Origin of the sequence: Flavobacterium tructae, assembly GCF_001853485.1 — a bacterium.
GTDB classification, from domain to species: Bacteria; Bacteroidota; Bacteroidia; order Flavobacteriales; family Flavobacteriaceae; genus Flavobacterium; species Flavobacterium tructae.
The window spans coordinates 115,343-173,013 of the sequence record NZ_MIKE01000028.1; the positions used below are offsets into that span (position 1 = coordinate 115,343).

Here is a 57,671-nt window from a genome sequence, read left to right on the forward strand (position 1 = left end):
AAAGAATTTTCTAAGCCGAGAACCTTTGCTAACAAAAACAAAGGAGCGCAGGAAGCGCACGAGGCCATCCGTCCTACCGATATGTCACGTCATACGGTGAATATCGACCGCGATCAGGCTCGTTTGTATGATTTGATCTGGAAAAGAACATTGGCTTCACAAATGAGTGATGCACAATTGGAAAGAACCAATGTAAAAATCGAAGCAAACAATCATGATGAGATTTTTACAGCTTCAGGTGAAGTTTTACTTTTTGAAGGATTCTTAAAAGTATACTTAGAAGGACATGATGATGATGAGGAAGAACAAGAGGGGATGTTGCCGGCTTTGAAAGTAAACGAAAAATTAGCAAACAATTATATTACAGCGACCGAAAGATATTCGAGGCCTCCGGCACGTTATACAGAGGCTTCTCTGGTGAAGAAATTAGAAGAATTAGGAATCGGGCGTCCGTCAACCTATGCGCCAACAATTTCTACTATTATCAACAGAAACTATGTTGAAAAGGGAACTTTGGAAGGACAGGAACGTAATTACACGCAACTGACTTTGCAAAATAGTAAAGTGGGAGAGAAGCTGTTAAAAGAAAATACAGGTTCCGACAAAGGGAAACTGGTTCCAACAGATATCGGAACAATCGTTACTGATTTCTTAGTGAAGAACTTTGGAAATATTCTGGACTATAACTTTACCGCAAAAGTAGAACAGGATTTTGATGAAATTGCCGAAGGAAATATTGACTGGGCAACCATGATGCAGGAATTCTACAATAAATTCCATCCAAATGTAAAAGAAGTTGAGGCAAATGCTGAGCGTGAAAGCGGAGAGAGAATTTTAGGAAAAGATGCTGACGGAAGACAAGTTTCAGTTCGTTTAGGGAAATTTGGTCCAATGGCTCAGATTGGAGAAGCGGACGATGAAGATAAAAAATTCGCCAGTTTAATGGCCGATCAGAATATCGGAAGTATTACACTGGAAGATGCTTTGAATTTGTTTTTACTTCCTAAAAGCTTAGGAGAATACAAAGGAGAAGAAGTGGAAGTGAATAACGGTCGTTACGGTCCATACGTACGTCATGGAAGTGTTTTTATTTCGTTGCCAAGAGGAGAAGATCCTTTAAGTGTTTCAAAAGAAAGAGCGCAGGAACTGATCGATGAAAAAGCACTTGCAGATGCACCAATTGCAACATATAAAGGCGAACCGGTTCAAAAAGGAGTGGGACGTTTTGGTCCGTTCATTAAATGGAATGGCCTTTTTGTGAACGTAAGCAAGAAGTATAATTTTGATAATTTATCGCAAGCAGATGTTGAGGAATTAATTGAAGATAAATTACAGAAGAACATTGATAAAGTGCTTCACAACTGGGAAGAAGAAGGGATTTTGGTTGAAAAGGCACGTTGGGGTCGCTCTGTAATCACAAAAGGAAAAATCAAAATTGAACTGAGTAAAGAGGTTGATGCTACGAAATTAACATTGGAAGAAGTTCAGGAAATGATTGCCAAGAAAACACCGGCTAAAAAAACACCGGCTAAAAAAGCTGCAACCACAAAGAAAGCTACAACTGCAAAAAAAGCACCTGCTAAAAAACCAGCTGCAAAAAAGAAATAAAAAATGGAGTTTGATTTTTTAGAGCCACTTAACGACGGGATTTTAAAATTTATTAGTTCGTTGTCTTCGCAGGAGTTGGGAAGTAAGATAGTTTTGCATACTGAGGATCAGTTTCCGGATATCAGTAAAATCAATATTGCGATTATTGGTGTTTTAGAAGATCGTCGTAATGAAGATTCAATTAACATTGTTAATCTGAATGCCGTTCGTAAAAAACTTTACGGTATGTTTCCGGGAAACTGGGATGCTTCGATTGCTGATTTGGGAGATATTCTCGCAGGAAATTCTGTAGAAGATACTTATTTTGCTTTAAAGCGAGTGGCATCTACTTTAATTAAGAACAAAGTAATTCCTATAGTTCTTGGGGGTTCACAGGATTTAACCTATGCTTTATATCGTGCCTATGACGATTTAGAGCAAATGGTGAATATGGTTGCTGTGGATAATAAGTTTGATTTTGGTAAAGAGAATGAAACGGTTTCGGCTAATTCTTATTTGACTAAAATTATTATCTACGAGCCTAATAATCTTTTTAATTACTGCAACATTGGTTATCAGACTTATTACAATTCACAAGAAGAAATTGATCTGATTGAAAAATTGTTTTTTGATGCCTATCGTTTAGGGGAAATTTCCAATAAGATTGCATTGGCAGAACCGGTTTTTAGAGATGCTGATTTGGTTAGTATCGATTTGAACTCGGTAAAATCTTCAGCTTCCGGAAATATGGTTTCGTTTGAGCCAAACGGTTTCAATGGAAAAGAAATATGTTCGCTGGCAAGGTATGCCGGAATAAGTGATAAAGTTTCCAGTTTTGGAATTTTTAATCACAATAGCACAGCACCCGAAGCTGGTATCATTGCGCAAATCGTATGGTATTTTATCGAAGGTTATCATTACAGATCGAAGGAATATCCATTTGGTAGTAGAGCAACGTACTTGAAATATATTGTTCCTCTTGAAGACGAAGAATTGATCTTTTATAAAAGTGATAAAACAGACCGTTGGTGGATTGAAATTCCGTTTGAATCAAACGGTCACAATAAATTAAAGAGAAATACGTTATTACCGTGTTCTTACGACGAGTATTTGAGTGCTTGTAATCAGGAATTGCCTGAAAGATGGTGGAAAGCGCAACGAAAAAATGCTTTGTAAAATGAAATTTTGGCAGAAATTTTATTTTTTCTGGATTTTTGAAATAGTGTTAAATAGTATTAGTAAGACAAGTCGCACAGTAACTGATAAATAACGTCTTACGTCGATTTTTTGTGTTAGTTTATCGATGAAATATTTTTTTTTTATTTTATTTAACATTATTTTTGACCGATAAAATAAATTTCGCAACTAGTATTGTTTTTTAGATAAATAATAAATACGTTTACGGACTTATAATAATGAATAGATAATCCCAAATTTATATGAAGAAGTTTATTGCATTTGCAACAATGTTAACACTGGTAATTGGCTGTGGTAAGTCAGGTGACAAAGGTGAGTTGGTAGGTGTTACAGGAGGTAAATGGCATCCTGAGAAGCCTTATGGAATGACATTAGTTCCTGGTGGATCTTTTATTATGGGTAAATCAGATGCTGATTTAGCTAATGTGGAGGATGCTCCTACTAGAACGGTGACAGTTCGTTCATTTTATATGGATGAAACAGAGATTACCAATAGTGAGTACCGTCAATTTGTAGAGTGGGTAAAAGACTCTACAATGAGAGTTCGTTTGGCTATTTTAGCTGATGAAACAGGTCAAAAACCTGCAGGTGATTCTAAAGGTAAAAAAGGCGGAAGTATCGCTGATTTTGCATTTAATGATTCAGATCCGGAAAAAATGACTGCATATGATAAATATATGTATGATAACTACTACAGTGTAGGAACAAAAGATGATCCTTATGCAGGTAGAAAATTAAACAAAAAAGTAAAGTTAATTAAAGATACAAAAGCTTACCCGGATGAGTATTATACTGAGGTAATGGATTCTATGTATTTACCAATTGAAGAGTCTTACAATGGTTTAAGAACAATTGATGTAAACAAATTGAAATTCCGTTATTCCTGGATGGATATTCAGGCTGCAGCGAAAGCTAAAGTTGGAAAAAGAAAAGACTTCGTTAAAACGGAACAAGTAAGTGTTTATCCTGATACAACAGTTTGGATTAAAGATTTTGCTTATTCTTACAATGAGCCAATGCATAACGATTATTTCTGGCATAAAGCTTATGGAGATTATCCTGTAGTGGGTGTAACCTGGAAACAGGCAAAAGCATTCTGTGCATGGAGAACTTTGAATAAAAACGGGTATATCAAATCTAAGAAAAAAGGACGTGACTTAGTAAATGCTTTCAGATTGCCAACAGAGGCAGAGTGGGAGTATGCTGCAAGAGGAGGTCTGGAATCAGCTACTTACCCTTGGGGAGGTCCTTATACGAAAAGCGACAGAGGTTGTTTCTTAGCAAACTTCAAACCAAGCAGAGGAGATTATGCTGCTGACGAAGCATTATACACTGTTGAAGCTAAATCTTATGAAGTTAACGGTTATGGTTTATACAACATGGCAGGAAACGTTTCTGAGTGGACCGATTCAGCTTATAATCCAAATGCATACGAGTATGTTTCTACAATGAACCCTAACGTAATTGATGGAAACAATCAAAGAAAAGTAGTTCGTGGAGGTTCTTGGAAAGACGTTGCTTATTTCCTACAGGTAAGTACACGTGATCACGAATATGCTGATTCTGCGAGAAGTTATATTGGTTTCAGAACTGTGCAAGATTACATGGGAACTCAATCAACTGGAGGCGGTAAGAAGAAAAAGTAATCATTTAATTAATTAAAATCAAATAAGTAAACCAAATCAACAAATCTATTTTAAATTAAAACCTAAAAAAAAGTATTATGGCATTATTAAGTAAAAAAGCAATGAATTTCGCTTATGGTATGGGAGCGGCAGTAGTAATTATTGGAGCATTATTCAAAATTACTCACTTTGAGATTGGACCATTAACAGGGACTGTTATGTTATCGATTGGATTGGTAACTGAGGCGTTAATCTTTGCTCTTTCTGCTTTCGAACCAGTTGAAGACGAATTAGACTGGACTCTTGTTTACCCTGAATTAGCGAATGGTCAGGCTAGAAAAAAAGCTGACAAAGTTGAGGCACCATCTGACGCCCAAGGATTATTGTCTCAAAAATTAGATGCAATGTTAAAAGATGCTAAAATTGACGGAGAGTTAATGGCTAGCTTAGGAAACAGCATCAAAAACTTCGAAGGAGCTGCTAAAGCTATTTCTCCAACAGTTGATTCAATTGCAGGACAAAAGAAATATGCTGAAGAAATGTCTATGGCTGCTGCACAAATGGAATCATTAAACAGTTTATACAAAGTTCAATTAGAAAGTGCTTCAAGAAATGCACAAGCAAACAGCGAAATTGCTGAAAATGCTTCTAAATTAAAAGAACAAATGCAATCTATGACTGCAAACATTGCTTCATTAAACAGTGTTTACGGTGGTATGCTTTCTGCAATGAGTAACAAAGGATAATTAGTTTTTGACTATTATATTAAATTTATTAATAAGAACTAATTAGAAAAAATGGCAGGAGGAAAATTAACCCCTAGACAGAAGATGATTAACCTGATGTATCTGGTTTTCATCGCAATGTTAGCAATGAACGTATCAAAAGAAGTTATATCTGCTTTTGGTTTGATGAATGAAAAATTTGAAGATGCAAATACTTCTTCAGTTACTACAAATGCTGGTTTATTGACAGCTTTAGATCAGAAAGCTGCTGAAGCAAAAGGAGAATTCGCTATCGCTGCGGGAACTGCTCATAAAGTTGAAGCAATTACAAAAGATTTTTATAGTTTTATTGGAGGTCTGAAAACTCAGGCTGTAAAAGGATTTGAAGTAGATAAAGAAACTGGAAAAATGCCTTACGAGTCTATGGACAGAGGTGATAACATTGACGACTGGTTTACAGGAGACGGTTACACTAAAAAAGGAAATGAAATTATCGCTAAAATCGAGAAATACAAATCAGATATTAAAGCTGCTTTAGGTACAGATAAAAAATATGCTGATATTATTGCAGAGGTAGAGAAAAAATTTAATGTTTCTGATGTAAAAAACAAAGAAGGTATAAAAGAAAAATACTTAGCATATCACTTCAAAGGATTTCCTGCAATTGCTTCAGCTGCAAAACTTTCAGCTTGGCAAAATGATGTTCAAAAACTTGAAGCTGACGTTTACAACCGTGCTTTAGGAAAAGCGGCTGTTGCTGCTGCTTCTTACAGCAATTATCAAGCGATTGTTGTTTTAGACAAAAACGCTTACTTCCAAGGAGAGAAAGTTACTGGTAAGGTAGTTTTAGGTCGTTATGACGAAAACACAAAACCAACTTCATTCCAAGGTCCTGGACAAATTGTTAACGGACAAGCGGTTATTTCCTTAACTGCAGGAGGTGTTGGAGAGCAAAATATTAATGGACAATTTACATTCTTAGAAGACGGTAAAAACATTCCACTTAAATTTGCCGGAAAATATGTTGTAGTACCAAGACCAAACTCTGCTACAATTTCTGCTGATAAAATGAACGTAGTATATAGAGGTGTTGTGAATCCAATCTCTGTATCGTTCGCTGGTGTTGATGCAAACAAAATTGTTGCAAGTGCTCCGGGATTAGTATCTGCTGGAAAACCTGGAAAATATAACATGAACCCTGGTTCAGGTACTGAAGCTACTATTTCTGTTACTGGTACATTGCCAAACGGAGATAAAGTTACAGATAAGAAAACGTTCAGAATTAAAGGTATTCCTGGACCAACTGGTACAATTAGAGGAGAAATGGGTGTTGTTAAAGGACCTAAATCTAACTTAGAAATTGCTACAATTGGTGCTAAATTACTTGATTTCGATTTCGAAGTTGGTTTAGATGTTGTTGGATTTAATTTAAAAATCGCAGGACAACCTACAGTGGTTGTTAATGGTAACAGATTAAATGCACAATGTAAATCAGTTCTTGCAAGAGCTGGTAAAGGAGACCAAGTTACTATTTCTGAAATTAAAACTAAACTTGTTGGAGCTGGTAGTTATTTATTGCCAAGAACTGCTCCGGTAATTTACGAAATACAATAATATAGTAGGTAAAACTACTTCAATATCTTATAATGATATCATGATGAAAGTAAGAAATTTTTTAATAGCTATTGTTTCTATCGCTGGAGGATTTTCTTCCTATGCGCAATCGAATTTGCTTAATGCAAAAACACCGGCTCAGATAGGTCTTAAGACTCCTGCGCAACTTATTTCTGATAACGATAAGCCTTTAGCTTATGGTTATGTAGATGATAGAGATATCTTAATGGGAAAAACTACTTGGGAGATCATTGATTTAAATGAAAAAATCAATTTTCCAATGTACTTTCCGGTTGATACGGCTAATATTGGTTCTGACAGACGTTCACTTTATGATGTTTTGACGAAAGCTGTTAAAAGCGGCAAAATAACTGAAGTATACAGCGACAGTTATTTCAATACTAAAAAATCTTTGAAAGATATTCAGGGTGCATTATCACGTATTGATACAACAGATGCAGGTAGAGAATTAATCAACCAATATCCGGACGACTACAAAACACGTGTTGTGAAGAAAAAAGTTGTGACTGGTACTGGTAAGAAAAAAGTAGTTTCTTATGTGGATGAAACTGTTGGTCCAACAAGAACGGTGCCAGCTGAGTATATCCTGAAACAAGATTTAACTGCTGCAGATGTTACGCAATATAAAATTAAAGGATACTGGTATTTTGACAAACGTCAAAGCGAATTGAAATATCGTTTGCTTGGAATTTGTCCAGTAACTCCGGATGTTTACACAATGAATAGTGACGAAAAAGATTATATTGAGTTGTTTTGGGTTTTCTTCCCTAACGCCAGAGAGGCGCTGCACGAAGCAAAAGCATTCAACGATAATAACTCTGCACTTCCAATTTCATTCGATCAGATTTTAAATTCAAGACGTTTTAATGCGGTTGTTTATAAAGAAGAAAACTTGTACGGAGATCGTGAGATTAAAGATTACATGAAAGACAACGCACAAAATCAATTGTTAGAATCTGAAAGAGTAAAAGAGAAGATTCGTAACTTCGAACAAGATATGTGGAACTACTAAGTATCTGAATAACAATATATCAAAAACTCTTACTACATTTGTAGTAAGAGTTTTTTTTTGCTCATTATCCTGAGAATCAGTTTGAATGGTGGATTTGTTAAGCTTTTTAGTGTTGATTCGGGTTAGAGTAGTTGTTATTGTGGTGTTTCTTTATGTTGTGTGAGAAAAAACACAATAAACGCCATGTGTTTACGTTCAATAGATTTTAATTGTCTCATTATGAAAGTAAGAAAGTTTTTAATCGTTATTGTTGGAGTTATTGGAAGTTTTAGTTCTATTATGGCACAATCAAATTTGCTGAATGCAAAAACGGCAAATCAGATCGGGATAAAGAATCCTGCTCAGTTACGTGCTGACAATGATAAGCCATTGGCTTACGGTTATGTTGACGACAGGGATATTTTAATGGGAAAAACGACTTGGGAGATTATCGATTTGAATGAAAAAATCAATTTTCCATTGTATTTTCCGGTGGATACTGCCAATATTGGTTCGGATAGACGCTCTCTTTATGATGTTTTGATCAGAGGAATAAAAGCAGGAAGAATCACGGAAGTGTATGCCGACAGCTACTTTAATACTAAAAAATCACTTAAAGATATTCAGGGCGGATTATCACGAATCGATACGACTGATGCCGGGAGGGAGTTAATCAATCAATACCCAGACGACTACAAAACACGGGTGGTGAAGAAAAAAGTAGTTACAGGTACGGGTAAGAAAAAAGTAGTTACTTATGTTGACGAAACAGTTGGCCCGACCAGAACGGTACCTGCTGAGTACATTTTAAAACAAGACTTAACGGCAGCAGATGTTACTCAGTATAAATTGAAAGGATACTGGTATTTTGACAAACGTCAGAGTGAATTGAAATACCGTTTACTCGGAATTTGCCCTGTAACACCCGATGTTTATACCATGAATAGTGATGAGAAAGATTATATTGAACTGTTTTGGGTATTCTTTCCTAATGCAAGAGAGGTACTGAACGAAGCAAAAGCATTTAACGATAGTAATTCAGCATACCCAATTTCATTCGATCAGATTTTAAATTCGAGACGTTTTAATTCGATTATCTATAAAGAAGAAAATGTATATGGCGATCGTGAAATTAAGGACTACATGAAAGATAATGCACAAAAACAGCTGTTGGAATCTGAAAGAGTAAAAGAGAAGATTCGCAACTTCGAACAGGATATGTGGAGCTACTAAGAAATTAGTAACATTATACCAAAAACTCTTACTACATTTGTGGTAAGAGTTTTTTATTTTACCTTTTTACACATGTTGGATTATATAATTGTCGGATCTGGATTGGCTGGAATTTCATTTGCTGAAATTGCACTTAAAAACAATAAATCTATAGTAGTTATAAATGATGAATCGCAAAATTCATCAAGAGTTGCGGGAGGATTGTACAATCCGGTGATTTTAAAACGCTTTAGTGAGGTTTGGAAAGCAGAAGAACAGTTGTCCTTAATGGATGAATTCTATGAGACCATCGAAGGTAAGCTGAAAACGAAGGTGAATTTTAAGCTTCCTATTTTAAGAAAATTTTTCTCTATAGAAGAACAAAACAATTGGTTTTCCGCTTCGGATAAACCACTTCTGGCACCATTTCTTTCTACCAAATTAATCTTTAAAAAATACAATGGTATCGATTCTCCGTTTGATTATGGTGAGGTTTTACATACCGGTTATGTTGATACGGCTTTATTGTTGGATAAATACCACGAGTATTTACTTCAAAACAAATTATTGCTTCAGGAGTCGTTTGATTATGCTAAACTGATTATTGATGAAGATTTTGTTCAGTATAAAGAATATCAGGCTAAGCATATTATTTTTGCAGAAGGTTTCGGATTACATGCCAATCCGTTTTTTCAGGATTTATCATTAGATGGGACTAAAGGGGAGCTTTTTGTTATCAAAGCACCTGATTTGGATCTGGATGTAATTGTGAATACCAGCGTCTTTATTTTGCCTTTAGGAAACGATTTGTTTAAAGTGGGAGCAACCTACAATTGGAAAGACAAAACAGATACGCCAACGGAAGAAGGAAGAACAGAGTTAATCGATCGTATAGAGGAAATAATCAATTGTCGTTTTGAAGTTGTTTCACATTTTGGCGGGGTGAGACCAACGGTACGTGATCGTAGGCCAATTATTGGTACACACAATCAATACAATTCACTACATCTTTTAAACGGATTAGGGACGCGCGGTGTAATGCTGGGTCCGGCTATGGCCAAAGATTTATATGAGTATATCGAAGACCAAAAAACTTTAGATCCAACAATTGATATTCATCGTTTCTATAAGAAAAGAAAATAGTTTTATTTCGATCCCGCTTCTGGATCATAAGAAACAAACATGTTAATGTACAGATTTCTCGAAAGTCTTAAGACAAATGGGAATAATAGAATCAACGTTGCAACAATGATCAGAAAAGATTCCTCGACTGAGGTTTTGAAAAATACAAACGAAACGATAAAAGCCGCAATTCCGACTGCAACATTTAGACCATAACTAACATACATAGCACCATAAAAAAACGATGGTTCTATCTGGTATTTTAATCCACAGTGACTACAATTTTCGTTCATTTTTAGCACCTTTGTCAAATGAAGCGGATTTCGGTCTGAATACATACTTTCTTTGTGACATCTTGGGCAGCTTCCTGTTAGTATACTGTTTATTTTAGATCCTTTCTTTAACATGGTTGCAATTCAATTAATTGTTGACATTGTAGAGAATCAATTTTCATTTTTAGAGTGAAATATTTTGATTCTGATAAAAATATTTAAAATTTATCTTACGGAGAAGAGTAGCACAAAGATACTATTTTACTTTGTATTCTGTGTTGAAAGAATATCAGGAGTTCTTATGTTTTCTCCTTGTTCTTTTAGTTGGTTAGTTGTAATATTGCGCGAAATGAAAATGGACTTCAGAGCAAGAATATATTTTCCGCAAAAGAAGCAGGAAGAGTTGTTATGCTGAAATGAGTCTGTAAAAAAAAACTAACATAGTAATATTCAAAAATGAATCAGCACCCTATTTTTTCAGAACATCCGGGATTAATAATCGTCTTTGCCATTGCAGTAGTGATCATGCTATTGTTGGATTTGGGAATTTTCAACAAAAAAAGCCATGTCGTAAGTAATAAAGAAGCAGTAACCTGGTCATTAGTATGGATTAGTTTAGCGATGATTTTTAGTGGTTTGGTTTATTACTTCGCCGGATCGGCAAAATTTTATGAATTTCAATCGGCGTATTGGATTGAAAAAGCACTTTCAGTTGACAATCTTTTTGTATTTATATTAGTATTCAAGTTTTTTGACGTAGCCAATCACAACAAACATAAAGTATTGTTTTGGGGAATTATCGGAGCATTGGTTTTGAGAGCTATTTTTATTTTCTCAGGAGCATTTCTTATCGAACTGACTTATTTAAACAAGCTTTTAAGCCTGGTTGGAGTAGAAGGTTTCAAATACGATATTAATTTAATCATGACAGCTTTCGGATTGTTTCTGGTTTACGCAGGAATCAAATCATGGTCTGCTGGTGATGAGGACGATGAAGAAGATTACAACAACACCAAAGGAGCAAGATTAATCAGAAAGTTTTTCAGCGTTAGCGATAAATACGACGGTGATAAATTCTTTACATTCGAAAACGGAAAAAAACTGGCAACCCCACTTTTAGTTGTAGTAGCTGTAATTGAGTTTACCGATTTATTGTTCGCAGTCGATTCTATACCGGCAATTTTTGCCATTTCTAGTGATCCTTTTATTCTTTATACCTCTAACATTTTTGCTATTTTGGGACTTAGAGCGTTATTCTTCTTATTGGATAACTTCATTCACTTGTTCAGTAAATTGCAATATGGTTTGGCTATAATTCTTTCGTTTATCGGAGTAAAAATGATTATTTCTCCGTTTTATCATATTGAATCTCTGTATTCATTGCTTGTAATTGGAGGGATTCTGGCAATTTCGGTAATTGCATCAGTAATGTTACCGGAGCCAAAAGAGGCATAAGGAACACAATAAATGTTTTATTAAACGGATAAAAGTCTTTTTAGACTTCTATCCGTTTTTTTATTGTTCAAACAAAAGGGGTTAAAGGCTAAAGAAGAGTTTTTAGCGTGAAAAAGCCCAGTACGATTTGTTTTTAAAACGACAGTCGAAACTTAAATTAATTGTCATACTTTTGCACTTTCAAAAAGTAAAGTAAATAAGGCACTTAAAGCCTTTACTCCTTGTTATAATAGTTACAAATTATGCTTAATATACACAATCTTTCGGTTTCTTTTGGAGGAACATATTTATTTGAAGAAGTTACTTTTCGTTTAGGTGCCGGCGACCGCGTAGGTCTTGTTGGTAAAAACGGAGCGGGTAAATCTACAATGCTTAAAATGTTAGCAAGAGATTTTGCTCCTGATTCAGGGGTTATTTCCCAGGAGAAAGATATCCGAATGGGGTTTTTGCGTCAGGATATTGATTTTGAACGTGGAAGAACGGTGTTGGAGGAAGCTTATGAAGCTTTTACTGAAATTAAAATTGTTGAGAAAAAACTAGAAGAAATTAATCATCAATTGGTGACCAGAACCGATTATGAAAGTGAGGAATACGGCCAGATCATTGAAGATTTGTCTGATTATACCCATCGTTTTGACCTTCTGGGAGGTTACAACTATGTAGGAGATACAGAGAAAATTCTTTTAGGGTTAGGTTTCAAAAGAGAAGTTTTCAATAACCAAACTGAAACATTTTCAGGAGGTTGGAGAATGCGTATCGAATTGGCAAAACTGTTATTGCAATCTAATGATGTATTACTTCTGGATGAGCCAACGAATCACCTGGATATTGAGAGTATCATTTGGTTAGAGAGTTTCCTTCGTAACTATCCCGGAGTTGTAGTAATCGTATCGCACGATAAAATGTTTTTGGATAATGTGACCAACCGTACCATCGAAATTTCTTTAGGAAAAGCATACGATTTTAATAAGCCGTATTCTCAGTATTTAGAATTGCGTCACGAGATTCGTGAAAAACAATTGGCAACTCAAAAGAATCAGGCAAAGAAAATAGAAGAGACAGAAAAATTAATCGAAAAGTTCCGTGCAAAAGCTTCTAAAGCTTCGATGGCGCAATCGTTAATTAAAAAGTTAGATAAAGTAGAAAGAATCGAAGTAGATGAAGACGATAATTCTGTTATGAATATTTCGTTTCCGGTTTCAAAAGAACCTGGAAAAGTAGTAATCGAAGCTGAAAATGTTACCAAAGCTTACGGAGACAAAACGATTCTGAAAGATATTAGTTTATTGGTAGAAAGAGGAAGTAAAATTGCCTTTGTGGGACAAAACGGACAAGGAAAATCGACTTTCATTAAAGCTCTTGTAAACGAATTTGAGTACCAGGGGAACATCAAATTAGGACACAATGTTCAGTTAGGATATTTTGCTCAAAATCAGGCTGAATATCTTGATGGAGAAATTACGTTGCTTCAAACTATGGAAGATGCTGCTACAGACACAAACCGTATGAAAGTTCGTGATATGCTGGGATCCTTTTTATTCCGCGGAGACGATGTGGAGAAAAAAGTAAAGGTACTTTCAGGAGGTGAACGCAACCGTTTGGCACTTTGTAAATTGTTGTTGCAGCCTATCAATGTTTTACTGATGGATGAGCCTACAAATCACCTGGATATTAAATCTAAGAACGTTTTAAAAGCAGCCCTTCAAAAATTTGGCGGCACTTTATTGTTGGTTTCTCACGATAGAGATTTCCTTCAGGGAATGTCGAACATTGTTTATGAATTCAAAGACCAAAAGATCAGAGAATATTTAGGAGATATTAACTACTTCTTAGAGCAGCGTAATCTTGAAAACATGCGTGAGGTAGAGAAAAAAGATGTCGTAAAAGAAGCCGCTCCAAAAGAATCTAAGAAAACGTCATACGAAGATCAGAAAAAAGGAAAAGCGCTTCAAAACCGATTGAGTAAGGTAGAGAGTCAAATCAAACAATTAGAAAAAGACATTCAGCACGATGATAAAATGCTGGCTTCTAATTATGACAAACATATTGAAGATGCTTCGTTTTTTACTGCATACAACAAAAAGAAAGAAGATTTAGATCAATTGTTGCTGGACTGGGAAATCGTTCAGGAAGAGATTGATAATTTTAATGCTTAATTAGTTTTCAGTTTTGAAATGAATATATAACTTTGTCGAAGGCTTGAACTTTGGCAAAGTTTTTTTATGTCTGAAGTTTACCATTCCTTGTAAAAAATCGAAGACACACTATATTTACTCCACATATTTCACATCTCACAAATCACATTTCACGAGATAAGACCAATAGATTTAGAGTGCATAATGGCTTCACTGCTGTCTTTATAATAACAAACAGAGACCTCTAAGTTTTCGAGGTTTTTCATAATCGTTTTAGTGGCTTCTTTTTTGTGTTTGCCAGTCTGTCTGATGTAAACTGCCTTTACAGTAACCGGAAAGATTTTACAGATTCGCTCGTACAAAATGGGGTCGTGTTGCGAATCATCTCCTAATAAAACATATTTAAGATTGGGGTAGAATTCTAAAACGTGTTTTATTTTGTCGAACTTATGATCATGGTTTCCGCGTCCGCTCATGAAAAAATCAGGGATTCCTCTTTTGATATCTTTCAATAGAATTACGGCTCTTGGCAGATGATGTATTTTGGTAAATTTGACGATGAATCGATACAAATTCCATTCGCTGCTCGACACATAAAAAAAGGCATTTTCTTCTTCCTTATTATTTCGTCCGGCTGAGCTTAAAGCTTGATAATGGGGGACAACACCTTTAAAAACTTTACGGTCGTTGACATTTTTAAATAAAAGGACATATATTTTCCGGAAGAAATTTCCGGTATGCGAAATCAAAAAAGTATCGTCAATATCGGAGATGATGCCCAGTTTGCCTTTGTGTGGTCTTATGAAACTGCCTTTTTCAGTTATTGTTTCAGTCTTGTGTTTGATGCTGACTTCGTATTCAATCCACCCAAAGGGCGTTTCTTTCTCCAGTGGAATACAAAACTTGAAATAGCCGTCGTCCAGGGTTTTAGTGTGAATTTCCTGATTGCCGCATTTTAGATAAACATCAAAATTTTTAATCGTTTTTATTCTGAACTGATTGATGATCGAAGTGGCATTTTTGAAGTTTTTTTTCTGATAATCATATTCATACGTTCTTCTGAAAACATGTCCCATTACAATTAATTCTTCTTCATTGGCATAACCGCGATATAATTGTAAAATTGGTTTCATTAATTGTGTATATTTATGGATGATGTAAATTAATTATTTTAATTGATTTTAAAAATAAAACTTTGAAAAAGAATATCTTATTTGTTGTAAATCCTATTTCTGGAGATCTGGATAAATCCGATTTAATAGCCGCTGTACAGGAGTTTTCTGTTGCGCATCATTTTGATCTGGAAGTTTATGAAACCACCGGGCAGCATGATCAAAAAGAAATACAGATCCTTTACAATCAGTATCATCCTGAGCGTATTGTGGTAGCCGGTGGAGACGGAACCATAAAAATGGTTGCTGAAGCGATGGAGCAGTTTGATATCATTATTGGTATTTTGCCTGCCGGTTCAGCCAATGGATTGTCGGTCGATCTAAATCTGCCGGATACACTCGAGGAGAACCTGAAAATTGCTTTTTTGAATCATTATATCGAAATGGATATGATTGCTATCAATGGCAAAAAAAGTATTCATTTGAGCGATATTGGCGTAAACGCAAATCTGGTAAAAAATTACGAAGAGAGTAATTTACGCGGTTTATGGGGTTACGCCTTACAGGCCTATTCGGCTTTAAAAGAATCGGAAGAACCGTTTGTGGCTACAATCTCGGCTAATAACGAAACCGTGGAGCATACCGCAAGAATGATTGTGATTGCTAATTCTCAGAAATACGGAACTGGTGTTGTAATAAATCCAAATGGCGCAATGAATGACGGGAAGTTCGAATTGGTTATTTTAAAAAGCCTTGATTTACTGCTGATCGGAAAAATTATCACCGGAAACATGCCTATTGATTCGGATGATATTGTAATTATTTCTACAGATAAAGCAATGATAAAAACAGATTATCCAGTGAATTTTCAGATTGATGGCGAGTATTGCGGCGCACAAACGGATTTGGAAATTCACATTCTGCACAAGCAGATGAAAATTGCAATTCCGTAGTTTTTATAGTCTGTGTGAAACCGATTGCGAAATATACCGCCCCGATGGGGCTAAAAAACGGTGGCTGAATTTATTTTTATAGATATTCCACTCCTAGCGGAGTTGCCTTCAAAATTCCGTAGGAATGTATATGTTGTAGCAACGGATTTTAATCCGTTGAAAATAGGGAGGTGTTTTTAATGAGTTCCATAGGAATGATCTGTATAATCGCTTTCGATTTTTGATTTCAAATGTATAAGACCTGTAAAAAATAGATGGTGTTTACTATCGACCAATAGCAAATCAGAAATCTACAATCTCTTGACTCAATCGCACTTTTCATGAAAGGCTTATTTAAACGGATTTCGCTCTTGCCAGTCGGTTTTGGGTTCCAGATAGCTAAATAATCGGCCAATATTGTGATTGATTAAAGTATTGCTGTGCGTTATTAATCCATACATTTTGACTGGTTTTGCTCCGACAGAGCTTTTGATTTCAAGAGCGGTTCTGGCAAATACCACTTCTTTAAAACCATGATTGATAGAGTAGGCAATCATGTCATAAAGCATATTTAAATACAGCATTTTTTCGCGTTGAATGGTCTCGTCGTACCCTAAAAAGTACGTGTCCATCGCGCTTCCGTTTTTAATTAAGGTATTGAACCCGATTAGTTTTTCTTCTAAAAAATAGCCATAAAAGAGGAAATCATCTTTCATAATTTCTTTGAAAAAACTAAAGTGATTTCGGGCTAAGAAAAAAGTATTAAAAGGGGCGTTTTTGGCCACATGAAAATACAAATCGTAAATAACATCTTCATATTTCTTAATGTCAGCCAAAGACATTTTTTGCTTTACAATTCCGTCTGCTTTTTTTCGTGCCCGTTTGTACTGATCTCGATATTTTTTTGATAAAGCGTTGATATAATCTTGTTCAGATGCCCAGTCTTTATGGATTTCAAAAACCATATTAGGCTGAGTTGAAAACGTATAATTGTTTTTGAATTCGTTTTGTAAAGGAATAATTTCGGTAGCTGTAAAATCTTTTATGCTGGTAATGTGAACCTTTCTTCCGCTTGCTTTCAGGTTTTTTTTAAGCTGATTAATGGCTTTGTGTAGTGTTTTTAAAGCAATTGATTGTTTGATGTCTGAGGCAAATATAAACGCATTTTGTCCGGTAAGCATATTGTTTCCGACAAATAATACATGAGAGGCAAAATTCTTAAAAGCAAAATTTCGCACCGAAGTTTTCAAACATTGATCGCGTTCACCGAATGATTCCAGTTTTTCCGTAAATAGAAATTGGGTCAGAACAATTCCGACCAGTTTGCTATCGCTGAAAATTCCGATAAAATGGCATATCATATTTACCGGACAGGAGTTTTCCAGGACTTCCAGGTATTCTTTGGTTAAAAAGATATTAGCGGCCGCCAGAGAATTCCATTCCAAGGGCAGTAGTGATGCGCTATTGTATATTTCGAAAGAATAAGTTGTAGTCAAAAGAGGGAGCTAATTTCTTCAAAATTAGAGAATATTTATAAGAACTCAACTGGTTTAAGTTATTATTAAGAAAACCCGTTTGAGATTTAATTTCAAACGGGTTTGTATTTTTTGGAGTTAGGCAAATGCACAGATAATTCCGCCCATCAAAGTAAGGCAAACCGCCCAGTAACCTGCATGAATAAAGATATATTTCCACGATTTTCTTTCGAACAAGCCGTTGATTCCAATTACAGGAAAGACAAAAAATAGTGCTGACATAAATCCGTGAAGAGTTCCGTGTTTAAAGGTGCGGTATGCTGTTCCATAGTCATTCATAAAAGCAGCAAACGATGGTTTGGCACTGGCTACTAAAGGAGGACCGCCCACCATTCCCAAAGCACCTGTTTGATGAATGGTAAGAGACATTAAAATTACGGTAATCATTAACGAGAAAAGATACGTAAGACCGAATATTTTCAGCATATTTCCTTTTTGTAAGTCTTCCGGAGTGAGATTGTTCTCTCTCATCCAGATGGTTCCGAACACTTTAGGGTTGTACCAGATAAAACCAACAGCCAGTGTTACGATTGCTGATAAGAATAATGCAACAGGGTTAAATTCCATAATATGAGGTTTTTAGGATTAGTTGCTCAAATTTAAACAAAAAATCTCACAAATTACATCTTTGAATAAAGTAGTAAAATTTTGATTAAATTAAATTTTATCAACACTTTATCGACATTATGCGCTTTATAACTATGAAATGTATAATTTTATGGCATCAATAAATCCCCAATCTTGTAATGAAAAGCTTAGTCCTGTTTTTTCTGGCTTTTATTTTTTCGCCTGCTATTTTTGCTGATACCGTTTCAGATAAAGAGAAAGAGGCGCTTATCAAATTATATGAAGCAACAAACGGATCGGAATGGAAGGTAAAATGGGATTTATCACTTTCGGTAGCTACCTGGTATGGGGTAAAAGTTGAAAATGGTAAAGTCGTCGGACTTCATTTGGCCAATAATAATTTGCAGGGAAATCTGCCTGTAGAATTGTTGACTTTGGTTAATTTGATTACCATCGATTTACACGACAATAAAATTCAGGGACAGCTTCCTTTGGAGATTGGAAAATTAAGTCAATTAGAAACACTTGCTTTGTTTAATAATGAAATTCAGGGGCAGTTGCCGGGGTCAATTTATACGATAAAAACTTTGAAAGTTTTGCTTTTAAATCAGAACAAATTGTCAGGGAGTTTGAGTAAAGAAGTAAGCAACTTTGGTGTTTTGGAAAACCTGAGTTTGTTTGATAATAAATTTGAAGGAGAAATTCCAAATGAATTAGAAAAACTAGGTCATTTGTCTGAATTGAATCTTTCCTATAACAAATTTAAAGGAGGCGTTTCGAAAAATCTGATTTTGTTGGACGCGCTAAATATGACGATGTTTGATGAAGAAGGAAATCCTTTTTTATTAGAAATCGCCGCTAGAAAAGAAACCACAATGGTCACCAGAAATTAATCGTGCTTATGAATGAATTTTACACTCGTTAAAAAGTTGATTAAATATATTTAGTTAATTGTTTAAAAACCGTAATCCGTTACGGTTTTTTTACGTCCGGTTTTTACTTTTTTTTGGAATGAAAAAGAACATTTTTTTTAGTCCATTACTTTTTTTTCATAACTTTAATTCTTCAATTTGCAGGAGAAAAAAAATCAGAGTACAATAAGATAATCTAACCTCTTTAATTATAAAATTATGGTAGTACAGTATCAAGGAGAACAATACGGAAAAGCAACAACATTTACAATAAGAATTATAGGAAACAATCTGTCTAAAAGCAGTTCAAATTACCAGATTGATTTATTGGTTGGCGATAAAAAGCTGCCAACTTTTACTACAGGAATTCACCAGAGTTTATCAAACTGTTTAAAAGAGATTTATTTATTCAGAAAGCACCATGGAATTACATTTGAAGCTTCGTCAGAAAAGGTAGCGCCGCTTTTAGTTCCGTATGATCTGGTTTTATACAATTACAATAAATATGCATTGTTTATGGCATAGGCCAGACTTTGTTTATTGCAACTATTTAGAAAGACTGCTTTTATAGGCAGTCTTTTTTTGTACGACTAAACTTTATCTTTTCACTCATGGCATTATTTTTTTCGGTTTTTTTCAATTAAAGTTTTATATTTTTTTCTTTCAGGTATTTCTGTTTCATAAATTTTATTATGTTTGCTAAATCGATTTAGCAACGCTCAGAACCCTTTTGTTTATGAAGAAAATTCTTTTAACCTGCTTTTTTATTATTGTTTCGAATGCATGGATCAATGCTCAGGAACTGAAGTCTCCCGACGGGAACTTGGTATTGACATTCAATTTAAATGCTGAGGGTACTCCGGTTTATTTTCTAGCCTACAAGAAAAAAGAAGTAATCAAAGAAAGCAGATTGGGCTTTATTTTAAAGTCGGATATCAAAATGAATAAAGGTTTTCAGATTGCTGGTACACAAAAACAATCAGAAGACAATTTCTGGGAACCGGTATTGGGAGAGCAGAAAAAAATCAGAAATCAGTACAATGAATTGAAAGCTGATTTGATACAGGAAAAAAGCAAGCGAAAAATAACGATTTATTTCCGTTTGTTCAATGACGGATTGGGATTTCGATATGAGTTTCCGGTACAGGATAATCTGCGTCATTTTGTGATTCAGGAAGAAACTACCGAGTTTAATTTAACGGGAGATCATAAGATTTTTTGGATTCCGGGGGATTATGATACAAACGAGTACAGTTATACCACTTCAAAAATTTCGGAGATGCAATCTTTGATGTACAATGCTGCTCACGTTTCGATGGCAGCACAAACAACGATTAAAAATCTGGCTGCGCAAACGCCTTTAATGATGAAGACTATTGACGGACTTTATATTAATATTCACGAAGCAGCTTTGAAAAATTACCCGGCGATGTGTCTTAATGTTGATGATAAGGCTTATTCGCTGAGTTCACATTTGGTTCCTGATGCTGTTGGAAATAAAGGATACATTCAAACCGGAAGTTTTACGCCGTGGAGAACGATTGTGGTGAGTGATGATGCGCGAAATATTCTGGTTTCAAAAATGATTTTAAATCTGAATGAACCCTGTGCTTTCGAAGATACTTCATGGATTAAACCGGTGAAATATATTGGAGTTTGGTGGGAATATTTTACCGGCGGAGGATCTACCTGGGCGTATTCTGACAATCAGGATGTGGTAATTGGAGCTACTGATTTTTCTAAACTGAAGCCTAATGGAACACATGGAGCCAATACCAAACACGTAAAAGAATATATCGATTTTGCTTCGACAAATGGTTTTGACGCAGTTCTGGTGGAAGGTTGGAACGAAGGCTGGGAAGACAATACCGCTTTTAAAAAAGAACGTATTTATAGCTTTACTAAGTCTTATCCGGATTTTGATGTGAAAGATTTAAGTGTGTATGCCAAGCAGAAGGGAGTGAAAATCATCATGCATCATGAAACGACATCTTCAGCTTCAGAATATGAAAGACAACTTCCGGATGCCTTAAAGTTTATGGTCGATAATAACTATAATGCTGTAAAAACGGGCTATGTAGGGCCAATTATTCCAAGAGGAGAACACCATGACGGGCAGCAAATGGTGAACCATTATACGTATATAGCCAAGGAGGCAGCAAAGCATAAAATCATGGTAGATTCCCATGAAGCAGTTCGCCCGACCGGATTGCATCGTACCTATCCCAACTGGTTTGCTCAGGAATCGGCCAGAGGAACTGAGTTTGAGGCTATGGAGGGGATTCATCCTGATCACACTACAATTTTACCATTTACACGTCTTATGGGTGGGCCGATGGATTATACACCGGGAATTTTTCAGGGAGACTTATCTGTTTACGGCTCAAAGAAAAACAAGTTAAGTACAACATTGGCAAAGCAATTGGCGCTTTATGTAACGATGTACAGTCCGTTACAAATGGCGGCCGATTTGCCTGAAAATTATATGCGTTTTAAGGATGCTTTTCAGTTTATAAAAGATGTTGCACTGGACTGGGATGACAGTTATATTCTCGAAGCAGAACCAGGAGATTATATCACAATAGCCAGAAAAGCTAAAGGAAAACAAGAATGGTTTGTAGGTGGAATTACGGATGAAAACCCACGTATTGCTCTCATTGATTTTAGCTTTTTACCTGCCGGGAAATCATTTACGGCAACGATTTATGAAGACGGAAAAACAGCCGATTATAAGAGTAATCCACAATCGTACAACATTCGTAAAGTGAATGTAAATAGTAAAACGAAGTTAAAACAAAAACTTGTCGCAAGTGGTGGTGTGGCAATTTCTATAAAGTAGAAAAGTGTTAGAAATGAGGCACAGATGACGCCGATTTTTTTTCGGATATTTGCGAATAAGAAAACGGTCTAACCTGCGCGAGAAAAAGATAGTCACAGAATAAAATGATTTCAACGATAAAAAAAACAGTTTTATAAAGAAAAAAATCTTTTTTAATCCTGTTAATCTGTGGCAAAAGAAAAAAAATAACCGGAGGGCAAGATTAATTCGTTCTTCTTAAAGACATAAAATAATGAGCATGAAAATTTATCCATTACAATTTGATCCAATCCTGAAAGAAAGAATCTGGGGAGGTGAAAAGCTACAAACAATTCTGAATAAACCAATTACATCAAAAATTACAGGAGAAAGCTGGGAATTGTCTACTGTAGAAGGAGATGTGAGTGTTGTTGCAAACGGAGCATTAAAAGGACATTTTTTAACAGATTTAATAGATCAATCGCCAAATGAAATTTTAGGAACAGCAGTTTACGAACGATTTGGAAATCAGTTTCCTTTGCTTTTTAAATATTTGGACGCAAGAGAAGACTTATCGATACAAGTTCATCCAAACGATGAGTTGGCGAAAGAGCGTCACAATTCTTTTGGTAAAACTGAAATGTGGTACGTGATGCAGGCAGATGCAGATGCGAGAATTATTGTTGGTTTTAAAGAAGATTCCAGTAAAGAAGAATATTTAGAAAACCTAAATAATAACACCTTAGTTTCAATATTGGATGATGTAAAAGCCAAAGCAGGGGATGTTTTCTTTTTAGAAACCGGAACAGTTCATGCTATAGGTGCCGGTTTGGTTGTGGCAGAAATTCAGCAAACATCTGATATTACCTATCGTTTATATGATTTTGACAGAACAGATGCTCAGGGCAACAAAAGAGAATTGCATGTTGATTTAGCATTGGATGCTATCAATTATAAGAAAGTTGAGACGCAGAAAAAGTATGAAACGACCTTAAATCAATCAAATGCGATGGTAGATTGTCCTTATTTCACCACTAATTTCCTTCCGCTTGACGGAACTCTTGAAGTAAGTAAAAAAGGAGAAACTTTCACGGTTTATATGTGTACGGAAGGCAATTTTGAAGTTGCTTATCAAAACGTAAATTACCAATACAAGCAAGGAGATACTGTATTAATCCCTGCAGGAATGCACAATTACAGCATAAAAGGAGCTGCTTCAATTTTAGAAGTATATATCTCATAAAGAAAGTGACGGAGACTATTTTTATCACATTACAGGTCTTTAATTAAGGTTCATGAAAATTTTATCGCTTTGAAAAATAGAGAATTGAAGAGAATTCATATTAAAAATAATAGCGATGATCAGGAACAGAAAAAATGATAAATAGATAAAACACCTGTAAATACTGATGATTATATGTTTAATTAACTTTAAAATAATGATTTGTATAAAAAAAGGAATTACAAAATCGTTTTAGTAACTGTTTTTGTATATATTTGTGATATAATTAATAACTGCTTAATAAAAAATTAACTCATTGATGAAAAAGATTACTATTAAGGATATTGCTACAGAGGCTCAAGTATCCATATCAACGGTATCTTTTGTTATCAATGGTAAAGGAGAAAAAATGGGCATCAGTCCGGCAGTGATCAAAAAGGTACAGGAAGTAGCTGAAAAGCTTAATTATAGACCAAGTATGATTGCTACCAGTCTTAGAACCGGGAAAACCAGGTCTATAGGACTTATTGTTGAAGATATTTCGAATCAGTTTTTTGCTGATCTTGCCAGAGTTATTGAAGATGAAGCAAAAAGTATTGATTACAGAGTTTTTTATTGCAGTACAGGAGGAGATGACGAACGTTCTGAAGAGTTGATACATAGTTTATTACAGGCCAATGTGGATGGTTTTATTGTAACGCCAACTCAGAATCTGGAAAACAGCATTGATCTTCTTTTAAAGTTAAAAAAGCCGGTTGTATTGATCGACAGGTATTTTCCGGGACAAAGAGTGAGTCATGTGGTGATGGATAATTATGAAGCCTCTAATTCGGCTGCAAAATTCCTGATCAGTAAGGGACGCAAAAATATTGCGGTGGTAAATAATACCTCCGAGATGATTCAGATGAAGCTGCGTGAGGATGGATACAGAGATGCTTTGAAGGAAGCAGAAATGTACAATCCGTCACTTGTTCTTCACATGGATTACCATACTAATGAAGAGGCGAGAATTGCGGGAATAATAGATTTCTTTAAAAAGAACCCTGATATTGATGCCGTTTTGTTTTTGGCAAACTATATGGGACTTGCGGGACTTCAGGCTTTCCGAAGAATGGGAATCAAAATTCCTGAAGATATTTCTGTAATTAGTTTTGATGATCATGACAGTTTTAAACTGCATACGCCAACCATTAGTGTTATTGAACAGCCGATAGAAGATATCGCTGTAAAATCGATACAATTGTTAATGAGTCAGATGACTGATATGGAGAAGTTTGAAGTAGAAAAAAGTCTTAAAAAAGGAAAATTGATTATTAGAGAATCAGTTTAAAATTTTGAGAAAAAAATAAAAAAGAAAAGAAACGGTTTGTTTTTTTTTAACCGTTTTACTAAATCGTTTTAGTAAATTTTAGATCAATTAAATTGAAAATGAGTGATGTTCCTGATCAGTTTACGATATCGATTTCTTAAAGGAGTGCTTATAAACATGACTATAAATAAGGCCGGGATATTTATAAGGTGCAAGCCTTATAAGTATCCTAATTAAAAAGGAGTTCAAAATTTTTATTAATTATTTAAAACAATCAAATTAGAAACAATCACAAAAATCAAAACAAACAAATAACCAAAAAAAAATGCTTATGAAACGAATATTGGCAGTGTTAGGAATGGTGTTGTTAAGCAGCTTAGGAGCTGTGGCGCAAAACCGATTGATAACAGGCATAGTAGCTGATGCAGAGAACAAGGGAATTGTTGCTGCATCGATTGAGGTTCAGGGAAAACCGTATAGTGCAATCACTGACGCGGAAGGCCGATTTAAAATGAATGTGCCCGAAGGACCGGTTACTTTAAATGTATCCTCTATAGGTTTTACACCGCAATCAGTAGTATTGCAGCAAAACCAAAACAAAATTTCAGTCGTATTAGTAGAAAATACTCAGGAATTAAAAGATGTTGTAGTAACGTCATTTGGAGTTAAAAAACAAAAGAAAAGTTTAGGATATGCTGTTGGAGAACTGAAAGGTGACGAACTGACAAAGAATAAGGAAATTAACTTAGGAAATGCTCTTCAGGGAAAGATTGCCGGAGTTAACGTTTCTGCACCGGTTACAGGACCTTCAGGGTCAAGCCGTGTGGTAATTCGTGGAGCCACTTCAGCTTCAGGATTGAACCAGCCTTTATATGTTGTTGATGGTATTCCAATTGATAACAGCCAGCAAGGAAACGCAGGAATGTGGGGAGGTGCCGATAAAGGAGACGGTATGTCGTCTTTCAATCCTGATGATATCGCGTCTATGTCGGTATTAAAAGGTAGTGCGGCTTCTGCTCTTTACGGATACAGAGGATCAAACGGTGTAATTTTAATTACAACCAAAAAAGGAAAGAGCGGAACAGGAATAGGAGTAGATTTTAGTACTAACGCTACATTTAACACGCCTGCAAGTTTATTAAACTGGCAAGATAAATACGGAGCGGGAGCACCGGTAAATGGCGTAGCTACAAGATTTAATAACCTACAGGAACTTAGAGATTCTTATTATTTTGCCTGGGGAGACAAATACGATGGAACACCTTCTCTTGGTATTGACGGAACGACCAGACCTTATCAGGCTTACGGAAAAAATAACGTTGAAAATTTCTACAGAACCGGATTTTCTTCCAGTAATACTTTAGCAATTTCGGGAGGAAGTGAAACTACTAATTTCAGATTGTCTTTCGGAAATACAAAAGATGAATCGATCATGCCGGGAACAAACTTTGGCAGAAATAACATTGCTTTAAGTTTAAATTCAGCAGTAAATAAAAAAATAAGCATCGAGACTAACGCTCAGTATATCACAGAGAAAAGTCACAACCGACCTTATTTGAATGATTCACCCAGAAATCCTTCTTTCCCGACTACTTTCTTAACACCGGGTACCGATATCAGATGGATTAGTAACGGTTTTGATGCTAATGGTGGTGAGGCAGATTATTTTGGGGCAAATGTTTACCATACAAACCCTTATTATGCTACACAATCTCCTTTAAATGATGACCTTAGAAAACGTTTCATTGGTTCTGCAAAGGTAAACTACAACATCACTGATAAAATCTATGCAAAAGGTGTTCTTGGAGTGGATGATATTAATTATGAGTATACGGAGATTGAACCAACAGGAATTAACTACAATCCTGGAGGATCTTATGAGAACAGAGTAGAAAACCGCTCAGAATATAATGCTTCGGCTTATTTAGGATACAAAGGTGATATCGTTAAAAATTTATCTTTAGATGCTTTCATTGGAGCTAACCGTCAACACAACAGATTCAGCGGAATTAAAATGAGAGGAAATAACTTTATTGTTCCGTTCCAATATTTCTATGGAAATACACAACCGGACAAATCGGAGAAATTGTTTTCAGAAAGTGAAGTAAACTCTCTTTTCTATTCGGCCGATTTAGGATACAAAGATTTCTTATACTTAAGTTTAACAGGTCGTGAAGACTGGTTTTCTACTTTAGATCCATCAAGTAACAGTACATTTTACCCATCTGTAAGTTCAAGTTTTATTTACTCTGAAGTTATTGATTTACCGGAATGGATGTCATACGGAAAGTTAAGAGCAGGTTGGGGTAACGTTGGAGGAGCATTACCGGATGCTTATGCTTTGGCTTTGACTTATATTGGACCTGACGGACAAACAGACTCTTTAGGACAGCCAATTTTAGGAGTGAATGGAGAAACAGTTCCAAACAGAACGTTAAAACCTTATAATGTAAGCACAATCGAATTTGGTTTCGAAAATACCTTCTTCAATAACAGAGTAAGTACTGATTTGACTTTCTACAGCAAGAAAACGACAAATGATATTACAGATGCTGACATTTCTCAGTCCTCAGGTTACAGAACAACTAAGATTAATGTAGGAGAGATACTGAACAAAGGGGTTGAGTTTGCGATCAATGTAAAAGCAGTTAAAACACCAAACTTCTCTTGGAGCGTAGGATATAATTTTGCTTACAATAATAGTGAGGTTCTTAAACTTTCAGATAAAATTACAACCAAATCATTGGAAGGAAACAGAGACGGTAGAGCTTCTGTAGTGTTAGAAAAAGGACAGCCTTTCGGAGTAATCAAAGCCTACGATTATTTGAGAGATGCTAACGGAAATATTGTACTTGATACCAATGGTAAATTCCTGAGAGGAAACCTGATTATTGCAGGACAAGGTGTTGCTCCAACTTCAATGGGACTTTCAAATGACTTCCAGTACAAAAACTTTACACTTTCCGTTTTCGTAGATGCTAAATTTGGAGGAGAGATTTACTCTGCAACTAACCAGTTAGGAACCCGTTACGGATTAACAGAACAAACTGTTTCAGGCCGTGAAGGTGGAGTTGCAGTAAAAGGAACAGATGTTAACGGAAATCCGGTAAACACAACAGTTTCTGCTTACGATTACTGGAGAAGCTATAGTGATGTAACTTCAAACTTTGTTTACGATGCTGATTTTGTGAAACTAAGAGCCATCTCTTTTAGCTATAATTTCCCAAAAACTTATTTGTCAAAAACACCATTTCAAGCGATCAGCTTAGCGTTTTCAGCACATAATTTATGGACGATTTACGATAAAGTTCCAAACATTGACCCGGAATCAAACTATTCTAATAGTAATGCGCAAGGTCTTGAAAGAGCTTCTATGCCTTTGACCAGAAATTATGGACTGACACTTAATGTGAAATTTTAATAATCAAACTGAAAGATGAAAAATAAATATATAAAAATATTTTGTATCGCAATCGTAGGAGCCATGACGCTTACTTCGTGCGATAAAGGATTCGAAGAGTTAAATAAGAATCCAAATGCTTTGACTGATCCGGCTGTAAAATCAATGTTTACACTTGCTGAGATCTATGTTGATGGACAAGATTTCTCCAATACCAGAGGGAATAATTTGTATGCGGCACAAATCGTTCAGCAATTTTCTTCATTAGGAGGACCGGGTTCAAAATATAGTTATGCCCCGGAATATTCTGCAGCACTTTTTAGTGAGTCGTACGGTAAAGGTTTGAATCAGATTTTCCAATTGATGTCAGTGGCAAAAGATGCACCTGAGAACTCAAATATGATTCAGGCTTGCAGAATCATGAAGGTGTTTATGTTTCAAAAATTAACAGATACTTACGGTGAAGTTCCTTATTTTGATGCAGGTAAAGGATACAATGGAAATGTTTTTGCTCCAAAGTACGATACACAGGAAGTTATCTACAATGATCTTTTGAAAGAATTAGACGAAGCCGGAGATGCTTTAGATGCTACTAAACCTTTCGTTGGTAATGCCGATTTATATTATCAAAGTAATGTTACTAAATGGAAAAAACTGGCCAACTCTTTAATGTTGAGAGTAGCGATGCGTTTGTCTAAAGTAAATCCTGCCAAAGCAAAACAATATGTAGAGAAAGCAGTATCGAAAGGAGTTTTTACTTCAAATGATGACAGTTTAGTTTTAAAACATGATGCAGGTCCGGTTGGAGTGAAAACCAACCCAATTACCTCTTCATGGGTTAGAAATGATTTAAATGGAGGAGAAGCGAACATTAAATTCAGTAAAACATTTATTGATGCATTGAAAAACAATAATGATCCTCGTTTGAGAATTTATGCTAAACTGGAAGCTACAGGAAACAACAATCCGGCAAGTCAGCAAGGTCTTGCTAATGATGCTAAAGAATTTCCGGGTGGAGACAAAAAGAAGTTCTCAGATCCTAACACTTCTACAGTATTACGCTTAGATGCTCCTACTTTAATTATGTCCTACGCTGAGGTTCAGTTTATATTGGCAGAAGCAGCAGTAAAAGGATGGAGTGTTGGAGGAAATGCACAAAAGTTTTATGAAGACGGTGTAAAAGCAGCTATGGAAGTGCTTACTATTTTTGGAGACAAAGTACCGGCAGTTACGCCTGCAGAATATACCGCTTATATTACTGCAAATCCGTTTAAGGCAGCAGGAACCGAGGCTCAAAAAATAGAGCAGATTATCACTCAAAAATGGATTGTATTACTATTCAATGGTTTTGAAGCATTTTCAGAATACAGAAGAACAGGATATCCGGTTTTAGTTCCGGTAAATGATCCAACAGGAGAAACAAAAGGGACCATACCAAGAAGATTAATCTACGATCAGTCAGAATTGATTACCAATTCCGCTAATTATAAAGAAGCAATTGCTCGCCAGGGGTTGGATTTAATGACAACCAGAATCTGGTGGGACAAGCAATAGTTTTATGCGTTAGGTGAGTTAGTTGAGTTAAGCCGGGTAGGGATACCTGTACCTCCCGGCTTATTTTTAATTTTCTGTTTGATTTTCATTACATTAGAGGAGTTGTATCCAAAAAAGTTCGATAAATCTTAATCCCTTTTTTTCGCAAAAGAAATTAGCTTCTGCTGAAAAAGATGGAATTATCATCCAAAGAACATCACAATTAGGACAGACTTTTAAGAAATCGAAAATCAGAAATCGAGAGTTTAAAATCAACGATCTAAAATGAATTAAAGCTTGGCAGCCGTAAAAAAAGGAAATGATTTCAGAATATTTTGTTAGTTGCTTTTATTCCGTAATAAAAACCTAAAGCGAGAAGGAAATAATTGAAAAAGATTTATCCTTCTCCAACTGCCGGCGACAGCATTGAAAAAATATAATAATTTATTATTCAGCTAATACCGATTATGTATTCAATATAGTCTCATAAAAATTCGACTATTTTCATACTATATCGGCATTATACCAGAAACCAGAAGACTAGATACATAATTATAATTGGTATAAAATGGAGTATAAAAAACGATTTTATTGGTTTGTCGGCGTTTGTCTCGCCAATTTTTCATTGGCGGCAAATGCCCAAAATAAAGATTTAAAAACCGGCTGGCAGTATCGGGAGACTAAAACCGAAAAATGGTATCCTGCGACAGTTCCGGGAGAAATACATACCGATTTGCTGAACAATAAAACGATACCGGATCCATTTTATCGGGACAATGAAAAAAAACTGACCTGGATTGAAAAGAAAGACTGGGAGTATAAAACGACTTTTCAGGTAAGCCCGGCAACACTCGCTAAAAAACATACAGAACTGGTTTTTGACGGACTGGATACTTATGCCACCGTTTATCTGAACAATCAGGTAGTTTTAAAAGCCGATAACATGTTCCTGCAATGGCGTGTAGATGTAAAAAAAGTACTGAAATCAGGAAATAACAACCTGGTTATTGTGTTTAAATCGGCGCAAAATGTAGTCGATTCCCTGGCCAAGAAAGATTTGCCATTTGTAATTCCGGACAATCCACGTGCGTATGTACGTAAAGCACAATACCATTTTGGATGGGACTGGGGGCCAAAATTTACGACTTGCGGAATTTGGAAAACCCCACGTTTAGAAGCTTACGACAAAAAAGAAGCTGAGAAACCGTATGTGTTAGACCGTAAAATCGAATTGGTTCAGGAACCGGATAAGGTGGGTAAAACATTTTATTTTAAAATCGATGGAAAACCGGTTTATATGAAAGGAGCCAATTACATTCCGTCGGATGCGTTTCTTTCCAGAGTGACCAAAAAAGAATATGAAAAAGTAATTGGTATGGCCAAAGATGCCAATATGAATATGCTTCGTGTATGGGGAGGTGGTATTTATGAAGACGATTATTTTTATGATTTATGCGATAAAAACGGCATCTATGTCTGGCAGGATTTTATGTTTGCAGGAACAATGGTACCGGGAGATGATGCTTTTTTCGCCAATGTAAAAAAAGAAGTTCAGTATCAGGTAAAACGTTTACGCCATCACAAGAGTATTGTTTTGTGGTGTGGCAATAACGAAATCGACGAAGCCTTTAAAGATTGGGGATGGCAAAAAAGCATGAAAATGCCTAAGCAGGATTCAATTCGTTTATGGAAAGACTACGTTCGTTTGTTTCAGGACAGTATCCCAAAATGGGTAAAGGAAGTAGATGATAAACGACCATATATTAGTTCTTCACCATCATTCCACTGGTCAAAAGCAAAAAGTTTAACCGAAGGTGACAGCCATTATTGGGGAACCTGGTGGGGATTGGAAGATGTGGAAGCCGTGCAAAATAAAACAGGACGTTTTGTGAGCGAATACGGAATGCAGGCAATGCCCAATTATTCGTCGATCGAAAGATTTACAAAAGCTGAAGATCGATATTTATATTCCGATATCTTACAGGCCCATCAAAAGGCAGGAAAAGGATTCATGAAATTAGATTCGTACCTGAACCGATATTTTATTGATTCGACTAAAATTAAGAAAATGAATGTCGAAGATTATACGTATCTGACACAGTGTTTACAATATTATTCCCTTAAAAATATTATTGGCATCCATCGTTCAAAAGCACCTTACAATATGGGAACATTGGTTTGGCAGCTTAACGATTGCTGGCCGGTAGCAAGCTGGAGCGTTACCGATTATTACGACAGACAGCCCAAAGCAGCATGGTACGCCATGAAAGAAGCTTACCGCGATGATAAAACGCCGGAAATTGATTTAACCCGTCCGATCAATCTAAAATTGGAAGACCCAAAAATCACCTGGCAGGTAAAAGGAAATAAGCTGATTCTAAAAGCCTCGAAATTTGCCAAATACGTCAACGTTTCTATAAAAGGATATACCGGAAAGTGGAGCGACAACTATTTCGATTTGAAAGCAGGAGAAGAGAAAACCATCACGTTTGAAGGTGCGATAGCAAAGCCGATTATTAGAGTTTATTCTCTATATGATGTTCTTAAAAGGTACTAAGCCTTCGAGGTACTAAGGTTCTGAGATTTTTAGTTGCAAAGGTTCAAAGCCACAAAGGTTTTCTGGCAGTGCGTCTGCTTGGCGGCCTTTGCGTAAATCCTTGCGCACTTAGCGGTTAAATTTTTTGGTTCAAAATTAAAGAATAGCTCTGTAAATCATTTTAATCAGTGTCATCCGTGGCCAATCAACACAAGTCAATATAAAAATAAGTATGTTTACAAAATACAACAAAATAGCTTTTAGCGGTATTTTAGCTTTAACCCTATTTTTTGCCAATCCGGTTGTCTCACAGCAAAAGAAGGCAAAACAAACCAATTTAGATTATACCCAATATGTGAATCCGTTTATAGGCTCGGCGGGTCATGGACACGTATTTGTGGGAGCCAATGTTCCTTTCGGAGCAGTACAACTGGGGCCTGTAAATGTTTTTGAAGGCTGGGATTGGTGCAGCGGATACAACTATGCCAGCAATACCATTTTAGGTTTCACACATACCCATTTGAGCGGAACAGGAATTGGAGATCTAAACGATATTCTTTTGTTGCCGGTATCTGGAAAAGTACCGCTTACCAAAGGAACAAAAGAAGATATGACTACCGGTTACGGCTCTTATTTCTCACATCAGAATGAAGTGAGTAAAGCCGGGTATTACAGCGTTATCTTAGACAAATATAAAATTAAAGCAGAACTGACAGCCACCGAAAGAGTTGGTTTTCATAAGTATACTTTTAATTCCACTACTGATAATCATGTTTTACTGGATCTTGCAGACGGAATTGGCTGGGACAAACCGGTTAAAACGTTTATCAAAAAAGTCAATGAAACCACGCTTGTTGGCTATAGATATTCTTCGGGCTGGGCTGCAGATCAGCGCATTTTTTTCACCATGGAATTTTCGGAACCAATTGCTGCGATGACCTTGTATGATGCTACCACTGCAATTGCCGGAAACGAGGGAGAAGCCTTAAAAATGAAAGCGGTTTTAGATTTTAAAACGGTAAAAAACAAACAGATTTTAGTAAAAGTCGGAATATCTCCGGTAAGTTATGAGAATGCTTCGGCAAATATTAAAGCTGAGATTCCGGGTTGGAATTTTGAGGCTGTAGCCAAAGAGGCAACTTCAAAATGGAACCAAGAACTGAACAAAATTCAGATCAAAGCTGACGATAAAACGATGAAAGTTTTTTACACTGCGATGTACCACACCATGTTTGCACCTTCTATCTTTAATGATGTTAACGGAGATTACAGAGGTACAGATAAAAAAGTGTACGAAAAAGCAAATTTTACCAACTATACCACCTTCTCACTTTGGGATACGTATCGCGGACTGCATCCGTTGTACACCCTTACACAGCCCGAGAAAATCAATGATATTGTGAAGTCGTTCCTGGCCATTTACGAGCAGCAGGGAAGATTACCGGTATGGCATTTAATGGGGAATGAAACCAATACCATGAACGGAAATCACTCCATAGCGGTTATCGTTGATGCTTATATGAAAGGATACAGAGGATATGATGTTGCATTGGCCTACGAAGCCATCAAAAAAACAGCAATGCAAACCCGCGACGGAATGGATTATGTACAAAAACTGCAATACATCCCTGCAGATAAAATGCTCGAATCTGTTGGAAACGCTTTAGAATATGCTATCGATGATTACTGCGTAGCCTTAATGGCAAAGGATCTGAACAAAACCGACGATTATAATTATTTCTCCAAAAGAGCCAATTTATACAAATTGTACTTTGATAAAGAAACCACTTTTATGAGAGGTAAGTTGACGGATGGAAATTGGAGAACACCATTCAATCCGCTTTCATCAGCACACCGAAAAGATGATTATGTAGAAGGAAATGCCTGGCAGTACACCTGGTTAGTGCCACAGGATCCTTATGGTTTGATTGATTTGTTTGGAAGTGAAGATAAATTTCTGGCCAAATTAGACTCTCTTTTCTTAATCACAGACAAAGTAGAAGGCGAGGAAATCTCTCCGGATATTAGCGGTTTAATTGGTCAGTATGCACAAGGAAACGAACCCAATCATCATATTCCTTACCTGTACGCTTACGCAGGGCAGCCTTGGAAAACGGCAAAACTAATCCGTGAAATCGATGAGAAATTCTACTCGACAAAACCGGATGGGTTATGCGGAAACGAAGATTTAGGACAAATGTCGGCTTGGTATGTTTTCTCTTCTATGGGATTCTATTCGGTTAATCCGGCCAACGGAATTTATGTATTGGGAAGTCCGTTAGTGAATACAGCAACGATACATCACAAAGAGGGTGTTTCATTTACATTGAAAGCTGTCGATAATAGCAAGACAAATATCTATATCCAAAAAGCAGAGTATAACGGGAAACCTTATACAAAATCATACATCACACACGATATGATTGTAAAAGGAGGAGAGCTTAAATTGTTTATGGGAAGCAAACCGTCGATAACTTTTGGAGTGAAAAAAGAGGATAGACCGCTTTAGGATTTTAGATTTTAGAATAAAGAATAAAGAATAAAGAGTATAGATTTTAGATTTTTAGAAGAGATCAGTTACCGTTTTTAGCTTATAGCCTATCGCTTAAAGCCTAAAGCAAAAAAATAAAAACATGAAAATAAAGAGTTTACTTTTTTTAGGACTATTGCAATGCTTCGGTTTTGTCAATGCACAGATCAAAGCAGTAGATGCTGTAGAGTATGTAAATCCGTTAATGGGGACACAATCTTTACACAGTCTTTCGAATGGAAATACTTATCCGGCAATTTGCAGACCTTGGGGAATGAATTTCTGGACACCGCAAACCGGAAAAATGGGTGACGGTTGGGCTTATATTTATACTGCCGAGAAGATTAGAGGATTCAAACAAACCCATCAACCTTCACCTTGGATGAACGATTACGGGCAGTTTTCGATCATGCCCGTAACCGGTAAATTGGCTTTTACCGAAGACGAAAGAGCAAGCTGGTTCAGTCATAATGCAGAGGTTTCAAAACCGTATTATTATAGTGTTTACCTAGCCGATTATGATGTAACCACAGAAATCACCACTACCGAAAGAGCGGCACATTTTCAGATCACCTTTCCGGAAAACGAACAGTCTTCTATCGTAATCGATGCTTTTGACAAAGGATCTTACATCAAAATAATTCCGTCCGAGAATAAAATTATCGGTTATACCACCCGCAATAGTGGTGGAGTTCCTGAGAATTTCAAAAACTATTTTGTACTGCAATTCGATAAGCCTTTTGCCACTACTGCTGCCTGGCACGGGAAAGTTTTAGAAAAAGACAAACTCGAATTAAAAGACAATCATGTAGGTGCTGTTATTGGATTTAAAACTAAAAAAGGAGAAATCGTAAACGTAAAAGTTTCCTCTTCATTTATTAGTTTCGAACAAGCCGAATTGAATTTAAAGAACGAATTAGGCACAGCATCATTTACCGAAACCGTAGCACAATCCAAACAGGAATGGAATAAGGTTTTAGGAAAATTAAATGCCGAAGGCGGAAGCGAAGAACAATTAAAAACGTTTTACTCCTGCCTATACCGCACCGTTTGTTTTCCGCAAAAACAGTATGAGATCAATGCAAAAGGAGAGACTGTACACTATAGTCCGTATAATGGTAAAGTATTGCCGGGTTATATGTACGCAGGAACAGGTTTTTGGGATACTTTTCGAGCTTTGTATCCTTTGTTGAATTTAGTTTATCCTTCGATTAATAAAGAAATGCAGGAGGGACTCATCAACGATTTTAAAGAGGGAGGCTTTTTGCCGGAATGGTCAAGCCCGGGATTCAGAGATGTGATGGTCGGAAACAACTCCGCCTCAGTAGTTTCAGATGCTTATATGAAAGGATTACGCGGTTATGACATCAACAAACTGTATGAAGCCTTAGTACACGGAGCCAATAACGAAGGACCTTTAGAAGCAGTAGGACGAAAAGGAGTATCGTATTACAACACTTTAGGATACGTTCCTTATGATGTGAAAATTAATGAAAATGCGGCAAGAACCTTAGAATATGCCTACGATGATTTTGCAATTTGGAAATTAGCGAAAGCATTAAACCGTCCGAAAAAAGAAATCGATTTGTTTGAAAAAAGAATGATGAATTATAAGAATCTTTATAATCCTGAAATCGGATGGATGAGCGGCAGAAATAAAGATGGAAGTTTCCCGAAAAATTTTAATCCGCTTAAATGGGGAGATGCTTTTACAGAAGGAAATGCTTTGCATTATAGCTGGAGTGTATTTCATGATGTACAGGGCTTGATTGGTTTAATGGGAGGGGAGAAAAAATTCACCGCCAAATTAGACGCTGTTTTTACAACACCTCCGGTTTTTGATGACAGTTATTATGGATCGGTTATTCATGAAATTCGCGAAATGCAAATTATGAATATGGGACAATATGCCCATGGTAATCAGCCGATTCAGCACATGATTTATTTGTACAATTACGCCGGTGAGCCCTGGAAAACGCAATATTGGTCAAGAGAAGTGATGAACCGTTTGTACAAACCCACTCCGGATGGTTATTGCGGAGACGAGGATAACGGACAAACTTCGGCCTGGTATATTTTCTCGGCTATGGGATTCTATCCGGTTTGCCCGGGAACGGACGAGTATGTACTTGGAGCGCCTTTGTTCAAAAAAATCACGCTCGAACTTGAAAACGGAAAACAATTGGTCATCAATGCTCCAAACAATTCAGCGGACAACAAATATGTTCAGGAATTAAAATGGAATAACACCACTCATACCAAAAACTTCATCAACCATTTTGAGGTATTAAAAGGAGGGGAATTCAATTTCGAGATGAGCAGTAAACCAAATTTACAAAGAGGAACTTCTTCAAGTGCCTATCCATATTCTTATTCAACTTCAAAATAATACTATGCAGTCACGTAGAAAATTTATAAAAAATACAGGGATTTTTTCAGCAGGATTATTAGCGCTTCAAACGGATGTTTTTGGAATGCAGTCGGATGTATTCAATTTTTCGATCAAAGATTTTGTGAGCAAAAGACCTCCTTTGGCAGAGCGAAAATTTACCAGTAAAGCAATTGAAGCTGCCATTGTAAGAATCAAAAAACAAATTGCCAATCCGGAACTTGCCTGGTTGTTTGAAAACTGTTTTCCGAACACCTTAGATACCACTGTCGATTTTGAAATTATCGACGGAAAACCGGATACTTATGTCATTACAGGAGATATCGATGCCATGTGGCTGCGTGACAGTACAGCGCAGATCTGGCCTTATATTCCATTTGTAAAAGAAGATAAAAAACTGGCAGAATTGGTAAAAGGAGTAATCAACCGTCAGACCAAATGTATCTTGCTAGATCCGTATGCAAACGCTTTCTACAAAGATTTTGCACAAGTGAGCGAGTGGAAAAATGACATGACCAAGATGCAGCCCGGTATTCACGAGCGCAAATGGGAGATCGACAGTTTATGTTACCCCATAAGATTGGCACACGGCTACTGGAAGGAAACAGGAGATATTAGTTTATTCGACAGCAAGTGGAAAGAAGCGATGCTTTTAGTATTGCAGACTTTCAAAGAACAACAAAGAATGCACGATAAAGGGCCTTACAATTTCCAGAGAGTTACAGCCTGGGCGACAGACGGAGTGCCTTTAAGCGGTTACGGTTATCCGGTAAAACCATGCGGATTAATCGTTTCGACCTTCAGACCTAGTGACGACAGTACTTTATTTGGCTATTTAATTCCGAGTAATATGTTCGCGATCGAAGTATTGGGCTATCTGATCGAAATTTTCTCTTTACCGGCTTTAAAAGACGATAATTTGGTATCAAAAGCCAAAGAATTACGCGGACAAGTTCAAAAAGGACTGGAAGAAAACGGAATCATTGAACATCCTAAATTTGGGAAAATCATAGCTTTTGAAGTTAACGGTTACGGCAGTTTCCACATGATGGACGATGCGAATGTTCCTTCTTTATTGTCCTTGCCGTATTTAGGCGCGATAGCACCCGACAGTCCACTGTATCTGAATACCCGAAAAGTGGTACTTTCAGAAAACAATCCGTTTTTCTACAAAGGAAAAGCAGGAGAAGGAATTGGCGGTCCGCATACCGGGACAGACACCATTTGGCCAATGAGTATCGTTTTGAGAGCCATTACCAGTGTAGACGAGCAGGAAATAAAACAATGTATCAGCAACCTGATCAAAACAAATGCCGATACCGGTTTCATGCACGAGTCATTCCATAAAGACGATGTAGCCAAATTTACCCGAAAATGGTTTGCATGGGCCAACACCTTATTTGGAGAAATGATTGTACATACCAGTATTCATTATCCTCAAATCTTAAAAGATAAAAACATTTAAACTAAAATATTTACCATTAAGGAATTAGTAAAACTAGAGATAAAATATTCACCATTAAGAAATTAAGAAAAATGAAGCAGTTAGACGTAATAAGCTTAATTTCTTAATGGTGAAAAAAATAAAACTAAATTTTTCTAATCCGCATATTGGTTCAAATCCAAAATACAAAAGAATGAATAAAGAATATGCCGTTGGATTAGACATTGGAGGTACACATATCACTGCAGCAATTATTGATATAGTAGACATGAAAGTGATCGATTTTTCACTGCACAAAGAATCTTTCGATTCGAATTTGCCTGTAGCAGAAGTAATGACCATCTGGGAAAAAGCAATTCGCACTTCGATCGAAAACTCAAAAGTAGAAAATACCACAGGATTGGCCGTTTGCATGCCCGGTCCGTTTGATTATACGAATGGTGTTTGCTGGATAAAAGGGCAATCGAAATACGAACATTTTTATGGACTCAATGTTCGTGATCTGTTTCAGAATCAATTGAAGCTGTCGGGTGATTTTCCGATATTGTTTGAAAATGATGCCGTTTGTTTTGGTAAAGGAGAAGTATTTAAAGATGCCGAAAACCTTTCTAAAAAAGTAATGGCCATCACATTGGGTACCGGACTTGGAGCCTGTTTTATAGACAAAGGCGAATCGATTAGTACGGGTGATTTAGTACCAAAAGACGGAGAAATATACGATCTGCCTTATCAAGACGGAATTGCCGAAGATTATGTTTCCGCACGTGGACTTATAGCCGGTTATTTCGCTTTAAGCGGAAAAAAAATAAACAACGGATTAGAGCTTTTTAATTTGGCAACAGCCGGAGATGCAATGGCCGTGAAAGCATTCGAGCAGCTAGGAGAAGATTTGGCTGCTATTGTGGCGCCATGGTTAGAAAAATTCGATGCGGATAGTTTCATCATTGGTGGAAAAATTGCCAACGCAAGTGAATTTTTTCTACCGGTTTTCAATAAAAAAATAAAAGAAGCAGGAAGTAACGTTAGCGTCTCGGTTTCTACAGATAATGAAATAGCAGCTTTATTAGGCGCAACAAGTTTGCTTTATACAGCATAGTTTTGATTATATTAGATGCCACAGATTAAAAAGATTTACAACACAGATTAGAGCATCCTTTTGAATCCTCTAATCTGTGGCAAAAAAAAAGGATCAGTGGCCCATAAAATATTAGATATGACAAATTCAAATCGCAGAAATTTTATAAAGACGGCAGCTATAGCTTCAGTTGCTGTTGCCTTGCAGTCTTTTCAATCCAATTCGGAAGAAGAAGAAAAAAACATAGTTTCTAAAAAAGGAAAAAAGCCCATTGTGCTTTCTACCTGGAGATTTGGAATTCAGGCCAATGAAGCCGCCTGGGAAGTTCTAAAAAGTAAAGGAACCGCTTTAGATGCTGTCGAAGCAGGAGTTAAAATTCCCGAAGGCGACCCTAAAGAAAGAAGTGTAGGCTACGGCGGACGTCCGGACAGAGATGGGCGTGTAACGTTAGATGCCTGTATTATGGACGAAAATGCCAATATAGGATCGGTGGCTGCTTTAGAATATATCAAACATCCCATATCGGTTGCAAGAGCAGTCATGGAAAAAACACCTCATGTGATGCTGGTAGGCGATGGAGCTCTACAATTTGCAGTAGCACAAGGTTTTAAAAAAGAAAACCTGCTGACAGAAGAATCTGAAAAAGAATGGAAAGAGTGGCTCAAAGACAGTAAATACAAACCCATTGCCAATATCGAGAACCACGATACGATTGGAATGATCGCTTTGGATGCCAACGGTAATCTTTCCGGAGCCTGTACCACAAGTGGAATGGCATTTAAAATGCACGGACGTGTTGGCGATTCCCCAATTATCGGAGCCGGTTTATATGTCGACAATGAAATAGGAGCCGCGACTGCTACCGGACATGGTGAAGAAGTCATCAGGATTTCGGGCTGTCATCTTGTGGTTGAATTGATGCGACAAGGTAAATCTCCTCAAAAAGCCTGCGAAGAAGCCGTTGCACGAATTGTGAAATTAACAAAGAACAGAAACAAAGACTTAAAAGACATTCAGGTAGGTTTTATCGCCCTGAACAAAGCCGGAGAATACGGTTCCTATTGCATTCAGGGAGGTTTTAACTATGCCGTTTATGACGACACCGGAAATCGTTTAATCGATGCCGATTTTTTTCTGAAGTAGGATAACAGCTTTGTATATAAAAGTAAGAGACAGATTATCTTTAACATAAAAAGCAAAAGCTTCGGAGAATTCCGAAGCTTTTTTAGTTTTTATAATTTTAAAGAGAAATCTAAAAAAAAGAAATCCATCTAAATCCGCGTTTTCGCTTTAGCGAATCCGTCTCATCCGTGTACACTATTTGCGGCTCTTTTGAGTCTATTCCTCTAATGCAGTTTCAAATTCCATATGATCAATAACTTCTGCGGCTGCCTGTACAGGTTTAGATGCTTTTAGTCTATTGAATCTTTCCAATTGTTCCGCTTCTCCTTCTTCACCACTGAAATAAGGAAAAACATCCATAATAGGCGATTCAGAAACGGCCGGGATAGAATATTCTCCCATAGTGCTTTGCATTACATGCAGTGTGTTGTCGTAAGCCTCTCTTACATCATTGGCCTGAACCAACATGTACATATTTGACTTTCTTTCTTTACCGCTTTCTTCATCATAAGCCAGCAAAGAGACTTTAGATTTAAACCAACGGTCTGTATTTTCAAAAGGGTGAATTTCGGCGTAATTGGCCACTTTTATATTGGTGATTTTAAATTCTTCACTGATATAAGCCGACATCTCTTCATTAATTCTTCTTTCAGCTTCTGTATAAGACAAAGCATCTACCAAATAAGGCTCTGTTAAAACTTTTTGCCCTCCGGTTTCGTCCGTTTTTCTATATTTTACCTTGCATTCGTACCAAGTTGCGCTCATCTTTATTATTTTTTAAGGATGCCAAAGATAGATTTTACCAAAAAAAAATCTCCTAAAATTGTGAAATAGATATTCACAATTTTAGGAGATTTTAGTTAAGTTTTTGATTGTTAGTACTTAATCTTAAAAGTTGGAATTGATCCGAATTGTTGCTTTTATTAAAGCTAATCCTTCAACATTTTTAAGGAGAACATCCTTCGATTCGTATCGACTGTTTTCACTGACTAGTTTAATCCAATCTTCTCCTTTGTCTGATTTTTGTATCCATCGGATCAGGAGAAATTCTTCCGGTTCATCGGTTACTACGGAAATCAAATACATTTCTCCCCAAATAATATGTTCGATCCTGTTGCGCATTTTTTTATAAATGATAAGATCACCGCTTTTTAAAAAAGGATACATGCGATCTCCACTTACATAAATAGCGCCATCGCATTTAGGCAAGTTTGGAACAGAGACATAATCAATTGGTTTTCCTTCAGATTCTTTAAACAGGGAAACCATTCCGTCAACAGTTTCAACATCATAGACCGGTACAAACTGCTTCTTTAGTGTTTTTGTAGTGGTGACTTCGTAAACAGTAGAAGGTTCTTCAATTTCACTCATTTTAATTCCCCATTCATACTCGAAAAAGGCAGCATTTTCAAGCATATGACCTTTTCCTGTCAGGAGCCACTCCGGATTAATTTCAGGATAAATGCGAAGTATCTGTTCTATTTTTGAGGCACCAACATCTTTAACTTTATCTAAAAAGCCGTTAGAAAGCCCCGTTTCGATATAAAATTTTCTTCTATTAATTCCTTTATACTCAATAATTTGTAAGATTCTGTTTACGATCATTGCAATTATTTTTAGATTATAACATATTTTTATTGCTATTTATAGGATAAAATCTATATATTTGTAAGTAAAAAAGCACAAAAATGATGTTTTGAGCAAACGTACGAAAAAAAACACAAAATGCACTACTAAAGGGAAAGGTAGTCAAAATTTCAGAAGAAAAATAAAGCTATTATTCTCAGGCGTTCTTTAAGTTATAAAATGAAAGATAGGTCGATGAGGTTTAACATAAAAAGAATAAAAGATGAATTATATACTCAGAGTAGATCCGAAAAACCCGTATAAGGAACGATTAGAAAAGGCCATTATAAATCTGCTTCCGTTTGTTGAGGCAGAAGCCGTTTATCTGTCTTTTAATAAAAGCAATAAAGTAACAGTCATCACTTTTATTCTAAAAAAAGAGACCGATAAGGATGAGGAGATTTTGGAGGAGATACAGGAGAAAGTAATAAGTATCTACCCCGAGTTTATTTTTAAATTTATGGATTCTGACTGTGCTAAAAAGGGTTTTAAAAATGGAAAACCTTACTTTGTTCAGCATTGTACCTTAAAAGAATTAATTTATTTTGAACCGGGAGCTAAAGTTTTTTACCCTCGGGAAGATACCTCTAAAAAGCTGCTTAAAAAAGCAAAAAAAAGATTCTCTCTTGATATGGAAGCTGCAGTGGTATCTTTTAGAAATGTGTCGGTTTACAGCGGAAAAAATAAAAATGAAGAAGCCGTATTTGCCTTGTATCAGACCTTAAGGTATATTTATATCTGTGCCTCAGAATTTTTCACTGCTGTATTTATTAGTAATACTTGTTTGTTTCAGCAATATGATTACATCATCAAATATGCGCCTTCATTTAAAAGAATACTCAATAAGAATACAGCACTTCATAATGAAATAGTTGCACTGCTTAATAAGGCTTATTCCTGCGCCATGCAAAATACAGAGATGGGTGACATAGATCCGGAGCTTATGATTAAGGCAAAAACAAAAGTGGAGTTAATGCAGAAAGAATTGAACAGATTGTTTTTGGAGTATAAAGCATTATGCAAGGAAAAGATGCAGAAATTGAGCAGACAGAAATGTACCGGAAAGTATATTTTTAATGAAAAGATTCCATCCAATTATTTTGTAGATGATGCTTTAAGAAGTATTAATGATTTGATGGTAACTAATTCAAACATAAGATGTGTCTACTGTTTTGGTTATACCATACTTCACGATCAGGAAAGTAAGCCCAAAAATTATTCTGATAAACTTCCCGGGTATCATTTTTATTTGCTGATTATCAATCTGGATCAAACTCAATATGAAATCGCCCCAATGGAGGAGCTTATTTTGGAAAAATCTGAAGGCAGGTATCAGGTAACCATTCTTAGCCATTCGGCAGGATTGATCCGTAAGAAAAAGACATGCCAGAAGTATTTTTTCAATTATGTTAAAGCGTATGGACTCTTAATTTACAATGCTCCTTATTATTCTGTTTACCTTAAAAAATATCTTCCTTGGGAATCTGAATTCAAAGAAAAATATGAGAAAGAAAAAGTTTTAACGGCAAAACAGCTTTTTGATGATGCAGAGTATTTTTTGAGTGATAGTCATGTTACCGTTAAAAAGGTACTTTTTAGAAAAGTGATTGAGAAAATTAGTTTAGGATTCATCTATTTGCATTTGGGATATCTTTCAGATAAATTATCGATGAACAGTTTGTTTTCATTATTAAAATACATTCAGGAGATCGAGCTTCCTTTTGATCATGAAAATGAAAAAGAAACTAAGATTATGGAATATCTGTTTGAAACAGCTGTAGTATCTATAAATAAAGTGGCACAAGATAGCAATAACGATTATGATAAATTGATCGAAAACAGGTGCATTTTATTTTTAAAACATGCAAAAGATCAGCTTGCGAAAGAAGCCGGAAAGTTAGATTTTAAGAAATCAAGATATTTTTAGTTGATTACTGAACTCGCTAAAGAGTTCGATTTAAAATTGCACAAAGTCTTTTTGACCTGGTGCAATTTTTTTGTTTATGAAATATAAAAAAAGCTTCAGATTTCTCTGAAGCTTTGTCTTGATGATGAGGTTCTTAAAAATTGGTATTTACCTTTTTAGAACGATCTGCAATGTAAGAGATCAACCAGGTTATTGGGCCTTCTTTTACAAAATATATTTTTTTCTTCTCCAAATTAGGAATACTCTCTACGCAGGCTTGTAGTATGTTATTTGCCGAAATAAGGTATTTCTGATCGTATATGTTTAATACTCTTGCAGCTTCGGTGTTGGTTTTGGCAAGAGTGTTAAACTTATTGAAATTATTCTTTAAAATCGCATCATAATCGATAACATCTTCCAGTTTTATTGGCAGATAATGGTCTTTCGTATTTTCATTGTAATACAATGTTGTAAAAGCCCATACAGCTCCACCGGACAGATAGATTTTTTCCTTTTTTAATAAAAGCGGATTTGCATCAAGCATATCCTTTATCTTTTTACGAACAATCGGATTAAAATCAAAAGATTTTTCCTGATATACAGTCATATCGCTGGCCTGGCTTTGGTTTGCGACCGTTTTTTTTACGGCATCAGTAAGTGACATCGTACCAAAATCAAGTTCTAAAGGAATAAACTCTAATTTACCATCCTGAAGTTCGTCAATGTATCCACCTTTAGTACTTGCAGCACCAATATCAAGATGCAGAGCGTTAGCGTAATCAACAGGTGGTATAGAACCTTTAACCAGTATTTTGGCTTCCTCATCAACATTGATAATATCAAGCTCTTTGTTGGTTAGCGTACTGATCTTATTTTTTAAAGCATCAACATTACGTGCAGATCCAAAAACAGAAGAAGCTACTAAAAAGATGTTTTCTTCCGGAATCTTAAATTGTGCTCTTATTTTGGTCAATTGGGTAAAAACAATTAGACCGGCTTTATTGATATCTTCCTGAGTAAGTTCACCAGTAGCAGTGATATGTTTGGCGAAACTCAGACCTTCGTCATTCGAATAATAGATAATTTTGTAATCTGCTTTTTTAATATTGCTTACATCGAGAACAGAAACTTTTATCGTTCTGCGGCCGATTTCAATTCCGGCGTAAATATTTTTTTGAGCGAGAGAACTAATGGAGAAAAATAAACTGAAAAGTATGAAAATTAGAACTTTGGGGCTGTGTTTTTTAAGCATTGTATTTAGTTATGATTGTAATATAATTTATTGTTGATAAAGACTGTAGGTTGTTGTTGTTGTTGTTGTTGTTGTTGTTGTTGTTTGGAAATTAATGAGTTAAGTTGTGAATAACGGTTTTTGATATAAAAAGAAAAACCGAAAAATGAATTTTTAAGAGTGATTAAGAGGTTTTTGGAATCACTTTAAAAAGTAAAAAGGACTTCATAATTGTTTAATGTGTAAATGACTAAATTAATGGGTAATTGTTTATCAGGCCTGAAATACAGCGAGCTAAAAAACTACTAAATATTTTAGGACGCAAATTTATAAAAACAATTACGAATACAAACCCAGTTATTAAGAAAACATATTATTTAATTGTTAAGCGGTGTGGGCATTTTGAGCGGGTATACATAATTTTCTTAAGTTTTGTACTTTTGTGTATTCCGCTTTTAGTACAAAATGATGAGATTGATAGAGATAAGATATTCGTTGTTGTATTATTTAGGTTTAATAAAAAAGAGTAAGAGATGAAACAAAATATTTACGATGATATTGATTTTTTTGAGAACTATGGTAAAATGCCACGTTCGATAGAAGGTCTAAACGCAGCAGGAGAGTGGCATGTTTTAAAAAATATGCTGCCTGATTTTCGGAGCAAAAATGTTCTGGATCTGGGTTGCGGTTACGGCTGGCATTGTATTTATGCAAAAGAACAAGGAGCAGAGAATGTAATTGGAGTTGATTTGTCAAAAAAAATGATTGATAAAGCAAAGGAAAATTCGAAAGGACTATCAATAGAATATGATCAAAAGCCAATTGAAGATATTGAATTTGAAAACGAGCAGTTTGATATTATTTTCAGTTCGCTTACGTTTCATTACATACAAGATTTAGAGGCCCTTTTCTCTAAAATAAATCAATATTTAAAGAGAGGAGGGAGCTTCGTTTTCTCTATGGAACATCCCGTTTTTACAGCAAAAGCGGAGCAAGATTGGTATAAAGATGAAAATGAAAACCGACTGCATTGGCCAGTTGACCATTACCAGAACGAAGGAGTGCGGCAAACCAATTTCTTAGGTCATAAAGTAGTGAAATATCATCGAACTGTAGCAAGTATTCTAAATGCGGTCGTTAATTCAGGTTTTAACATCACACAAATATCCGAGCCTAAGCCGTCAGAGGAAATCATTGAAAAATATCCGGAAATGACAGACGAATTAAGAAGGCCCATTTTTATTATGATTGCTGCCGGTAAATCATAAACGAATGATTCTATAGTAACGATAAAGAGCGACTTATAATTCTGATCTTTTTTTAAGTAGTAATTCGAATAAGAACTTTAGAATTAAAAACTGAATTCGTATATTGTTCTGCTAAAATTAAATATGCCAGTCCTATACATTTTAGAATACCTGCATTCAAACGTTTTTCAGTTCATTTTAATAGAAATTATTTAGATTATGAAAAAATCATTAGCGCTTTTCGTTGCGTTCTTAGCTTTTACAGCGTGTTCCAAACATCAAGGGGAAAAAAATATTGCGATCACTGGAATAGATTCCACATTGCGGCCCGGAGATGACTTTTTTAAATATGTAAATGGCAAATGGTATGATTCAGTATCAATACCAAAATCTCAAGCCGGAGTTGGTGTTTATATGTTTATGAATTATCCACAGCGAATGCGTCTGCAGGGAATATTGGACAGTATTTCAAAAAGCAAGAATTCAGCAGGAAGTATAGCGCAAAAAGTAGGAGATTTTTATGCGTCAGGTATGGATACGGTAACCATTGACAAACGCGGTTATACGCCTATCAAACCCCTGCTTGCTAAAATTGAAGCCATTAGCGATTTACCGTCTTTAATGAACTTTGTAGTGAATGAAGTAAAAGTAGGCAATTCTTCTATTATAGCTTTTGGAGTGTCAACTGATGATAAAAACAGCAGTATGAACATTGCTCAAATCTATCAAACGGGTATTGGTTTGCCAGACAGAGATTATTATTTCAAATCAGATGCACCAACTGTTGCCATACAGGAATCGTACAAAAAATACCTAACTACATTATTTCAACAAACAGGCAGCAATGCTGATGAGGCCAAAAAGAATGCTGATTTGGTTTATGATATCGACAAACAACTTGCGGTTGCGCATAAAACAAAAGTTGAACTTCGCGATGTGCAGGCCAATTACAATAAAACGGCAGTGGCAGATCTTGTAAAAATACATCCCAACATAAACTGGACTACTTTTTTAAATAATTTAGGGGCTAAAACCGATTTTATTAATGTAGGTCAACCTGCCTATTATGATGCTCTTAATAAGCTTTTAAAAACCATCCCTATTAATAATTGGAAAATTTACCTGAAAGCAAATTCTTTAGAAAGATATGCCGATGATTTAAGTAAACCTTTTGTAGATGCTTCATTTGAATATACCAAAGTGCTTTCTGGTCAGGCGGTTCAAAAATCACGTGGCGAAAAAATGGCGAGTGTTCTTGACGCTTACTTAGGCGATGCGTTGGGTGAATTGTATGTAAAGAAATATTTTTCGGAAGAGGCTAAAAAACGGATGTTGATCCTCGTGAATAATTTGCAAAAAGCCTATGCCATAAGAATTGATAAATTGGAATGGATGAGTCCGGTTACGAAGCAAAAAGCGAAAGAAAAATTGGCTGCCATGACTAAGAAAATAGGTTATCCGGATAAATGGAGAGACTATAGCAAGGTGCATATTGCCAGAGATGCTTATTTTGAGAATATGGTTTCGGCAAGTACAGCTGCCTATCAATTTCAATTGGCAAAATTGGGTAAACCGGTTGATAGATCAGAATGGTATACTACAGTTCCAACTGTTACGGCCTATAATAACCCTACTGCAAACGAAATTGTTTTTCCTGCAGGTATTTTACAAGCGCCTTATTTTGATAATAATGCAGATGATGCCCTTAACTATGGAGGTATCGGGATGGTGATTGGTCACGAAATAACCCATACTTTTGACGATCAGGGTGCTCAATATGACAAGGATGGTAACCTGAAAAACTGGTGGACAAAAGAGGATTATGCACAGTTCAAGTCAAGAATACAACAGGTGATCAATTTGTACAGCACCTATACTGTTTTGGGTGATCTGCACGTTAATGGTGCCATGACAGTTGGCGAAAATACGGCAGATATTGCCGGATTAGCAGTTGCCTATGATGCTTTTAAAATGACCGAACAAGGAAAAGGAAATACAAAAATAGACGGTTTTACTCCAGACCAGCGTTTCTTTATTTCGTTAGCCAAAATATGGAGAGTAAAAATGAAAGACGAGTTCCTGCGTTTGTGGATCAACAACAATCCTCATTCTCCACCAATTTGGCGTGTGAATGGTACTTTAATGAATACGACACCTTTTTACGAAGCATTCAATGTACAGCCTAAAGATAAAATGTTTTTACCGAAGAAAGACAGAATAACAATTTGGTAGTATTCTTGTTTTCTGAAGTATTTTTATAAAAAGCTGCGCAAATGTTCTTGTGAACTTTGCGCAGTTTTTTTTGTTACTTATAACATAATGGTGTTACAAGAGGTTTGCAGGTTATGAAACTGAGTATTTTTGTTGTAATGAAAATATGAATTAAAAAACGAAAATTTTACTAAATACTCAAATCGTTAGTAGTGACTGTTAGTTGTTGTTATATCTGTTTCTATTAGATCATCTATGGACAATACAGTTGACTTTTTATTCGTTCTTTGATAAAAGAAAATATAGTTTTTAGATCTTCCTAAGTATTTCAAATTATGGTCAGTTTGTATTTTTTTGTTTTTGAAATGAAATGTATATTCTAAAAGATTCCCATCATTAATTATTTTGAGGGCCTCTCTCGCTCCATCTAGTATTGTAAAGGATATTAATCCTGTTACCAAAATAATAGGGAACAAAGAAAATAATGATTTAGAATATGTTGAATAACTATAAAATGAATAGAGCAAAACGATTAACATAGAGTATAGATAGAAATTGGATTTAATTTCTATAAAAACATAAAAGGCTAGAAGTAAGATTGAGATAAAGAAAATTGATATATAGGTCTTTCTTTCAAATGAAAAAATATGCTTTACTGATTCTAAAATTTCGATACGACTATTAATCTTTTTTCTTTGAAAAAAATACAAAGTATAACATGCACTAAAAATTATTAAATAACCCACAGCATTACTGATAAACAAAGGAATATATTCTTGAACTTCAAGATAGTTAGCAATTTGAATATCAAAAAAGCTATAAAAGACAAATAATTTTATAGCGCTGCACAAAAAAATGAATAAACTTACTAAAGGCAAAATTTTAATTATAAAGTCAAGTTGTTTCATAGATAGTATCTTTAAAATGACAGCTAACATTCTGAAGCTTTGCTTCGTAGAGGAATTTCAATGATAAATGTAATAAGAAATTCTGATGTTAGGAGGATTTTCCAAGAAAGATGAACGAGCTATAAGGCGACACCCCTCTCCGAAGAGTTCTTTTGAAATATTGGCGAATGTTTCTTGACTTCGCACTAGCATAAACGAAAAAAGCTTCAGATTTCCCCTGAAGCTTTATTTTGATATTTTTTATAAATGATTTATTCCGGAATTATTTATTGATTAATTTTTCTAAAGCCTTAATCTGCTCATCTTTGGCTTTCAAAAGTTCCAGATTTAACTCCGCTCCGTAAGTGTTCCTCATGAAAAGCTACGCAAATGTCTCTGACTTTGCGTAATTTTTTATAATTTTAAATGCAAAACACCTCAAAAGTCTCTGACTTTTTTCGAGATATCTTTGAATGTATTTATTTGAAGGAGTGAAGTTTATGCTTACAGATTTCAGAATTGAATTGAGAAAATAGTTTTGAAATTACTTATTGATTAATTTCTCTAAAACCTTAATCTGCTCATCTTTTGCTTTCAAAAGTTCTAAATTTAACCTCTTAATTTCTTCCAAAGCTTCTAACCATTTTTCTATTGGGTTTACATTAAAAGTTGGATAATAATTGTATCCGTTAGATTGATCATTAAAAGTATTAGATATAAAATTTATTGCCTGTTCCTCATCAAAATTCTGAAAGGCTTCAACAGGAATTCTTAATGAGTTTGAGATTTGCTTCAAGAGGTTATCCTCAATAACATCTTTCTGCTCCAGCATTGAAATTTTCTTCTGGTTCCAGTCTTCTCCCAGATCATAAGCAAGTGCTTCCTGTTTGATACCAAGCATTTCTCTAAAACGTTTTACGTTTCTTCCCTGATGAATTTTCTGTTCCATAATGAATATTATTTTTCTGAAGGTTCAAAGATAAAGTTATCCGGACTAAAAGCCTTGATTTCAAAGATAAAAAAACATCTCATAGAAATGTGTTTTTTGTCAGATATTATACTCAAATTAGGAGAGAATATCAAGTTTATATCCTTTGCCGCGTACAACAACTATTTTGATGTTCGGATCATTTTCCAGTTTTTTTCTAAGTTTTGATATAAACATATCCAGACTACGGCCCACAATAACGCCTTCATCTTCCCATATCTCTTTTTGCAGTCGGCTTCTCTCTATGGTCTTGTTGGGAGACAATGCAAAAATGAGCAATACACGGGTTTCCGTAACAGTCAGGTCTATTGTCTTTTCATTCATGATAAGCTTACGATCGTTTGCATTGAACAATACTGAGCCCAAAGTAAATATAGTAGTGTGCTGACTTTCGGGTAGATGTTTTTGTGGTTTAACTGATTTCAAAAAAATAAATCCAACAAATGCTAAAAATGAAAGTCCCCCAAGAAGATATTCGTTTTTTGCTGTAATAATGCCCGTTGGTTTAAATTTAATATTAATCCTGTAACATGTTTTGGGCTGTTTTCTTCCGATACAAGCTACAATATCATCTTTCTTATTTTTTGAGATAGCGTATCCATAAGTTACGCTGCCATTGTCACAATTAAGAACATTAACAATATAATTACTTGCGCCGGGAGCTTTGTCCAAAAAACGGCTGGTAATATTTAGTAGAGAATCTGGCTGAAAAGTAAAGTCATTCTCAAAATTGATTTGATATTCATTTTCGGAAATCTTTTTTACAGGAAGTACCCTTGATGTACTGTCACCCGACTGTAAAAGTAGTTCATGTCCAATTTTGCGGAGTAAAACTTCTCTTCTGGAAATATCAAAATCATTACTATCTCCCATATCCAAAGCCACACAGATTACAGAGATAGACAAGAATACTATTAGTGTAAACAGGTATCTACGTTTTCCATAAAGAAGTTTTTGGCTATTAAGCATATTGTCAATGTTTTATTTACAAAGTTTACATTTTTATTTACAATTCAAATCTATTAAACCGAAAAATGTCAAAGTAATTTTGCCGTATAAACTTTAAAGAGAGATATAAGTATGTTATTAATTAAACCGAAAAGAACATGAAAAAAATCATTTATGCGCTGATCTTATCGCTGGTTGCGGTAAGCGGACTGGTATTTGCGAATCGTGAAATCAAAACTGAAACTCCTAAAAAATTAACTCAAAAACCAATCTCTATTGCTGAGAGGGAAGTCAAATTGAAGAAATGGAAGACTACGCCGGATGGTATTGTGTACAAAAAATGGGAAGAGTCTCCGGCAGGTAAAAAAGTGTATGCCAGCGAAGCTAGAATAAGGAAGTCCATTAGTGATTTTACCAACATGGATGGAATTATAACCTCACTTTCTCTTCCACCGGACTCAAAATTAGGTTTCGGGATAATGGTAAGGATTAAAGGGGATGATTATATACTTAGTTTTGGGCCAGAAAACTTTAATGACGATGGATTTTGGCAATTACATGGTCTAAAAGTTAACGACAGAATAATTATAAAAAGCCATAGCGTATCGCATTCTCCCAAGTATTCCTACCCAATACTATCGGGTGATTATGTAGAACGAGATGGTAAGGTAATTTATAAACGTGTAATTCCTAAAGACGGTTGCTAGTAAATTAATTAGGAAATATATTCAAAATTTACGCTTTGTTGCGAGTGTCAATTTGAGAAATAAAAGCTTCAGAGAACTCTGAAGCTTTTGTCTTAGTACTTAGAAGCATTCAAATAACTAGCCTGCTTATAAGTGATTTTTATAGAGTTGTTTGTATTTCTTTTGTAAGTCTGTCTAATTCTTTTAATAAGGTAGGGAATCTAAATTCTCCCGCCATACTTTCGACTTTTGTAAATGCATCGTCCAAATCAATACCGATTGAAGTAATAAAAAGAGGTTTTTTACTATCGCCTCTAAACAAGCTTTTTTTGTCTTTATTTAGTGAGGCAAAGTTAGTTTTGGCAACACCAATTATTGGAATTCTCTGATTTAATTTTTCGTACAGATAGCCCCCTAAACCATATTTTTTATCATCATCCAGATAAATATACCCATCGACAATAATAGCGTCAATATTTTTCAGATCCATCTTTTCTAAAAGACTTAAGATACAAGGTAATTCTCTTCGATAAAATTCTCCTGGGATATAGTCTTCGATGTTATCAATTATTTCTGAATGTACTTTATAATCTTTGTCTTGATTCCATTGATTGAATTCAATACAAACGGTTTTAGCCTTTCCGTTAAAATAATAAGTGTCAAATGCTAAAAGCACAAAATTTTCTATCATAATTCTATTGGTTTTATTGTATCCTCCGCTGGTGCGAATGTTTCGCTCGTGAACACAACTAAATGTTCACAAAGAAGGCTTTAAGTGTAGTTAAAATAAAAAAAGCTTCAGATTTCTCTGAAGCTTTGTCTTAGTAGCGGGAACAGGACTCGAACCTGTGACCTTCGGGTTATGAGCCCGACGAGCTGCCTACTGCTCTATCCCGCGATGTTTCGGGTGCAAAGATACACAGTAAATACGGTTATGCAAGCAAAAAATGAAAATATTTTTAAATATCTTGGTTTTTGGTGTAAATTATTGGTTTGTAATTAGTTATGTTTTGTTTGGAAAAGTTTAAATTTTATATTTCAGTAATTCAGCATATGGATCTCCATTTAGACCTAATAAAAAAGCAAAAGCAGGCTCGGTTTTGTAACCCTTTTGTTTCAGTTTGATGATCTCAGATCGGAAAGTTTCGTCTTTCGATTGCAGAATTTCATGTTCTATGAGCATGTGTAGATAGGCATTCTGTTGTTGAGTTGGAATGTTCTGCCCGAAAATTTCAAATTCAAAAGGGCCTATTCTAAAACTTGCAATAATCGATTCTCTGTTATCAATTATTGTTTCCCGAATGGTATAATTGTTTTCGCTTCCAAAAGCAACATGGAGTTTTTCGATAAATTTAGTTTTGTTTTTCCAGTAACAAATGATGTCCAGATCACTACTTTCGATATCGATCGCAATGGGGATGGTGCCTGCTAAAATAGGTTCAAATTCGGCAATATCAGACAAAATATGATACTGAGTCAGGATTTCATAAGCCTGAATTTGTCTGTTATTTCCATTTTTTAGATAATCAATAGTGGTAAAATCGATCATTTACTATAGTTCTTTTCTTCTTTAATTTCATCTTTGAGTCTTTTGTTGATGTCGATTTTGGCATTGATAAAAACAAAAATGGTAGCTCCGTATTCTCTTGCATATTTGTTGGTGATCTCACCTGCAATACGGGAAGATTGAAAGAAAGGACTGGTTTCCTCAAGTTCAGCAGTTCTTTCCCAAGAGTTTTTAACTCTGATGACATTTTTGTAGGGTACATCAAGAACAAACCAATTGAGATAATCGGCATTGAAGGACACCGCTTTGATTCCTTTTTTAGAGTAATAGTTTATGGCTCCTGCTTGTCCGTAATTATCACAGAGTACCAGAGTTGTTTTAGGATTTGGAATTAGGGCATAAACAGAATCTGTTTTTCGGGCGAGTTCTTTCCAGCCCAGCATATCGGCAAAATCCTGTGGCAGTTCGTGGTCTTTTCCATCTTCCCAACGCAGCATTCCCAGTTTTTTATAGGCCTCCGGATTTTTTACGATGTATTCCGGACTTTTATTAGGAAAGGCTAAGTTGTACATGGGAATAAAAAACAATAATGGAAGGATGATGAAAATAGGTTTTAGATAACGTTTCCACCCTGTTTGCAGTACCTGAGAAAGAAAAACAGCTCCAAAAGCAATATAGACAGGGTACAAACCGATGGCATAATAAGCTTTGGCTTTGAAATACAGAAACACTGCCAGTGTAAAAACCATCGAAGCAAAAAAGAATCGGTATTTTTCGAATGGTTTGTAAAACAACAATGCATATAAAGCGGAAAGAATAACAAAGAGCGAACCGATAAAAAATAACATTTGCTTTTTTAAAAATTCCATTCGATCTACATTAACGAGCTGCGTTTCGGCCAATTCTTTCATGTGATGTACAATTGGGAAATGATTGTTGTATTGCCATAAAATATTTGGTAAAATCAGAACTAGCCCTAAAAGGAGACCCCAATAGAGTTTTTTTTCTGTAAATATCTTCCTTTGACTGGATAGGAGAAGAGAAGGCAGGAGCCCAATGATTAGAAAAAGAATGTTGTATTTGTTCAGAAAACCAAAAGCAAAGACAACAGCGCCAATGTAAAACCATTTTTTATTTTCGGTGGTCATGTACTGAACAATCACATAATAAAAAGAAGTCCAGCATAAGATGTCTAAGGAGTTGGGCTGGTACAAGATATTGATTCGTAACAAGGTCGAGAACGTAATGCAGGTGGCGCCTAAAATCAAGGCGTATAGATTTCCTTTTAAAGCCTCAATAGTTTTCCAAACCATCAAGAGCGTTAAAACTCCAAAAAGGGCTGGGAAAAACTTTACCCAGAAAACGGAATTTCCAAGTAAAAGTATAAGGTAAGAAATCCATGAAGTAACCGGAGGGACCGATAAATATCCCCATGCCAAATGATGCGCCTGATCCAGATGCAGGTATTCGTCGCGCTGCAAATCATATTCGGGGCTTATTAAAAGGTATTGCTGTATAAATTTTAAAGCGATAAAACCGAGTAGAATGGCAGTTTTTTTGGTCATGGTGGTTTTTGGTTTTTATGAGCAGTCGTGTTCTGTAATAGTTTAAAATTAAAGCTAATATAAGTTTATTTTTGGTTTTGTGGTAAGATTTGTTCCATTGGAATTCTTCTAAAAAAGAACATAATTAACCGATAATAGGTTAAGATTATACTTACAAATTGATTAGCTTGCATCAATCAATTATTTATAAACTAAAATGCTATTAATTATGGAACTGGAAAGTTTGAAATTAGACAAGTTTAAAGACAGAGCTTTAAAAAGAGAACAATTGTTTGTATTAAATGGTGATGGCGTTAAAAGCCCTGCAGGAACTATTTGTGACTGGCATGGAGGTAAGCTACAAAAATTCGATTATGGTTATGATAGTGAGAGAGGGGGACGTCTTACGTTTCATGACAGGTGTAATGTGCGTCCATGTGATCCTGTTCTTACAAAGACCGGAGAGGATTTTGATGTATTACCATGATTTTTTTCAGCAAAATGAATTCTATATCTGAATGAGCCTGAATCTTCAAAGTACAGTTCAGGCTCGTTTTGACACGTGCAAAATGGTTTAATTTAGTAAAATATTATTTTGAGAAAAGTAGTTGTAACACCCTTAATTATTCTAATAAATATTGTTTTTATCAATGTGGCGTTGGGACAAAACCAGATAAAATATAAAACGTATAATCAAGGCAATTTTGAAAAAAATAAAGTATTTGAGGAAGTCTATAATTTATGTAATTATAAAGATTATAGATGTTTTTCAAGCGTAAAAGATACTTTGACTTATTTTGTAGATGACCGAAATTATAAAGGGATTATCAATTATGGAGTAACCTTTCGCAGCAAGAATTATAGAAATTTTAATTTTGTAGAACATTTATCCATGTGTTTTTTAAAGGTGGAGGTGACGAAGTGTGATTATAATCCAAAAGATAATGTATTAAGTATTGAAGGTTTTGTCAGTGGGAATGACGATTGGGGTTGGAATGTACTCCTAAAAGGTAAAAAAGAAAAAAAGTATGTCGATATATTTCTTGGAGAAAAAACAGATACGATAAATACTCGTTATTTGGGAAAACTGGTTAATAAGGACTCTATAGAAGTAAAACTGAATAACAAAGAAACAAATGAATTTACAGTTCTGGACAAGTTTCCTGCTTTTTATTTTAAAAAATATTCACATTATCGAACGATTCTCGGAAACAGATTTCCTTTTAAAATAAGTGGGAAAGTTACATCCAAGACACTGCTCGTTTTTGGTTCAGGTGAAACTTATTCTGAGATTTTTGACTTGGGAGCTATGATTTTTGATCTGAAAAAGAATGATCTGAAAAAGAATGATCGGAGAAAAATATTAAAAAAAGAAGAATTGGATTGCAGACCTTTAATTCATGCTAATAAATTGATAGCTGACATTGAGAGGGAAAAAGTCCAAAAGCAAGAAATTAACTATTATACTTATACGCAGAATGCGGAGAATTTTATTTTGGCCAGGCAGTATGGTAGAGCTAAAGAACAGTACAATTTGCTCGCTCAAAAATATCCCGTACTATTTGCGAGAGATATTCATAATGCTATTCGTTGTGCCATACTATCAAGAGATTATAAAAATGCCTTTTGGTGGGGTGAAAAACTGGCTTTGAAAGGTATTGAGTTTCCGTATTTTAATTCTAAAATTTTTGCTGTTATGAGGAAAAATCCGGAATGGAAAAGTTTTAGTGTCAAATACGATTCCGTTTCTAAAAATACACAGCATAAATGGAACTTAAATCTAAAAAAGGAATTAACAAATTTACTTAACGAGGATCAGGCGGAGTATGGATTGGAGAACCGAAAAAGTGCAAGAATATTGCATGAAACCACTGAAAGGGTTAGCGGTAAGTTGATCGATTTATTAAAAAAAGAGGGTTACCCTTCCGAAGAAAAGATTGGCAGTCTTGTAGTAAGGGATACTGTTTTAGTCCCTTTTCCTTCTTTTAATATTTTGATTATACATGCTTTACAACAAAAACCGGATAATCTTTCCATCTTAAATGAACTCCTTGATAAAAGCAGTAATGCTCTTGAATATGATGTTAAGAGACGTGTTAAGAATATGCTTGGAGAGGGTTCTTGCCTTCGTATCTACAAAGGCAATCTTTATAATTCGAAATCATGTGGAGGTAATGATTTGGAAATTAGGAAAATAAGTTTCATGTTTAGTAACCCAAAGGGTTTTATCATGGATTATGGAAATTTTGTAATTGAAGCACACGATTCCAAATATCCAGAGGAAGTAGATGATTATTACAAACAGAATTACAATTTAATCATGAAACTTACAGATGACTGGGAGTTCTATGAGAAATATTAATATGTACGATTGTATAGTAAGATTTGTTCCATTAGAATTCTTCTAAAATAGAACATAATTAACCGATAACGGATTAAGATTATACTTACAAATTGATTAACTTGTATCAATCAATTATTTATAAACTAAAATGCTATTAATTATGGAACTGGAAAGTT

General features: G+C 35.5%; 44 protein-coding genes and 1 tRNA gene (2 of these 45 running past the window's edge). 31 read left to right on the forward strand and 14 right to left on the reverse strand.

Annotation, left to right across the window (positions count from 1 at the left end; translation table 11 throughout):
- The 8 genes from topA to BHE19_RS21055 all read left to right on the forward strand — a co-directional run.
- Window positions 1–1,608 carry the 3' portion of a type I DNA topoisomerase gene (gene topA, locus BHE19_RS21020; RefSeq protein ID WP_017496994.1) on the forward strand. Its footprint begins 927 nt before the window's first position, so the window shows 1,608 of its 2,535 coding nt (coding positions 928–2,535); the start codon falls outside the window, past its left edge; its stop codon occupies window positions 1,606–1,608.
- Between the two features lie 3 nt (window positions 1,609–1,611).
- On the forward strand, window positions 1,612–2,763 hold the full coding sequence (locus BHE19_RS21025; RefSeq protein ID WP_070908727.1) for a formimidoylglutamase: 1,152 nt from the start codon (window positions 1,612–1,614) through the stop codon (window positions 2,761–2,763).
- Between the two features lie 263 nt (window positions 2,764–3,026).
- Window positions 3,027–4,430, forward strand: a complete 1,404-nt coding sequence (gene porK, locus BHE19_RS21030; protein WP_026110043.1) for a T9SS ring complex lipoprotein PorK/GldK — start codon at window positions 3,027–3,029, stop codon at window positions 4,428–4,430.
- Between the two features lie 77 nt (window positions 4,431–4,507).
- Entirely contained in the window at window positions 4,508–5,155 is a 648-nt protein-coding gene (gene porL / locus BHE19_RS21035; RefSeq protein WP_070908728.1) for a type IX secretion system motor protein PorL/GldL, read from the forward strand.
- 51 nt (window positions 5,156–5,206) lie between these two features.
- The gene (gene porM, locus BHE19_RS21040) at window positions 5,207–6,748 is read left to right on the forward strand and encodes a type IX secretion system motor protein PorM/GldM (RefSeq protein WP_017496990.1); all 1,542 of its coding nucleotides are present in this window, start codon (window positions 5,207–5,209) and stop codon (window positions 6,746–6,748) included.
- A 43-nt stretch (window positions 6,749–6,791) separates the two neighbouring features.
- Window positions 6,792–7,781: a type IX secretion system ring subunit PorN/GldN gene (gene porN, locus BHE19_RS21045; RefSeq protein ID WP_017496989.1), complete on the forward strand. Its 990-nt coding sequence runs from the start codon at window positions 6,792–6,794 to the stop codon at window positions 7,779–7,781.
- A 219-nt stretch (window positions 7,782–8,000) separates the two neighbouring features.
- The gene (gene porN, locus BHE19_RS21050; RefSeq protein ID WP_070908729.1) at window positions 8,001–8,993 is read left to right on the forward strand and encodes a type IX secretion system ring subunit PorN/GldN; all 993 of its coding nucleotides are present in this window, start codon (window positions 8,001–8,003) and stop codon (window positions 8,991–8,993) included.
- A 72-nt stretch (window positions 8,994–9,065) separates the two neighbouring features.
- The gene (locus BHE19_RS21055) at window positions 9,066–10,115 is read left to right on the forward strand and encodes an NAD(P)/FAD-dependent oxidoreductase (protein WP_070908730.1); all 1,050 of its coding nucleotides are present in this window, start codon (window positions 9,066–9,068) and stop codon (window positions 10,113–10,115) included.
- A gap of 2 nt (window positions 10,116–10,117) precedes the next feature.
- Here the strand turns inward: BHE19_RS21055 and BHE19_RS21060 are convergent, their stop codons facing one another.
- Window positions 10,118–10,501, reverse strand: coding sequence for a DUF983 domain-containing protein (locus tag BHE19_RS21060; RefSeq protein ID WP_070908731.1), 384 nt, complete (start codon window positions 10,499–10,501; stop codon window positions 10,118–10,120).
- A gap of 321 nt (window positions 10,502–10,822) precedes the next feature.
- Between BHE19_RS21060 and BHE19_RS21065 the strand changes: the two genes are divergently transcribed.
- Both BHE19_RS21065 and abc-f read left to right on the forward strand, forming a co-directional pair.
- The gene (locus BHE19_RS21065; RefSeq protein WP_070908732.1) at window positions 10,823–11,821 is read left to right on the forward strand and encodes a TerC/Alx family metal homeostasis membrane protein; all 999 of its coding nucleotides are present in this window, start codon (window positions 10,823–10,825) and stop codon (window positions 11,819–11,821) included.
- A 242-nt stretch (window positions 11,822–12,063) separates the two neighbouring features.
- Window positions 12,064–13,977 carry a ribosomal protection-like ABC-F family protein gene (abc-f, locus tag BHE19_RS21070; protein WP_070908733.1) on the forward strand — a complete coding sequence of 638 codons (1,914 nt, stop codon included), beginning with the start codon at window positions 12,064–12,066 and terminating at the stop codon, window positions 13,975–13,977.
- Between the two features lie 149 nt (window positions 13,978–14,126).
- On the opposite strand, the gene BHE19_RS21075 is transcribed toward abc-f, so the two are convergent.
- Window positions 14,127–15,089, reverse strand: coding sequence for an App1 family protein (locus BHE19_RS21075; protein WP_017496966.1), 963 nt, complete (start codon window positions 15,087–15,089; stop codon window positions 14,127–14,129).
- A 62-nt stretch (window positions 15,090–15,151) separates the two neighbouring features.
- On the opposite strand from BHE19_RS21075, the gene BHE19_RS21080 reads away from it, so the two are divergent.
- On the forward strand, window positions 15,152–16,021 hold the full coding sequence (locus BHE19_RS21080; protein WP_070908734.1) for a diacylglycerol/lipid kinase family protein: 870 nt from the start codon (window positions 15,152–15,154) through the stop codon (window positions 16,019–16,021).
- A gap of 329 nt (window positions 16,022–16,350) precedes the next feature.
- Here BHE19_RS21080 and BHE19_RS21085 read toward each other — a convergent pair whose 3' ends face one another.
- Window positions 16,351–17,496, reverse strand: coding sequence for a peptidogalycan biosysnthesis protein (locus BHE19_RS21085; RefSeq protein ID WP_070908735.1), 1,146 nt, complete (start codon window positions 17,494–17,496; stop codon window positions 16,351–16,353).
- Between the two features lie 117 nt (window positions 17,497–17,613).
- Window positions 17,614–18,102 (reverse strand): DUF1761 domain-containing protein, encoded by a 489-nt coding sequence (locus tag BHE19_RS21090; protein WP_070908736.1) that lies wholly within the window; start codon window positions 18,100–18,102, stop codon window positions 17,614–17,616.
- A gap of 179 nt (window positions 18,103–18,281) precedes the next feature.
- Between BHE19_RS21090 and BHE19_RS21095 the strand changes: the two genes are divergently transcribed.
- The 13 genes from BHE19_RS21095 to BHE19_RS21155 all read left to right on the forward strand — a co-directional run bounded on the left by BHE19_RS21095 (window position 18,282) and on the right by BHE19_RS21155 (window position 40,391).
- Window positions 18,282–18,995, forward strand: coding sequence for a leucine-rich repeat domain-containing protein (locus BHE19_RS21095; protein WP_070908737.1), 714 nt, complete (start codon window positions 18,282–18,284; stop codon window positions 18,993–18,995).
- Window positions 18,996–19,232: 237 nt separating this feature from the next.
- The gene (locus BHE19_RS21100; RefSeq protein WP_017496961.1) at window positions 19,233–19,538 is read left to right on the forward strand and encodes a hypothetical protein; all 306 of its coding nucleotides are present in this window, start codon (window positions 19,233–19,235) and stop codon (window positions 19,536–19,538) included.
- A 211-nt stretch (window positions 19,539–19,749) separates the two neighbouring features.
- On the forward strand, window positions 19,750–21,852 hold the full coding sequence (locus tag BHE19_RS21105) for a glycoside hydrolase family 97 protein (protein ID WP_070908738.1): 2,103 nt from the start codon (window positions 19,750–19,752) through the stop codon (window positions 21,850–21,852).
- A gap of 232 nt (window positions 21,853–22,084) precedes the next feature.
- Entirely contained in the window at window positions 22,085–23,053 is a 969-nt protein-coding gene (locus tag BHE19_RS21110; protein ID WP_070908739.1) for a type I phosphomannose isomerase catalytic subunit, read from the forward strand.
- A gap of 298 nt (window positions 23,054–23,351) precedes the next feature.
- Window positions 23,352–24,362 (forward strand): LacI family DNA-binding transcriptional regulator, encoded by a 1,011-nt coding sequence (locus BHE19_RS21115; RefSeq protein WP_070908740.1) that lies wholly within the window; start codon window positions 23,352–23,354, stop codon window positions 24,360–24,362.
- Window positions 24,363–24,672: 310 nt separating this feature from the next.
- The gene (locus BHE19_RS21120) at window positions 24,673–27,762 is read left to right on the forward strand and encodes a SusC/RagA family TonB-linked outer membrane protein (protein WP_026110041.1); all 3,090 of its coding nucleotides are present in this window, start codon (window positions 24,673–24,675) and stop codon (window positions 27,760–27,762) included.
- A 15-nt stretch (window positions 27,763–27,777) separates the two neighbouring features.
- A complete protein-coding gene (locus BHE19_RS21125; RefSeq protein WP_070908741.1) occupies window positions 27,778–29,295 on the forward strand; it encodes a SusD/RagB family nutrient-binding outer membrane lipoprotein in 1,518 nt (505 codons plus the stop codon).
- 547 nt (window positions 29,296–29,842) lie between these two features.
- Window positions 29,843–31,831 (forward strand): beta-mannosidase, encoded by a 1,989-nt coding sequence (locus BHE19_RS21130; protein ID WP_070908742.1) that lies wholly within the window; start codon window positions 29,843–29,845, stop codon window positions 31,829–31,831.
- A gap of 211 nt (window positions 31,832–32,042) precedes the next feature.
- Window positions 32,043–34,319, forward strand: coding sequence for a GH92 family glycosyl hydrolase (locus tag BHE19_RS21135; RefSeq protein WP_070908743.1), 2,277 nt, complete (start codon window positions 32,043–32,045; stop codon window positions 34,317–34,319).
- Between the two features lie 124 nt (window positions 34,320–34,443).
- Complete coding sequence (locus BHE19_RS21140; RefSeq protein ID WP_070908744.1) at window positions 34,444–36,729, forward strand: GH92 family glycosyl hydrolase; 2,286 nt, start codon at window positions 34,444–34,446, stop codon at window positions 36,727–36,729.
- 4 nt (window positions 36,730–36,733) lie between these two features.
- A complete protein-coding gene (locus BHE19_RS21145; protein ID WP_070908805.1) occupies window positions 36,734–38,194 on the forward strand; it encodes a glycoside hydrolase family 125 protein in 1,461 nt (486 codons plus the stop codon).
- Window positions 38,195–38,366: 172 nt separating this feature from the next.
- A complete protein-coding gene (locus BHE19_RS21150; protein WP_070908806.1) occupies window positions 38,367–39,269 on the forward strand; it encodes an ROK family protein in 903 nt (300 codons plus the stop codon).
- A gap of 117 nt (window positions 39,270–39,386) precedes the next feature.
- Window positions 39,387–40,391 carry an isoaspartyl peptidase/L-asparaginase family protein gene (locus tag BHE19_RS21155; protein ID WP_070908807.1) on the forward strand — a complete coding sequence of 335 codons (1,005 nt, stop codon included), beginning with the start codon at window positions 39,387–39,389 and terminating at the stop codon, window positions 40,389–40,391.
- A gap of 195 nt (window positions 40,392–40,586) precedes the next feature.
- Here the strand turns inward: BHE19_RS21155 and BHE19_RS21160 are convergent, their stop codons facing one another.
- Complete coding sequence (locus BHE19_RS21160) at window positions 40,587–41,135, reverse strand: DUF4494 domain-containing protein (protein ID WP_070908745.1); 549 nt, start codon at window positions 41,133–41,135, stop codon at window positions 40,587–40,589.
- A gap of 123 nt (window positions 41,136–41,258) precedes the next feature.
- Complete coding sequence (locus tag BHE19_RS21165; RefSeq protein ID WP_070908746.1) at window positions 41,259–41,975, reverse strand: S24 family peptidase; 717 nt, start codon at window positions 41,973–41,975, stop codon at window positions 41,259–41,261.
- A 244-nt stretch (window positions 41,976–42,219) separates the two neighbouring features.
- Here BHE19_RS21165 and BHE19_RS21170 point away from each other — a divergent pair, with 244 nt between their 5' ends.
- Window positions 42,220–43,923, forward strand: a complete 1,704-nt coding sequence (locus BHE19_RS21170; RefSeq protein ID WP_070908747.1) for a hypothetical protein — start codon at window positions 42,220–42,222, stop codon at window positions 43,921–43,923.
- A 133-nt stretch (window positions 43,924–44,056) separates the two neighbouring features.
- Here BHE19_RS21170 and BHE19_RS21175 read toward each other — a convergent pair whose 3' ends face one another.
- Window positions 44,057–45,154 (reverse strand): Ppx/GppA phosphatase family protein, encoded by a 1,098-nt coding sequence (locus BHE19_RS21175; RefSeq protein ID WP_070908748.1) that lies wholly within the window; start codon window positions 45,152–45,154, stop codon window positions 44,057–44,059.
- 512 nt (window positions 45,155–45,666) lie between these two features.
- On the opposite strand from BHE19_RS21175, the gene BHE19_RS21180 reads away from it, so the two are divergent.
- Both BHE19_RS21180 and BHE19_RS21185 read left to right on the forward strand, forming a co-directional pair.
- On the forward strand, window positions 45,667–46,401 hold the full coding sequence (locus BHE19_RS21180) for a class I SAM-dependent methyltransferase (RefSeq protein WP_070908749.1): 735 nt from the start codon (window positions 45,667–45,669) through the stop codon (window positions 46,399–46,401).
- Between the two features lie 198 nt (window positions 46,402–46,599).
- Complete coding sequence (locus BHE19_RS21185; protein ID WP_070908750.1) at window positions 46,600–48,612, forward strand: M13 family metallopeptidase; 2,013 nt, start codon at window positions 46,600–46,602, stop codon at window positions 48,610–48,612.
- A gap of 185 nt (window positions 48,613–48,797) precedes the next feature.
- Here BHE19_RS21185 and BHE19_RS21190 read toward each other — a convergent pair whose 3' ends face one another.
- The 3 genes from BHE19_RS21190 to BHE19_RS21200 form a co-directional block, all read right to left on the reverse strand.
- Window positions 48,798–49,499, reverse strand: coding sequence for a hypothetical protein (locus tag BHE19_RS21190; protein ID WP_123923450.1), 702 nt, complete (start codon window positions 49,497–49,499; stop codon window positions 48,798–48,800).
- Between the two features lie 523 nt (window positions 49,500–50,022).
- Entirely contained in the window at window positions 50,023–50,427 is a 405-nt protein-coding gene (locus BHE19_RS21195; RefSeq protein ID WP_070908752.1) for a helix-turn-helix domain-containing protein, read from the reverse strand.
- A gap of 117 nt (window positions 50,428–50,544) precedes the next feature.
- On the reverse strand, window positions 50,545–51,435 hold the full coding sequence (locus BHE19_RS21200) for a winged helix-turn-helix domain-containing protein (protein WP_070908753.1): 891 nt from the start codon (window positions 51,433–51,435) through the stop codon (window positions 50,545–50,547).
- Window positions 51,436–51,572: 137 nt separating this feature from the next.
- Between BHE19_RS21200 and BHE19_RS21205 the strand changes: the two genes are divergently transcribed.
- Window positions 51,573–52,121: a hypothetical protein gene (locus BHE19_RS21205; protein ID WP_070908754.1), complete on the forward strand. Its 549-nt coding sequence runs from the start codon at window positions 51,573–51,575 to the stop codon at window positions 52,119–52,121.
- A gap of 139 nt (window positions 52,122–52,260) precedes the next feature.
- Here BHE19_RS21205 and BHE19_RS21210 read toward each other — a convergent pair whose 3' ends face one another.
- The 4 genes from BHE19_RS21210 to BHE19_RS21225 all read right to left on the reverse strand — a co-directional run bounded on the left by BHE19_RS21210 (window position 52,261) and on the right by BHE19_RS21225 (window position 55,172).
- Complete coding sequence (locus BHE19_RS21210; protein ID WP_083342616.1) at window positions 52,261–52,791, reverse strand: endonuclease V; 531 nt, start codon at window positions 52,789–52,791, stop codon at window positions 52,261–52,263.
- Between the two features lie 134 nt (window positions 52,792–52,925).
- Window positions 52,926–52,998 (reverse strand) — tRNA-Met (locus BHE19_RS21215).
- A 126-nt stretch (window positions 52,999–53,124) separates the two neighbouring features.
- Window positions 53,125–53,649 (reverse strand): DUF4269 domain-containing protein, encoded by a 525-nt coding sequence (locus BHE19_RS21220; RefSeq protein WP_070908755.1) that lies wholly within the window; start codon window positions 53,647–53,649, stop codon window positions 53,125–53,127.
- Window positions 53,646–55,172, reverse strand: coding sequence for an ArnT family glycosyltransferase (locus BHE19_RS21225; protein ID WP_070908756.1), 1,527 nt, complete (start codon window positions 55,170–55,172; stop codon window positions 53,646–53,648). Before BHE19_RS21225 ends, BHE19_RS21220 begins: the two co-directional genes overlap by 4 nt.
- A 208-nt stretch (window positions 55,173–55,380) precedes the next feature.
- Between BHE19_RS21225 and BHE19_RS21230 the strand changes: the two genes are divergently transcribed.
- From BHE19_RS21230 to BHE19_RS21240, 3 genes are all read left to right on the forward strand, one after another.
- Window positions 55,381–55,638 (forward strand): hypothetical protein, encoded by a 258-nt coding sequence (locus BHE19_RS21230; RefSeq protein ID WP_083342621.1) that lies wholly within the window; start codon window positions 55,381–55,383, stop codon window positions 55,636–55,638.
- Window positions 55,639–55,746: 108 nt separating this feature from the next.
- A complete protein-coding gene (locus BHE19_RS21235; protein ID WP_070908758.1) occupies window positions 55,747–57,513 on the forward strand; it encodes a hypothetical protein in 1,767 nt (588 codons plus the stop codon).
- A 142-nt stretch (window positions 57,514–57,655) separates the two neighbouring features.
- On the forward strand, window positions 57,656–57,671 hold the 5' end (the start) of the coding sequence (locus tag BHE19_RS21240) for a hypothetical protein (RefSeq protein ID WP_070908759.1). 251 nt of this gene lie beyond the right edge of the window; 16 of the gene's 267 nt are visible here — the first part of the coding sequence; its start codon is at window positions 57,656–57,658; the stop codon falls past the right edge of the window.

What these genes read in the sequence shown, in the direction of transcription:
- BHE19_RS21160 (WP_070908745.1), bottom strand. Translation starts at nt 41,135, where the DNA reads ATGAGCGCAACTTGGTACGAATGCAAGGTAAAATATAGAAAAACGGAC.
- BHE19_RS21145 (WP_070908805.1), top strand. Translation starts at nt 36,734, where the DNA reads ATGCAGTCACGTAGAAAATTTATAAAAAATACAGGGATTTTTTCAGCA.
- BHE19_RS21165 (WP_070908746.1), bottom strand. Translation starts at nt 41,975, where the DNA reads ATGATCGTAAACAGAATCTTACAAATTATTGAGTATAAAGGAATTAAT.
- BHE19_RS21150 (WP_070908806.1), top strand. Translation starts at nt 38,367, where the DNA reads ATGAATAAAGAATATGCCGTTGGATTAGACATTGGAGGTACACATATC.
- porN (WP_070908729.1), top strand. Translation starts at nt 8,001, where the DNA reads ATGAAAGTAAGAAAGTTTTTAATCGTTATTGTTGGAGTTATTGGAAGT.
- BHE19_RS21205 (WP_070908754.1), top strand. Translation starts at nt 51,573, where the DNA reads ATGAAAAAAATCATTTATGCGCTGATCTTATCGCTGGTTGCGGTAAGC.
- porM (WP_017496990.1), top strand. Translation starts at nt 5,207, where the DNA reads ATGGCAGGAGGAAAATTAACCCCTAGACAGAAGATGATTAACCTGATG.
- BHE19_RS21130 (WP_070908742.1), top strand. Translation starts at nt 29,843, where the DNA reads ATGGAGTATAAAAAACGATTTTATTGGTTTGTCGGCGTTTGTCTCGCC.
- BHE19_RS21155 (WP_070908807.1), top strand. Translation starts at nt 39,387, where the DNA reads ATGACAAATTCAAATCGCAGAAATTTTATAAAGACGGCAGCTATAGCT.
- BHE19_RS21140 (WP_070908744.1), top strand. Translation starts at nt 34,444, where the DNA reads ATGAAAATAAAGAGTTTACTTTTTTTAGGACTATTGCAATGCTTCGGT.
- BHE19_RS21105 (WP_070908738.1), top strand. Translation starts at nt 19,750, where the DNA reads ATGAAGAAAATTCTTTTAACCTGCTTTTTTATTATTGTTTCGAATGCA.
- BHE19_RS21225 (WP_070908756.1), bottom strand. Translation starts at nt 55,172, where the DNA reads ATGACCAAAAAAACTGCCATTCTACTCGGTTTTATCGCTTTAAAATTT.
- BHE19_RS21125 (WP_070908741.1), top strand. Translation starts at nt 27,778, where the DNA reads ATGAAAAATAAATATATAAAAATATTTTGTATCGCAATCGTAGGAGCC.
- porL (WP_070908728.1), top strand. Translation starts at nt 4,508, where the DNA reads ATGGCATTATTAAGTAAAAAAGCAATGAATTTCGCTTATGGTATGGGA.
- BHE19_RS21180 (WP_070908749.1), top strand. Translation starts at nt 45,667, where the DNA reads ATGAAACAAAATATTTACGATGATATTGATTTTTTTGAGAACTATGGT.
- porK (WP_026110043.1), top strand. Translation starts at nt 3,027, where the DNA reads ATGAAGAAGTTTATTGCATTTGCAACAATGTTAACACTGGTAATTGGC.
- BHE19_RS21210 (WP_083342616.1), bottom strand. Translation starts at nt 52,791, where the DNA reads ATGATAGAAAATTTTGTGCTTTTAGCATTTGACACTTATTATTTTAAC.
- BHE19_RS21185 (WP_070908750.1), top strand. Translation starts at nt 46,600, where the DNA reads ATGAAAAAATCATTAGCGCTTTTCGTTGCGTTCTTAGCTTTTACAGCG.
- BHE19_RS21195 (WP_070908752.1), bottom strand. Translation starts at nt 50,427, where the DNA reads ATGGAACAGAAAATTCATCAGGGAAGAAACGTAAAACGTTTTAGAGAA.
- BHE19_RS21095 (WP_070908737.1), top strand. Translation starts at nt 18,282, where the DNA reads ATGAAAAGCTTAGTCCTGTTTTTTCTGGCTTTTATTTTTTCGCCTGCT.
- BHE19_RS21135 (WP_070908743.1), top strand. Translation starts at nt 32,043, where the DNA reads ATGTTTACAAAATACAACAAAATAGCTTTTAGCGGTATTTTAGCTTTA.
- BHE19_RS21100 (WP_017496961.1), top strand. Translation starts at nt 19,233, where the DNA reads ATGGTAGTACAGTATCAAGGAGAACAATACGGAAAAGCAACAACATTT.
- BHE19_RS21120 (WP_026110041.1), top strand. Translation starts at nt 24,673, where the DNA reads ATGAAACGAATATTGGCAGTGTTAGGAATGGTGTTGTTAAGCAGCTTA.
- BHE19_RS21115 (WP_070908740.1), top strand. Translation starts at nt 23,352, where the DNA reads ATGAAAAAGATTACTATTAAGGATATTGCTACAGAGGCTCAAGTATCC.
- BHE19_RS21055 (WP_070908730.1), top strand. Translation starts at nt 9,066, where the DNA reads ATGTTGGATTATATAATTGTCGGATCTGGATTGGCTGGAATTTCATTT.
- BHE19_RS21075 (WP_017496966.1), bottom strand. Translation starts at nt 15,089, where the DNA reads ATGAAACCAATTTTACAATTATATCGCGGTTATGCCAATGAAGAAGAA.
- porN (WP_017496989.1), top strand. Translation starts at nt 6,792, where the DNA reads ATGAAAGTAAGAAATTTTTTAATAGCTATTGTTTCTATCGCTGGAGGA.
- BHE19_RS21190 (WP_123923450.1), bottom strand. Translation starts at nt 49,499, where the DNA reads ATGAAACAACTTGACTTTATAATTAAAATTTTGCCTTTAGTAAGTTTA.
- abc-f (WP_070908733.1), top strand. Translation starts at nt 12,064, where the DNA reads ATGCTTAATATACACAATCTTTCGGTTTCTTTTGGAGGAACATATTTA.
- BHE19_RS21200 (WP_070908753.1), bottom strand. Translation starts at nt 51,435, where the DNA reads ATGCTTAATAGCCAAAAACTTCTTTATGGAAAACGTAGATACCTGTTT.
- BHE19_RS21060 (WP_070908731.1), bottom strand. Translation starts at nt 10,501, where the DNA reads ATGTTAAAGAAAGGATCTAAAATAAACAGTATACTAACAGGAAGCTGC.
- BHE19_RS21090 (WP_070908736.1), bottom strand. Translation starts at nt 18,102, where the DNA reads ATGGAATTTAACCCTGTTGCATTATTCTTATCAGCAATCGTAACACTG.
- BHE19_RS21175 (WP_070908748.1), bottom strand. Translation starts at nt 45,154, where the DNA reads ATGCTTAAAAAACACAGCCCCAAAGTTCTAATTTTCATACTTTTCAGT.
- BHE19_RS21110 (WP_070908739.1), top strand. Translation starts at nt 22,085, where the DNA reads ATGAGCATGAAAATTTATCCATTACAATTTGATCCAATCCTGAAAGAA.
- BHE19_RS21170 (WP_070908747.1), top strand. Translation starts at nt 42,220, where the DNA reads ATGAATTATATACTCAGAGTAGATCCGAAAAACCCGTATAAGGAACGA.
- BHE19_RS21230 (WP_083342621.1), top strand. Translation starts at nt 55,381, where the DNA reads ATGGAACTGGAAAGTTTGAAATTAGACAAGTTTAAAGACAGAGCTTTA.
- BHE19_RS21025 (WP_070908727.1), top strand. Translation starts at nt 1,612, where the DNA reads ATGGAGTTTGATTTTTTAGAGCCACTTAACGACGGGATTTTAAAATTT.
- BHE19_RS21065 (WP_070908732.1), top strand. Translation starts at nt 10,823, where the DNA reads ATGAATCAGCACCCTATTTTTTCAGAACATCCGGGATTAATAATCGTC.
- BHE19_RS21220 (WP_070908755.1), bottom strand. Translation starts at nt 53,649, where the DNA reads ATGATCGATTTTACCACTATTGATTATCTAAAAAATGGAAATAACAGA.